This window comes from Pseudarthrobacter sp. Y6 (genome assembly GCF_050156205.1).
Taxonomy (GTDB): Bacteria; Actinomycetota; Actinomycetes; order Actinomycetales; family Micrococcaceae; genus Arthrobacter.
The window spans coordinates 4,023,380-4,078,483 of record NZ_CP189574.1 but is presented as its reverse complement, the minus strand read 5'-3'; the positions used below and the strand labels follow the sequence as shown (position 1 = coordinate 4,078,483).

At 64.4% G+C, this 55,104-nt stretch carries 57 protein-coding genes and 3 pseudogenes (2 of these 60 only partly in view); 33 read left to right on the top strand and 27 right to left on the bottom strand.

The features are described from left to right. Positions 1–1,267 carry the 3' portion of an MMPL family transporter gene (locus ACQCSW_RS19715; protein ID WP_426988624.1) on the top strand. The gene continues 971 nt to the left of window position 1, outside the view, so only the last 1,267 of its 2,238 coding nucleotides appear in the window; its start codon lies beyond the left edge, outside the window; its stop codon occupies positions 1,265–1,267. A gap of 6 nt (positions 1,268–1,273) precedes the next feature. On the opposite strand, the gene ACQCSW_RS19710 is transcribed toward ACQCSW_RS19715, so the two are convergent. Further along, positions 1,274–2,203 carry an NAD-dependent epimerase/dehydratase family protein gene (locus ACQCSW_RS19710; RefSeq protein ID WP_426988622.1) on the bottom strand — a complete coding sequence of 310 codons (930 nt, stop codon included), beginning with the start codon at positions 2,201–2,203 and terminating at the stop codon, positions 1,274–1,276. 126 nt (positions 2,204–2,329) lie between these two features. Here ACQCSW_RS19710 and ACQCSW_RS19705 point away from each other — a divergent pair, with 126 nt between their 5' ends. From ACQCSW_RS19705 to ACQCSW_RS19670, 8 genes are all read left to right on the top strand, one after another. Then, positions 2,330–3,061: a TetR/AcrR family transcriptional regulator gene (locus tag ACQCSW_RS19705; protein ID WP_426988620.1), complete on the top strand. Its 732-nt coding sequence runs from the start codon at positions 2,330–2,332 to the stop codon at positions 3,059–3,061. 114 nt (positions 3,062–3,175) lie between these two features. After that, positions 3,176–3,403: a hypothetical protein gene (locus ACQCSW_RS19700; protein WP_426988618.1), complete on the top strand. Its 228-nt coding sequence runs from the start codon at positions 3,176–3,178 to the stop codon at positions 3,401–3,403. Positions 3,404–3,626: 223 nt separating this feature from the next. Then, entirely contained in the window at positions 3,627–5,507 is a 1,881-nt protein-coding gene (gene dnaK / locus ACQCSW_RS19695) for a molecular chaperone DnaK (RefSeq protein WP_426988616.1), read from the top strand. A gap of 2 nt (positions 5,508–5,509) precedes the next feature. Then, positions 5,510–6,175 carry a nucleotide exchange factor GrpE gene (locus ACQCSW_RS19690; protein ID WP_426988614.1) on the top strand — a complete coding sequence of 222 codons (666 nt, stop codon included), beginning with the start codon at positions 5,510–5,512 and terminating at the stop codon, positions 6,173–6,175. Positions 6,176–6,307: 132 nt separating this feature from the next. Continuing rightward, positions 6,308–7,297 carry a DnaJ C-terminal domain-containing protein gene (locus ACQCSW_RS19685; protein WP_426988612.1) on the top strand — a complete coding sequence of 330 codons (990 nt, stop codon included), beginning with the start codon at positions 6,308–6,310 and terminating at the stop codon, positions 7,295–7,297. A 15-nt stretch (positions 7,298–7,312) separates the two neighbouring features. Continuing rightward, the gene (locus ACQCSW_RS19680) at positions 7,313–7,738 is read left to right on the top strand and encodes a heat shock protein transcriptional repressor HspR (protein ID WP_426988610.1); all 426 of its coding nucleotides are present in this window, start codon (positions 7,313–7,315) and stop codon (positions 7,736–7,738) included. Between the two features lie 116 nt (positions 7,739–7,854). Further along, positions 7,855–8,226 carry a hypothetical protein gene (locus tag ACQCSW_RS19675; protein WP_111908191.1) on the top strand — a complete coding sequence of 124 codons (372 nt, stop codon included), beginning with the start codon at positions 7,855–7,857 and terminating at the stop codon, positions 8,224–8,226. A gap of 230 nt (positions 8,227–8,456) precedes the next feature. Then, positions 8,457–10,442, top strand: coding sequence for an FAD-binding monooxygenase (locus tag ACQCSW_RS19670; RefSeq protein WP_426988608.1), 1,986 nt, complete (start codon positions 8,457–8,459; stop codon positions 10,440–10,442). 89 nt (positions 10,443–10,531) lie between these two features. Here ACQCSW_RS19670 and ACQCSW_RS19665 read toward each other — a convergent pair whose 3' ends face one another. Further along, positions 10,532–11,389 (bottom strand): prephenate dehydratase, encoded by an 858-nt coding sequence (locus ACQCSW_RS19665; RefSeq protein WP_426988606.1) that lies wholly within the window; start codon positions 11,387–11,389, stop codon positions 10,532–10,534. 153 nt (positions 11,390–11,542) lie between these two features. On the opposite strand from ACQCSW_RS19665, the gene ACQCSW_RS19660 reads away from it, so the two are divergent. Next, a complete protein-coding gene (locus ACQCSW_RS19660) occupies positions 11,543–12,139 on the top strand; it encodes an IS607 family transposase (protein ID WP_426988604.1) in 597 nt (198 codons plus the stop codon). Next, the gene (locus ACQCSW_RS19655; RefSeq protein ID WP_426988602.1) at positions 12,132–12,590 is read left to right on the top strand and encodes a helix-turn-helix domain-containing protein; all 459 of its coding nucleotides are present in this window, start codon (positions 12,132–12,134) and stop codon (positions 12,588–12,590) included. Before ACQCSW_RS19660 ends, ACQCSW_RS19655 begins: the two co-directional genes overlap by 8 nt. Before the next feature lie 236 nt (positions 12,591–12,826). Here ACQCSW_RS19655 and ACQCSW_RS19650 read toward each other — a convergent pair whose 3' ends face one another. Genes ACQCSW_RS19650 through ACQCSW_RS19640 form a run of 3 tightly spaced genes read right to left on the bottom strand, consistent with a single transcriptional unit; the run spans position 12,827 to position 14,279 of the window. Next, positions 12,827–13,546, bottom strand: coding sequence for a GntR family transcriptional regulator (locus tag ACQCSW_RS19650; RefSeq protein ID WP_426988600.1), 720 nt, complete (start codon positions 13,544–13,546; stop codon positions 12,827–12,829). A gap of 5 nt (positions 13,547–13,551) precedes the next feature. After that, the gene (locus tag ACQCSW_RS19645; protein ID WP_426988598.1) at positions 13,552–14,052 is read right to left on the bottom strand and encodes a PTS sugar transporter subunit IIA; all 501 of its coding nucleotides are present in this window, start codon (positions 14,050–14,052) and stop codon (positions 13,552–13,554) included. Continuing rightward, positions 14,049–14,279 (bottom strand): glucose PTS transporter subunit EIIB, encoded by a 231-nt coding sequence (locus ACQCSW_RS19640; RefSeq protein ID WP_058930899.1) that lies wholly within the window; start codon positions 14,277–14,279, stop codon positions 14,049–14,051. The genes ACQCSW_RS19645 and ACQCSW_RS19640 overlap by 4 nt, the downstream gene beginning before the upstream one ends. A gap of 186 nt (positions 14,280–14,465) precedes the next feature. Here ACQCSW_RS19640 and ACQCSW_RS19635 point away from each other — a divergent pair, with 186 nt between their 5' ends. Genes ACQCSW_RS19635 through nagB form a run of 3 tightly spaced genes read left to right on the top strand, consistent with a single transcriptional unit; the run spans position 14,466 to position 17,812 of the window. After that, positions 14,466–15,746, top strand: a complete 1,281-nt coding sequence (locus ACQCSW_RS19635; protein ID WP_426988596.1) for a PTS transporter subunit EIIC — start codon at positions 14,466–14,468, stop codon at positions 15,744–15,746. Beyond that, the gene (locus ACQCSW_RS19630; RefSeq protein ID WP_426988594.1) at positions 15,736–17,019 is read left to right on the top strand and encodes an N-acetylglucosamine-6-phosphate deacetylase; all 1,284 of its coding nucleotides are present in this window, start codon (positions 15,736–15,738) and stop codon (positions 17,017–17,019) included. Before ACQCSW_RS19635 ends, ACQCSW_RS19630 begins: the two co-directional genes overlap by 11 nt. After that, positions 17,000–17,812 (top strand): glucosamine-6-phosphate deaminase, encoded by an 813-nt coding sequence (gene nagB, locus ACQCSW_RS19625; protein WP_426988592.1) that lies wholly within the window; start codon positions 17,000–17,002, stop codon positions 17,810–17,812. Before ACQCSW_RS19630 ends, nagB begins: the two co-directional genes overlap by 20 nt. Here the strand turns inward: nagB and ACQCSW_RS19620 are convergent. The 3 genes and pseudogenes from ACQCSW_RS19620 to ACQCSW_RS19610 form a co-directional block, all read right to left on the bottom strand. Further along, a pseudogene (locus ACQCSW_RS19620) lies at positions 17,802–18,075 on the bottom strand (aldehyde dehydrogenase family protein); the annotation flags it as partial. The gene nagB and the pseudogene ACQCSW_RS19620 sit on opposite strands and share 11 nt — an antisense overlap. A 42-nt stretch (positions 18,076–18,117) precedes the next feature. Beyond that, the gene (locus ACQCSW_RS19615; protein ID WP_426988590.1) at positions 18,118–18,306 is read right to left on the bottom strand and encodes a hypothetical protein; all 189 of its coding nucleotides are present in this window, start codon (positions 18,304–18,306) and stop codon (positions 18,118–18,120) included. An 85-nt stretch (positions 18,307–18,391) separates the two neighbouring features. Next, positions 18,392–18,781, bottom strand: a complete 390-nt coding sequence (locus ACQCSW_RS19610; protein WP_426988588.1) for a hypothetical protein — start codon at positions 18,779–18,781, stop codon at positions 18,392–18,394. Positions 18,782–19,109: 328 nt separating this feature from the next. On the opposite strand from ACQCSW_RS19610, the gene ACQCSW_RS19605 reads away from it, so the two are divergent. Next, positions 19,110–20,150: a protein kinase domain-containing protein gene (locus tag ACQCSW_RS19605; protein ID WP_426988586.1), complete on the top strand. Its 1,041-nt coding sequence runs from the start codon at positions 19,110–19,112 to the stop codon at positions 20,148–20,150. Between the two features lie 1,040 nt (positions 20,151–21,190). Here the strand turns inward: ACQCSW_RS19605 and ACQCSW_RS19600 are convergent. Next, positions 21,191–21,670 (bottom strand): META domain-containing protein, encoded by a 480-nt coding sequence (locus tag ACQCSW_RS19600; RefSeq protein WP_426988584.1) that lies wholly within the window; start codon positions 21,668–21,670, stop codon positions 21,191–21,193. 258 nt (positions 21,671–21,928) lie between these two features. Between ACQCSW_RS19600 and istA the strand changes: the two are divergent. Next, a pseudogene (gene istA, locus ACQCSW_RS19595) lies at positions 21,929–22,638 on the top strand (IS21 family transposase); the annotation flags it as partial. On the opposite strand, the gene ACQCSW_RS19590 reads toward istA, so the two are convergent. The 8 genes and pseudogenes from ACQCSW_RS19590 to ACQCSW_RS19555 all read right to left on the bottom strand — a co-directional run. Further along, positions 22,613–24,052 (bottom strand): glycosyltransferase 87 family protein, encoded by a 1,440-nt coding sequence (locus ACQCSW_RS19590; RefSeq protein ID WP_426990740.1) that lies wholly within the window; start codon positions 24,050–24,052, stop codon positions 22,613–22,615. The pseudogene istA and the gene ACQCSW_RS19590 sit on opposite strands and share 26 nt — an antisense overlap. A gap of 46 nt (positions 24,053–24,098) precedes the next feature. After that, the gene (locus tag ACQCSW_RS19585; RefSeq protein ID WP_426988582.1) at positions 24,099–24,335 is read right to left on the bottom strand and encodes a helix-turn-helix domain-containing protein; all 237 of its coding nucleotides are present in this window, start codon (positions 24,333–24,335) and stop codon (positions 24,099–24,101) included. Further along, a complete protein-coding gene (locus ACQCSW_RS19580; RefSeq protein ID WP_426988580.1) occupies positions 24,335–24,976 on the bottom strand; it encodes a hypothetical protein in 642 nt (213 codons plus the stop codon). Before ACQCSW_RS19580 ends, ACQCSW_RS19585 begins: the two co-directional genes overlap by 1 nt. Positions 24,977–25,181: 205 nt before the next feature. Further along, entirely contained in the window at positions 25,182–25,730 is a 549-nt protein-coding gene (locus ACQCSW_RS19575; RefSeq protein ID WP_426988578.1) for a DUF6262 family protein, read from the bottom strand. Next, positions 25,727–27,376, bottom strand: coding sequence for a tyrosine-type recombinase/integrase (locus tag ACQCSW_RS19570; protein ID WP_426988576.1), 1,650 nt, complete (start codon positions 27,374–27,376; stop codon positions 25,727–25,729). Before ACQCSW_RS19570 ends, ACQCSW_RS19575 begins: the two co-directional genes overlap by 4 nt. Positions 27,377–27,380: 4 nt before the next feature. Beyond that, entirely contained in the window at positions 27,381–27,758 is a 378-nt protein-coding gene (locus ACQCSW_RS19565; RefSeq protein WP_426988574.1) for a tyrosine-type recombinase/integrase, read from the bottom strand. A gap of 976 nt (positions 27,759–28,734) precedes the next feature. Continuing rightward, positions 28,735–29,280 carry a DMT family transporter gene (locus ACQCSW_RS19560; RefSeq protein ID WP_426988572.1) on the bottom strand — a complete coding sequence of 182 codons (546 nt, stop codon included), beginning with the start codon at positions 29,278–29,280 and terminating at the stop codon, positions 28,735–28,737. Positions 29,281–29,300: 20 nt separating this feature from the next. Continuing rightward, positions 29,301–29,711, bottom strand: a pseudogene (locus ACQCSW_RS19555) (DMT family transporter); the annotation flags it as partial. Between the two features lie 96 nt (positions 29,712–29,807). Here ACQCSW_RS19555 and ACQCSW_RS19550 point away from each other — a divergent pair. Beyond that, on the top strand, positions 29,808–30,704 hold the full coding sequence (locus tag ACQCSW_RS19550) for a LysR family transcriptional regulator (protein WP_426988570.1): 897 nt from the start codon (positions 29,808–29,810) through the stop codon (positions 30,702–30,704). Between the two features lie 127 nt (positions 30,705–30,831). On the opposite strand, the gene ACQCSW_RS19545 is transcribed toward ACQCSW_RS19550, so the two are convergent. Together ACQCSW_RS19545 and ACQCSW_RS19540 are read right to left on the bottom strand one after the other, a co-directional pair. Then, a complete protein-coding gene (locus ACQCSW_RS19545; RefSeq protein ID WP_426988568.1) occupies positions 30,832–31,305 on the bottom strand; it encodes a hypothetical protein in 474 nt (157 codons plus the stop codon). A 396-nt stretch (positions 31,306–31,701) separates the two neighbouring features. Further along, complete coding sequence (locus tag ACQCSW_RS19540) at positions 31,702–32,658, bottom strand: DMT family transporter (RefSeq protein WP_426988566.1); 957 nt, start codon at positions 32,656–32,658, stop codon at positions 31,702–31,704. 75 nt (positions 32,659–32,733) lie between these two features. Between ACQCSW_RS19540 and ACQCSW_RS19535 the strand changes: the two genes are divergently transcribed. The 7 genes from ACQCSW_RS19535 to ACQCSW_RS19505 all read left to right on the top strand — a co-directional run bounded on the left by ACQCSW_RS19535 (position 32,734) and on the right by ACQCSW_RS19505 (position 38,433). Then, positions 32,734–33,096 (top strand): ArsR/SmtB family transcription factor, encoded by a 363-nt coding sequence (locus ACQCSW_RS19535; protein ID WP_426988564.1) that lies wholly within the window; start codon positions 32,734–32,736, stop codon positions 33,094–33,096. 106 nt (positions 33,097–33,202) lie between these two features. Then, positions 33,203–33,616, top strand: coding sequence for a RidA family protein (locus tag ACQCSW_RS19530; protein WP_426988562.1), 414 nt, complete (start codon positions 33,203–33,205; stop codon positions 33,614–33,616). A 462-nt stretch (positions 33,617–34,078) separates the two neighbouring features. Continuing rightward, a complete protein-coding gene (locus ACQCSW_RS19525; protein ID WP_426988560.1) occupies positions 34,079–35,170 on the top strand; it encodes a tyrosine-type recombinase/integrase in 1,092 nt (363 codons plus the stop codon). Further along, a complete protein-coding gene (locus tag ACQCSW_RS19520) occupies positions 35,167–35,499 on the top strand; it encodes a helix-turn-helix domain-containing protein (protein WP_426988558.1) in 333 nt (110 codons plus the stop codon). The genes ACQCSW_RS19525 and ACQCSW_RS19520 overlap by 4 nt, the downstream gene beginning before the upstream one ends. A 329-nt stretch (positions 35,500–35,828) precedes the next feature. Further along, positions 35,829–36,992, top strand: coding sequence for a hypothetical protein (locus ACQCSW_RS19515; protein WP_426988556.1), 1,164 nt, complete (start codon positions 35,829–35,831; stop codon positions 36,990–36,992). A gap of 666 nt (positions 36,993–37,658) precedes the next feature. Then, positions 37,659–37,940, top strand: a complete 282-nt coding sequence (locus ACQCSW_RS19510; RefSeq protein WP_426988554.1) for a hypothetical protein — start codon at positions 37,659–37,661, stop codon at positions 37,938–37,940. A 103-nt stretch (positions 37,941–38,043) separates the two neighbouring features. Beyond that, positions 38,044–38,433: a hypothetical protein gene (locus tag ACQCSW_RS19505; RefSeq protein WP_426988552.1), complete on the top strand. Its 390-nt coding sequence runs from the start codon at positions 38,044–38,046 to the stop codon at positions 38,431–38,433. 335 nt (positions 38,434–38,768) lie between these two features. On the opposite strand, the gene ACQCSW_RS19500 is transcribed toward ACQCSW_RS19505, so the two are convergent. Then, positions 38,769–42,230, bottom strand: a complete 3,462-nt coding sequence (locus ACQCSW_RS19500) for an SNF2-related protein (RefSeq protein WP_426988550.1) — start codon at positions 42,228–42,230, stop codon at positions 38,769–38,771. A gap of 192 nt (positions 42,231–42,422) precedes the next feature. Between ACQCSW_RS19500 and ACQCSW_RS19495 the strand changes: the two genes are divergently transcribed. Further along, positions 42,423–43,274, top strand: coding sequence for a DMP19 family protein (locus ACQCSW_RS19495; protein WP_426988548.1), 852 nt, complete (start codon positions 42,423–42,425; stop codon positions 43,272–43,274). A gap of 94 nt (positions 43,275–43,368) precedes the next feature. On the opposite strand, the gene ACQCSW_RS19490 is transcribed toward ACQCSW_RS19495, so the two are convergent. Next, positions 43,369–43,533: a hypothetical protein gene (locus tag ACQCSW_RS19490; protein WP_426988546.1), complete on the bottom strand. Its 165-nt coding sequence runs from the start codon at positions 43,531–43,533 to the stop codon at positions 43,369–43,371. A 214-nt stretch (positions 43,534–43,747) separates the two neighbouring features. On the opposite strand from ACQCSW_RS19490, the gene ACQCSW_RS19485 reads away from it, so the two are divergent. The 3 genes from ACQCSW_RS19485 to ACQCSW_RS19475 all read left to right on the top strand — a co-directional run bounded on the left by ACQCSW_RS19485 (position 43,748) and on the right by ACQCSW_RS19475 (position 45,935). Then, entirely contained in the window at positions 43,748–44,392 is a 645-nt protein-coding gene (locus ACQCSW_RS19485) for a protein tyrosine phosphatase (RefSeq protein ID WP_426988544.1), read from the top strand. 141 nt (positions 44,393–44,533) lie between these two features. Beyond that, positions 44,534–45,112, top strand: coding sequence for an RNA polymerase sigma factor (locus ACQCSW_RS19480; RefSeq protein WP_426988542.1), 579 nt, complete (start codon positions 44,534–44,536; stop codon positions 45,110–45,112). After that, positions 45,105–45,935 (top strand): hypothetical protein, encoded by an 831-nt coding sequence (locus ACQCSW_RS19475; RefSeq protein WP_426988540.1) that lies wholly within the window; start codon positions 45,105–45,107, stop codon positions 45,933–45,935. Before ACQCSW_RS19480 ends, ACQCSW_RS19475 begins: the two co-directional genes overlap by 8 nt. 27 nt (positions 45,936–45,962) lie before the next feature. On the opposite strand, the gene ACQCSW_RS19470 is transcribed toward ACQCSW_RS19475, so the two are convergent. Beyond that, positions 45,963–46,490: a COG4315 family predicted lipoprotein gene (locus ACQCSW_RS19470; RefSeq protein ID WP_426988538.1), complete on the bottom strand. Its 528-nt coding sequence runs from the start codon at positions 46,488–46,490 to the stop codon at positions 45,963–45,965. 209 nt (positions 46,491–46,699) lie between these two features. On the opposite strand from ACQCSW_RS19470, the gene ACQCSW_RS19465 reads away from it, so the two are divergent. Both ACQCSW_RS19465 and ACQCSW_RS19460 read left to right on the top strand, forming a co-directional pair. Then, complete coding sequence (locus ACQCSW_RS19465) at positions 46,700–47,200, top strand: sigma-70 family RNA polymerase sigma factor (RefSeq protein ID WP_426988536.1); 501 nt, start codon at positions 46,700–46,702, stop codon at positions 47,198–47,200. Beyond that, the gene (locus ACQCSW_RS19460; RefSeq protein ID WP_426988534.1) at positions 47,197–47,862 is read left to right on the top strand and encodes an anti-sigma factor family protein; all 666 of its coding nucleotides are present in this window, start codon (positions 47,197–47,199) and stop codon (positions 47,860–47,862) included. The genes ACQCSW_RS19465 and ACQCSW_RS19460 overlap by 4 nt, the downstream gene beginning before the upstream one ends. Positions 47,863–47,906: 44 nt before the next feature. Here the strand turns inward: ACQCSW_RS19460 and ACQCSW_RS19455 are convergent, their stop codons facing one another. Then, positions 47,907–48,389 (bottom strand): type II toxin-antitoxin system RatA family toxin, encoded by a 483-nt coding sequence (locus ACQCSW_RS19455; RefSeq protein ID WP_426988532.1) that lies wholly within the window; start codon positions 48,387–48,389, stop codon positions 47,907–47,909. Between the two features lie 79 nt (positions 48,390–48,468). Then, a complete protein-coding gene (locus tag ACQCSW_RS19450) occupies positions 48,469–49,293 on the bottom strand; it encodes a DUF1206 domain-containing protein (protein ID WP_426988530.1) in 825 nt (274 codons plus the stop codon). A 241-nt stretch (positions 49,294–49,534) separates the two neighbouring features. On the opposite strand from ACQCSW_RS19450, the gene ACQCSW_RS19445 reads away from it, so the two are divergent. Together ACQCSW_RS19445 and ACQCSW_RS19440 are read left to right on the top strand one after the other, a co-directional pair. After that, positions 49,535–51,127, top strand: a complete 1,593-nt coding sequence (locus ACQCSW_RS19445) for a hypothetical protein (RefSeq protein WP_426988528.1) — start codon at positions 49,535–49,537, stop codon at positions 51,125–51,127. Positions 51,128–51,235: 108 nt separating this feature from the next. Further along, a complete protein-coding gene (locus tag ACQCSW_RS19440) occupies positions 51,236–51,682 on the top strand; it encodes a hypothetical protein (RefSeq protein ID WP_354250764.1) in 447 nt (148 codons plus the stop codon). A gap of 94 nt (positions 51,683–51,776) precedes the next feature. On the opposite strand, the gene trmB is transcribed toward ACQCSW_RS19440, so the two are convergent. Continuing rightward, positions 51,777–52,700, bottom strand: coding sequence for a tRNA (guanosine(46)-N7)-methyltransferase TrmB (trmB, locus tag ACQCSW_RS19435; protein ID WP_426988526.1), 924 nt, complete (start codon positions 52,698–52,700; stop codon positions 51,777–51,779). Between the two features lie 19 nt (positions 52,701–52,719). Continuing rightward, complete coding sequence (locus ACQCSW_RS19430) at positions 52,720–53,139, bottom strand: DUF1003 domain-containing protein (protein WP_111908209.1); 420 nt, start codon at positions 53,137–53,139, stop codon at positions 52,720–52,722. A 101-nt stretch (positions 53,140–53,240) separates the two neighbouring features. Here ACQCSW_RS19430 and ACQCSW_RS19425 point away from each other — a divergent pair, with 101 nt between their 5' ends. Beyond that, complete coding sequence (locus ACQCSW_RS19425; protein WP_426988523.1) at positions 53,241–54,563, top strand: MFS transporter; 1,323 nt, start codon at positions 53,241–53,243, stop codon at positions 54,561–54,563. Between the two features lie 126 nt (positions 54,564–54,689). Here ACQCSW_RS19425 and ACQCSW_RS19420 read toward each other — a convergent pair whose 3' ends face one another. After that, positions 54,690–55,104: the final stretch of an MFS transporter gene (locus tag ACQCSW_RS19420; protein WP_426988521.1), read on the bottom strand. The gene runs 875 nt beyond the window's last position; only the last 415 of its 1,290 coding nucleotides appear in the window; its start codon lies off the right edge, out of view; it ends in the stop codon at positions 54,690–54,692.

Here is a 55,104-nt window from a genome sequence, read left to right as displayed (position 1 = left end):
CCTCCTGCCCGCCCTGATGGGGCTCCTGGGCCGGGCTGCGTTCTGGCCGTTCCGCCCCAAACTGGTTCAGGCCGGCGAGCGTGAGCCCGAACTGGTCACCGGCCTGGAGGGGCAGAAGGGCATCTGGCGGGCCACGGGTTCGCTTGTCTCCCGCCGCCCGCGCACGGTCTGGGTCGCTTCGGTCCTCCTCTTGCTGGTGGCTTCGGCCGGGGTGCTGCAGCTGAAGGCCAACGGCGTGCCGCAGACCGACGTCATCCTCACCGCGTCCAATGCGGTGGACGGCCAGGGCGCGCTGGCGCGGCATTTCGACGCCGGCAGCGGCAGCCCCGCCGTCGTAATTGCGGACGAAAGGAAAGCCGATCAAGTGTTGGCAAAAGTCAAAGCGGCCGACGGCGTGGGGGACGCCTATCTCCTGGCTGAAGGCGGGGTGCCGATCATTTCCAGCGGACCAGCAGCACCCGGCGCTCCCGGCACTCCCAGTGCGCCGGATGTCCGCGACGGCAAGGTGCGGATCAACGCCACCCTCAACTACGCCGCAGATTCCATTGAGGCAGAGGATGCGGTCAAGGCGCTGCTCGAGGTGGTAAAAACGGTCGACGCCGGCGTATTGGTAGGCGGCGTGACCGCCACGGCCCTGGACACCAACACCACCGCCCAGCGCGACCTGGTGATCATCATCCCCATAGTCCTGGCGGTCATCCTGCTCATCCTGATGCTGCTGCTTCGCTCCGTGGTGGCGCCGGTCCTGCTGGTGCTCTCCGTAGTGTTGTCGTACGGCGCGGCCATGGGCGTCTCGGCGCTGGTCTTCAACAACCTGCTGGGATTCCCCGGCGCTGACGCCACCGTGCCGCTGTTCGGGTTTGTGTTCCTGGTTGCCCTGGGCGTGGACTACAACATCTTCCTTATGAGCCGGGTACGGGAGGAATCGCTGAAGCACGGGACCCGGCCGGGCATCCTGCGCGGACTCGGCGTGACCGGCGGAGTGATCACCTCGGCCGGCGTTGTGCTCGCCGCCACGTTCGCCGCCCTGGGCGTCATCCCCATCATGTTCCTGGTGCAGCTCGCCTTCATTGTGGCGTTCGGCGTACTGCTGGACACCGTGCTGGTGCGCTCGCTGCTGGTCCCGGCGCTGGCGTACGACATCGGCCCGCGTATCTGGTGGCCCGGAAAGCTTGGCAGACCCGAGTTGGATGCGGCCGTGCGGCAGGATGCTCGCGATCCGGAGCCCGAGCTTCATTCCGCATCAGAGAGTGCCGGCCGCCGCTAGGGCGGCCTACGCCTGTGAGCGCCACCAGGCCACCGTGGCTGCGGCTGCCTCGGCCAGGGGTGTCGGCCGCAGGTCAAACACGGCCTCACTGGCGGCGGAGTCCATCACAAACGGCTGCTCGAACTGGTAGAGCATTTCGGCAAGTTCGCGGAAGTCTTTCGAGAACACACCCATGGCACGGAGCGCCCAGCCCGGCACGGCTCCCATCTTCGGCGCCTGTACTCCGCCAGCCTCGGTGAACGCTGTGGCCAGCTGCCGCTGCGTGACCGCCGGACCCGTGGGCGCGTGCCACACCTTGTTCGACAGTGACGGCGTCTCCGCGGCATGGATCATCGCCGCGGCCAGGTCCGGGACGTACGTGAACGAATGGGGCTGGTCGGCGCTCCCGATGACCCATAATTTCTTGCCGGCCAGCACGGTGGGGACCACACGCTCGCCGGCATGTGAGGTTCGCACCCGTGGGCCAAAGAAGTCGCCGGCAACCACGCTGACAGTGTTGGTCGGAGAGGCGTCCCGCGCCTCCAGGAGTTTGGTCCGAACACCCCGCTTGCCGCCCTCGGCGGTCCGCGGACCCGCTTCTGTCATAGCTCGGTGCGGTTCGCTGTACGAGTAAAGGCTTTCGGGGAAGACGACGACGGCGCCCGCCTCGCCTGCCGCGGCCAACACCATTTGCTCGGCCGCTGGCAGTTCCGCCTGCCAGGCATCCACGGTGTAGGAGGAGCCGTGGATGCAGTGAAAGACGGCCGTGGCGCCCGCGAAGGCGTCCCGCAGTTGGGCGGCATCCTGGACGTCCGCTCTCACGCGCTCCACCCGCGGATACTCGGGGCCGCTGCCGGAACGGGTGAGGATCCTGACGTTTTTCCCCTGCTCCGCGAGCTGCTCTGCGACCGTCCAACCCACGGGGCCGGCCCCGGTAACAACGTAGACATCGTTCATGACTTCTCCTCAAGGAATTCTGCTAGAGAGCGCTGCTCTCCAATAAGCGTGCGCCTTGGCCGGGGAACTGTCAAGAGCAGTGCTCTCAATTGTTGACACTGCTCTGACTTGTGCCATGCTGGACCAATGAATGACCCTGCCACGGACGCGGAAACCACCCTTCGGACACCGCGGGAGCGCGCACGGGCCCAGACCATTGCTGATATCGTCCGGCTGGGCAGGGAGCACCTGGCAACGCAGGGCGCGGCAGCCCTGTCCCTCCGCGCCGTGGCGAGGGACCTGGGCGTTGTCTCGTCCGCCGTCTACCGTTACGTGGCCAACCGTGACGAGCTCCTCACGCTACTTCTGGTGGACGCGTACAGCGAGCTCGCTGACGCCGTGGATACTGCCGTGAATGCGTTGCCGGAGGGCGACTTTGATGGCAGATTTAGGGCGCTCGGCCGGGCTGTACGGACCTGGGCGCTGCGGGAGCCGGCGCGCTACGGACTTCTGTTTGGCAGTCCGGTGCCGGGTTACCAGGCCCCCGCGGGCCTGACCACACCCCCGGGAACGCGTGTGATCTACCGCCTGATCGGCATTCTCGACGGCGCCTACCGGGCAGGTGTGCTGACCGCGGCGGCGCGCACCGCCGTCGTACCTTCCGCCTTGTCCGCCGACCTGGAAGCGATCCGCGGCGAACTCGGGCTCGCCATGCCGGACGTGCTCCAGGCGAACGGGGCCCTCGTGTGGACGTCGCTCTTCGGGGCCGTGAGTTTTGAGGTCTTTGGCCAATATGGGGCGGACACCTTCCGTGCCCGCGATGAACTCTTTGAGCACCACCTCACCGTCCTCGCGGGGGTGGCGGGGCTCGGCGCCTGACGGGTACTCACAGAAAGCACCGGCGTCTGCCGCCACCCCTGTTTAGCCCGCCTCCGGCTGGGTAGACTCCAAATGCGCCCGGATGGACGCGGAACTCTAAGGAGAGATCACGACATGAGTGAGAACACCGCATCTGAAGAAGAACGCCGCAAGGGCAGCACGGAACCCGGGCTGGAGGGTGAAGGCGGCCAGTATGAAGAAGGCGACTACGGCGAGGCCGGCGTTGTGGGCGGCGCGGAGAACCAGCCCGAGGAGGGCGACTATCCCGAAGGCGACTACGGCGACGCCGGCTCTGTTGACAGTGCGCGCGAGGTGGAAGTGGACGAAGACAAGAACCCGTAGCGGCCGTTCACGCACAGTGAACTACTGCCAGGGCACCGGATTTCCGGCATGAAAACCCCGGAAATCCGGGGGATCGCCTGAGGGTACCGTGACCTAAGAATCCAAAGTTGAGCGGACTCCGCTCAACTTTGGATTGACATTGCCTGCGCCCTGAGTAAAGTTGAGTGCAGAACGCTCAACACTCGAGCGCCAGCAAGTTTCCAAGGAAAGAAGGAAGCAACACATGTCACGTGCAGTAGGTATTGACCTCGGAACAACCAACTCCGTCGTCTCCGTTCTCGAAGGCGGCGAGCCCACCGTCATTGCCAACGCCGAGGGTGGCCGCACCACGCCGTCGGTCGTTGCATTCTCCAAGTCCGGCGAAGTCCTGGTCGGCGAGATCGCCAAGCGCCAGGCCGTCAACAACATTGACCGCACCATCGCCTCCGTCAAGCGCCACATGGGCACTGCCTGGAACGTCCCCGTTGACGACAAGAAGTACACGCCGCAGGAAATCTCCGCGCGTATCCTCATGAAGTTGAAGAACGACGCCGAGTCCTACCTGGGTGAAAAGGTCACCGACGCTGTTATCACCGTCCCGGCCTACTTCAACGACGCCGAGCGCCAGGCCACCAAGGAAGCCGGCGAAATCGCGGGCCTCAACGTCCTCCGCATTGTCAACGAGCCCACCGCGGCTGCGCTGGCCTACGGTCTGGACAAGGGCAAGGAAGACGAACTCATCCTGGTCTTTGACCTCGGCGGCGGAACGTTTGACGTCTCCCTCCTTGAGGTCGGCAAGGACGAAGACAACTTCTCCACCATCCAGGTCCGCTCCACCGCGGGCGAAAACCACCTCGGCGGCGACGACTGGGACCAGCGCGTGGTTGACTACCTGCTGAACCAGCTCAAGGTCAAGGGCATCGATCTTTCCAAGGACAAGATCGCCCTGCAGCGCCTGCGCGAGGCCTCTGAACAGGCCAAGAAGGAACTCTCTTCTTCCAGCAGCACCAACGTCTCGCTCCAGTACCTCTCCGTCACCCCCGACGGCCCGGTCCACCTGGACGAGCAGCTGACCCGCGCCAAGTTCCAGGACCTCACCAAGGACCTGCTGGAGCGCACCAAGAAGCCGTTCCACGACGTCATCAAGGAAGCCGGCATCAAGCTTTCCGAGATCGACCACATCGTCCTCGTCGGCGGATCCACCCGTATGCCCGCTGTCTACGACCTCGTCAAGGAACTGGCCGGCGGCAAGGAGCCGAACAAGGGCGTCAACCCGGATGAAGTTGTAGCCGTTGGCGCAGCACTCCAGGCCGGCGTTCTGAAGGGCGAGCGCAAGGACGTCCTGCTGATCGACGTCACCCCGTTGTCCCTGGGCATCGAAACCAAGGGTGGCGTGATGACGCACCTGATCGAGCGCAACACCGCCATCCCCACCAAGCGGTCGGAGACCTTCACCACGGCTGATGACAACCAGCCGTCAGTGGCCATCCAGGTCTTCCAGGGCGAGCGCGAGTTCACCCGCGACAACAAGCCGCTGGGCACGTTCGAGCTGACCGGCATCGCGCCGGCTCCGCGCGGCGTCCCGCAGGTCGAGGTCACGTTCGACATCGACGCCAACGGCATTGTCCACGTCTCCGCGAAGGACAAGGGCACCGGCAAGGAACAGTCCATGACCATCACCGGCGGCACCGCGCTCTCCAAGGAAGACATTGAGCGCATGGTCAAGGACGCCGAGGAGCACGCAGCCGAGGACAAGGCCCGCCGCGAGGCGACCGACACCCGCAACACGGCCGAGCAGCTCGCTTACTCCGTGGACAAGTTGATCGCCGACAACGCCGACAAGCTGCCTGAAGAGGTCAAGACCGAGGTCCAGGCCGACGTCGACGAGCTCAAAAAGGCCCTCGAAGGAACCGATGACGCAGCCGTGAAGACCGCGTTCGAGAAGCTCCAGGCTTCCCAGACCAAGCTCGGCGAAGCCATCTACGCCCAGGCCGGTTCGCCGGACGGTGCCACCGGTGCCGCAGGTGCCGAAGGCGCAGCTAGTGGTGCCGCAGGCGGGGACAAGGCTTCTGATGAGGACATCGTCGACGCCGAGATCATCGACGAAGACGAAGCGAAGAAGTAGCCATGCCGCACCACGGTAACGAGGAAGAGCACAACTCATCCGCGAGCCACGAGCCGGTCATCCGGGACAACCGCAAGGTTGATCCGGTGACCGGGCAGGCCCGGCACCCGGAGGGCGAGCAGCCCGCTGAGGCGCCGGTGTCCCCGGTGGGCGAGCCTGTGGACAGCGACGGCGATGCACTCGCCCAGGCCGAGGAAATCCTCAACGGCATCGAGGTGCCGGCCGAGGAGTCTGTGGCCCAGGGTGCAGGACAGGCTGAAGCTGCCGAGCTGAAGAACGATCTCCTCCGCCTCCAGGCTGAATACGTCAACTACCGCAAGCGCGTTGAGCGCGACCGGGCCGTGGCAGGGGAGATGGCCGTCATCGGCGTCCTGAACTCCCTGCTTCCGGTCCTTGACGACGTCGACGCCGCCCGCCAGCACGGTGACCTGACCGATGGCCCGTTCGCCGCGATCGCCACCAAGCTGGAGAACGCGCTGAAGACGTACGGTCTGGTCCGCATTGATGAGACCGGAGTGGAGTTCGATCCCACGATCCACGAGGCCCTAATCCAGCAGCCGGGCGAGGACATCGAGGTTGACACCGTCAGCCAGGTGCTCCGCTCCGGCTACCGGTCAGGGGACCGCGTGCTCCGCGCAGCACAGGTGATTGTGGCTGTCCCGGCCTAGGTTGCCGCTGGCGCTACGCCGGATATGGGGCGGTGCCCGCTTCGCGGTGCCTTCCACACCGCCGCCCCATATCCGGCCTCCGCGCCCGCGGTAATCTCGCCTTAACGCTTTTTACTTTTGAAAGGAACGCCATTGGCTAGCCAGGATTGGGTGGACAAGGACTTTTACGCGATCCTTGGTATCGCCAAGGACGCTTCCGACGCCGACATCAAGAAGGCGTACCGGAAACTTGCCCGCCAGCATCACCCGGATACAAACTCGGGGGACGTTGCGTCGGAGAAGAAGTTCAAGGACATCTCCGAGGCCTATTCAGTGCTGTCGGATCCGGACGAGCGCCAGCAGTATGACGCCATCCGGGCCATGGGCGGCGGCGCCCGGTTCGCTCCCGGCGGGGCCGGCGGCGGCGCCGGTGCCGGTAACGGCGGCTTCGAGGACATGTTCGGCGGACTGTTCACCGGCGGCGCGCGGCGTCAGCCCGGCGGGTTCAACTCGTCAGGCGGCATCCCGCCCGAGTTTGCTGACCTGTTTGGCGGCGGCGGCGGCTTCGGCGGCCAGACCGGCTTCCAGCGCCCTCCGCAGAAGGGTGCCGACCGCACGGCGACCACCAGCATTTCCTTCTCGGGGTCCATCCGCGGCACCACCATCGGCCTGCGTGAACCCGGCGGTGACGTCATCGATGTCCGCGTTCCCGCCGGCATCAAGGACGGCCAGAAAGTGCGCGTCCGCGGCAAGGGCCAGCCGGGGCCTGCGGGCAACGGCGACCTGATGGTGGCCGTTGCAGTCAAGCTCCACGAGTTTTACACGCGCGACGGCGACAACCTCCGCATCCACGTCCCGGTCACCTTCCCGGAAGCTGCCTTGGGCGCCGACATCCAGGTCCCCACCATCGACGGCGAGACCGTCAAGGTCCGCGTTCCGGCCGGCACACCCTCGGGGCGCACGCTCCGGGTCAAAGGCCACGGGGTGAAGACCTCCAAGGTCACGGGCGATCTCCTGGTGACCATCGACGTCGCGGTTCCGAAGAACCTGAACAAGGAAGCCGAAGCAGCCGTGAAGGCCTTTGCCGAAGCCACCGCCGACGCCGATGTCCGCGAAGGCCTGGCCGCCAAGGCCCGGCTCTAAGCAACGGAGCAGACCGTGGACATCAGCGCTGACCAGCCGATCTTCGTGATCTCCGTCGCGGCTGAACTGGCGGATATGCACCCGCAGACGCTCCGGCAGTATGACCGGCTGGGCATTGTCTCGCCCAGTCGGGCGCCGGGGAAGTCACGCCGCTATTCGCAGCGGGACATCAACATGCTGCGTGAAGTCCAGCGGCTGTCCCACGAAGGCGTCTCGCTCGAAGGCATCAAACGGATCCTTGAGCTTGAGAACCAGGTGGCCGCGCTGCAGCGCAAGGTGAGCGAGCTGACTGAGGAGCTGGGCCGCCGTCGTGATCCCCTTGATTCGCGGATCTTCGCGGCCGGTGCCGCCGGCGATGTGGTGAGCCTGGCCCGCGGCCAGCGCCCCCGCGCGCGGTCCCAGGCCGTGGTGGTCTGGCGGCCCCGGGCGCTGGGAAACTAGAGTACTCACTACTCGTGACCGGACCGCCTCCACTGGCTTGAATGGAACTTCAGCTGGGTCTCACAGCGCAGGTTCGAGCCTCTGGGGGTTTTCGCGTGTTTGGTTCTTCAGTCGTTATGTTCGCAGGGTCCAGTGCTGGGCTGATCCTGCTTGCCATTGGTCAGACCGTCGTGGTGGTGTGCGTGTGCTTTGACATGGTGCGGGCGCTGTCCGTACCGAGGTCGCACCGGCGCTACGTGGCCAGCACCGTCTTCCGAACGCTGGCCATTCCGTCCATCATCGCCGCCGGCATGAGCGTGCTGATCGACGCGCTGGCCTGGTCCTGGATGGACGTTGGCATGTCGATGTTCGTGATGGTGGCGATCATCTTCCGCCTGCACCACGACACGGATGAAGACAACTGGTGGAAGGGCAAAGGCAAAAAACTCGCCCGCTGGGCCCGCCGCCAGTTCAGCTCCGGAACGTCGGTAGCGCCGGCGATGGGCTGAGCCTGGTTTCGACACGCTCAACCACCGGTGCCGGGGATCGAGCCTGTCGAGATCCTGATACGCGTCGGCGGCTGCCCCGGCCTGGGTGCAGCGCGCGGTCGCAGGGGCTGGTTGTGGCCTGCATCACGGCCGCGTAGAATTCCACTTCAGGGCATAATTCATATATGGAACATCGAGTTCTATTATCGAATTAGATGTCTGCCAGCCACACAACGAAGTGAGGAAAGCCAGTGCAGTTCCACCACCACGGTTATGTATCCGGTGACCCGCGGGTCCAGCCAGCCGCCGGCATCGGTCTGGACCGGCCTGTCGAGCTTCCCGATGAAGTGGACGTGCTCATCGTGGGCACCGGCCCCGCGGGCATGCTCACCGCGGCCCAGCTCTCCCGGTTCCCCGGCGTCACCACACGCATCGTCGAGCGCCGCGCCGGGCGGCTCGTCATCGGCCAGGCGGACGGCATCCAGGCCCGCAGCGTCGAGACGTTCCAGGCCTTCGGATTCGCCGAGCGCATCATCGCCGAGGCGTACCGCATCACCGAAATGGCGTTCTGGAAACCGGACCCCGCTGACCATACCCGTATCGCCCGCGCCGCCCGCACGCCGGACGACCCCACGGGCATCAGCGAGTTCCCGCACCTCATCGTCAACCAGGCCCGCGTGCTGGACTACTTCGCCGAGTACATGGCCAACGCGCCAGCGCGGATGTCGCCCGACTACGGCTATGAGTTCCGCAGCCTCGACGTCGGCGACGGCGACTACCCCGTCACCGTGAGGCTCGTCCACACGTCAGGCCCTGAGGTGGGCAAAGAGCGGGTGGTCCGGGCCAAGTACGTCGTCGGCGCAGACGGTGCGCGCAGCAAAGTGCGCGAGTCCATCGGCTGCACCATGGCCGGTGACCAGGCCCATCACGCGTGGGGAGTCATGGACGTCGTCGCAGTCACGAACTTCCCCGACATCCGCACAAAATGCGCCATCCAGTCCGGTGCGGGCGGCAGCATCCTGCTGATCCCACGCGAAGGCGGCCACCTCTTCCGCATGTACGTTGACCTCGGCGAGGTTGCGCCGGAGGACCAGGGAGCCGTGCGCAGCACCACCATCGAGCAGATCATCGGCCACGCGAACACCATCCTGCACCCCTACACGCTGGACGTCCGCAACGTCGCCTGGCACAGCGTGTACGAGGTCGCCCACCGCCTCACGGACAGGTTCGACGACGTCCTGCCGGACCAGCGCGGGACGCGCACACCGCGCGTGTTCATCACCGGTGATGCCTGCCACACGCACAGCGCCAAGGCCGGCCAGGGCATGAACGTCTCCCTGCAGGACGGCTTCAACCTTGGCTGGAAGCTCGGACATGTACTTGAGGGCCGCAGCCCCGCCAGCTTGCTGGCCACGTACTCGGCCGAGCGCCAGGTGGTAGCGAAGAACCTGATCGACTTCGACAAAGAGTGGTCCACCATGATGGCGAAGAAGCCCGAGGAGTTTGAGAGCCCCTCCGAGCTTGAGGACTTCTACGTCAGCACCGCCGAGTTCCCCGCAGGCTTCATGACCCAGTACACGCCGTCCATGGTCACCGCAGAACCGGTGCACCAGGATCTGGCCACCGGCTTTCCCATCGGGAAGCGGTTCAAGTCCGCGCCCGTGGTGCGGGTGTGCGACGCCAACCCGATGCATCTCGGCCACCACGCCACGGCGGACGGCCGGTGGCGCATCTACGTCTTCGCCGACGAGGCAGCACCCGATGCGGCGAGGCCGCCCATAGGACAGCCGACGGCGGGACCATCGACGACCGGAAAGCCGACGGCGGGACAGCAGGCGCAGCCATCGTCCGTCGTCGACTTCGCCGAGTGGATCGCGAACTCGCCTGAATCGCCGCTAGCCGCAACGCCGTCGGGCGCTGACTGTGACGCGTGGTTCGACGTGAAGGTCATCTACCAGCAGGACCACACAAACGTTGATAGCGCTGCCGTTCCGGCCGCGTTCAAGCCGTCAGTCGGGCCGTTCCAGCTGATCGACTACGAGAAGGTCTACGCCACCGATCCCGCAGCTGACGTCTTCGAGCTCCGCGGCCTGGACCGCGGCGGCGTGGTGGTGGTGGTGCGGCCGGACCAGTACGTGGCCAACGTCCTGCCTTTGGGCGCGACGGCGGAACTCGCCGCGTTTTTCGCGCCCCTCCTACTGCTCCGTGAGAAGGGGAAGCTGTCCAAGGAGGCTTGACCGGCGGAGCCTCGGTCCGCGGAACTGCAGTTTCAGGCCGTGGACAAGCATGGGATTACGGCCGCGCCAAGGAGTGATGCGGCCCGGGATCAGGCAGTGACTGTTTGCGCGGTCCGGAACTCGGCAGCGGCATAGACACCCAGGATGCGGACTTCGGTGGTGAAGAAGTCCAGCTCCTCAAGGGCCAGGCGCAACGGCAGGTCCTCGGGGTGTCCTTCGACGTCCACCATGAACATGGTGGCGGCGAATTCGTCGCCCACCATGTAGCTCTCCAGCCGCGTCATGTTCACGCCGTTCGTGGCAAACCCGCCCAGCGCCTTGAACAGCGCAGACGGGACGTTCCGGACACGGAACACAAAGCTGGTCACCGCCGGTCCGGGCAGCTCGTCGCGTGTGGGCAGTTCCTTTTCCCGCGCCAGGACCACAAAGCGGGTGGTGTTGGACGGGTCATCCTCGACCCGCGAAGCGAGCACTTCCAGGCCGTAGATCTCCGCCGCGAGTGGGGGAGCGAGGGAGAGCTTGGTGGGATCGTTCCACTCCCTGACCTCCCGGGCGGAGCCGGCGGTGTCCCCGGCGATGACTGGACGCAGCCCCGCCTCGCGGATCAGGCGGCGGCACTGTCCCAACGCGTGGATGTGGCTATGGACCTCCGTGGCCGCCTCGATGGTGCTGCCCGGGATACCCAGCAGGTCAAAGTGTATGGGCAGGAAGAACTCGCCCACGATCTGCAGGTGCGACTGGGGGAGCAGGATGTGGATGTCCGCCACCCGGCCGGCGATCGAGTTCTCAATCGGAATCATGGCAAGCTCCGCCTCACCGCTGGAGACCAGCTCGAAGGCGTCCTCGAAGCTGGCGCAGGGAACGCTTTCCAGTTCGGGGAACATCTGCATGCACGCGATATTGGAGTTGGCGCCGGGCTCACCCTGGTACGCAATCTTCTGGGCCATGGTCCGTATGGTTTCACGGCAGGTGCCCACCCACCCAACTGGCCGGCATTTAGTGTCGCCATTCGGGCGTTTCGGGACGTTAAGTGCAGTCAGGCGGGGGGTCTCATCTGCTGTCCATTATGAATGTCGGTGGTTGCCCGTAGCGTGTTCGGTATGCGTTTGAAGGAATGGGCTGCCCAGGAGGGTATCAATTATCAGACTGCGTACCGTGGGGTGCGTGAGGGCCTGATGCCTGTTCCGGTGCGCCGTGTCGGTATCAACGGGAAAACGATTCTCGTTGATGTACCGATTACCGATGTGCCTGTCCCGGCTGTGGGTTTTTACGCTTGTGTCTCTTCGTCGGACCAGCGCGAGGACTTGAACCGTCAAATGGACCGGTTGAGTGCATTGGCTTTCGCTGGCGGGATGAACGTGGTCCGTTCCGAGGCCGAGATTTGCTCGGGCTTGAACGACTCCCGCGCGAAGGTCCGAAGAATGCTGGCTGACCCAGCGGTGAATGTGATTGTGGTCGAGCATCGGGAGCGACTGGGGCGGATGAACATTGGTTTGGTCGAGGCAGCTCTCGCAGCTGCCGGCCGGAAGCTTGTGGTGTTGGATTCTGCTGAGGTTTCTGATGATCTGGTTCGCGATATGACTGAGGTTCTGACGTCGTTCTGCGCGCGTCTGTATGGTCGCCGTTCCGCGAGGAACCGGACTGCGGCAGCCCTGTCCGCAGCAGCGGCCTCACCGTCGGAGGCGGTCCGTGCTTGAGGCAGTGAAGGTCGCTCTTGATCCGTCGCCGGCGCAGGAGCGGGCGATGCTCTCTCATTCGGGGGCTGCCCGGTTTGCGTTCAATGCTGGGCTCGCACATGTGAAAGAGCAGCTGGAGGCACGCACGGCGGCGAAAGATGCCGGTGTCGAGACAGAGCAGCTGCCGTCGGTGGACTGGAACCTTTACGCGTTGCGGCGGTGGTGGAATACGGAACGCACTTTCGAGTGTGAGCACTGCGGCCGAGCAATCGACCGCGACCTGAATGCGGCTTACAACCTTGTGGGCCTGGTAACACCTGTCGCCGGAAGTGGTCCGGAGACATCAAACGGCAGCGGAGGCAACCAGAAGACCGCACATGCTCAGCATGTGCGGCAGGCGCCGAAGAAACTGCAACCACGCACCCGCAACGGGTCAGCCGTGGACCGGCGAGAAGCAATTCTCGCCTCCTAAACAAAAACAAACAGTTTAGGAACGGTGACGCGGAGCCAGGCCTATTGGCGCGGCGCAAGCGTCACGCCGTCGTCGAGCTTGAAAGCCACCTCCGTGAGGAGGTCGACGCCGGCGGGCGAGAATCCGGATAACGTCACCGCCTGAAGGTGCTGGGAACATGCTGCCGGGCCGCTTCGTCCACATCGACGGACTCATGCATGGAGCCAACCGATCAGGGGACCATCAGCAGTCTTGGCTTAGCCCACGCCCAGCCGCATGGACACCTGGTACCGGTCGGAGCGGTACGTTGAGACGGCGTATTCGATGGGCGTGCCAGGGTCCTCCTGGCCGGTGAACGAACGGCGCCGGAAGAGCAGGACGGGTGACCCGGGTTCGATGTCCAGCAGCGCGGCGGTCTCGTCAGGTGCGGCGGCGGCCTCGACGGTCTGTTCCGCATGCTGCACCGGGTGCCCCGCGGCGCCGAGGGCCCGGTATAGGGATCCCGTCAGGTCTTCTGAGAGCAGCCCGGGGACCAGCGCGGGCGGCAGCCACGATTCGTCCACACTCACGGGCGCGCCGTTCGCGAGCCGCAGCCTGCGGACGCGATAGGCCGTTTCCCCGGGCGCCAGGCCGAGGTGGTCAGCGGCCGCCGCCGGCGGCACTGCCGTGGAGGCGTTGATGACCCGTGTGCTGGGTTCGAATCCGGCTGCCCGCATGTCCTCGTTGAACGAGGCCAGGTGCAGGGTGGAACGCACCAGCCCGTGGGAGACGAACGTGCCCTTCCCCTTGATCCGCACCAGTGCGCCGTCCTGGACAAGGTCCGAAATGGCCCGGCGCACGGTGATGCGGGAGACGCCGAACTGCTCCTCCAGTTGCCGCTCACCCAGCAGGGCGTCCCCGGGACGCATTGTGGTGGCGACCAGATGCTGGAGTCGCCTGCGGACCCAGACGTGTTTTAGTTCCCCTGCCGTTTCCATGTCTCCTATTTTCCGGGAATTTTGAACAGGTGGCCGCCAGCTTCCACGCGGCCACCGGAGGCCGGAGGTTCGATCGCGTCCGCCGCGCTGTCCAGGATCACCACGGGACTGCACATGCTCAGGTCCTTTGAGCGGACAAATGTGACGTCCACGGTGATCATGGGATCACCGGCACGTACCTGGTCGCCCTTTTGCGCGATCACGGTGAAGCCCTCGCCCTTCAGTCCGACGGTGTCGATGCCGACGTGGACCAGCACTGCGGGCCCGGACGCGTGCTGGACGATGTAGGCGTGCGGCATGACCTTGATGACCCGGCCGTCCAGCGGTGCGACGGCGGTGAGGACGCCGGCGTCGTCATCCGGGACGACGGCGGCCCCTCCTCCGACGAGCCCCTTGGCGAACACTGGGTCCGGCACCTCGTTCAGGGGAATGAGCCGCCCGGGCAGGGGTGAGACAACGCTGATGGCCTGGGCCGGTGCTTGGGTGCTCACATCAGGCGTGCTCACATCAGGTCCTGGATGTCTTCGGCGAGGCTTTCGGCTTCTGGACCTACGACCACCTGGACCACTGTGCCGGACATCATGACGCCGTGGGCACCCGCGGCCTTGAGGGCGGCCTCGTCAACGCGGGAGGAGTCCACCACCTCGGTGCGAAGGCGTGTAATGCACCCTTCGATTTCTTCGACGTTGTCGGCGCCGCCAAGGGCGGCGAGGATGATTTCTGCTTTGGACATGTCCACTCCTGGAGTTGGTTCGCGGTGAATGACGCCGGGTCCGGAAGCCTTTTTACAGCTTGAGGTTGACAACTGAGGCCGGCGCCCTTCACAGTGATGGTTGTCACTGGTTATAACCAGTTAGCTAGACTCTACTGAATCAAGCATCCCCGCACAAGCACCGCCCTCTTCGAGACGAGGAACATCATGACCACGGAAAACCCATCAGCATCCGCCGGGGCCGGCCCTCTGGCCGCCCCCGCCCCGGCCCCTGGCAAGGGCAAGGGCAGCGGCAAAGCCCTGCAGAACATGCAGCGCTTCGGCCGCAGCCTCATGCTCCCGATCGCCGCCCTTCCAGCGGCTGCGCTCCTTCTGCGCCTCGGCCAGGACGACCTGCTGGGCAGGTTCGAATCGCTGACCACCGTTGCCCAGGTCATCGGCGCAGCCGGTGGCGCCCTGTTTGAGAACCTTCCGCTGCTCTTCGCCGTCGGAATTTCCTTCGGTTTCGCCAAGAAGGGTGACGGGTCCACGGCACTGGCCGCCGTCGTCGGCTTCCTGGTCCTGACAAACGTCTTCAAGGTCATGGCACCCCTGGTGCTGGGTGCCGCTCCGGAGGGCGGCAAGGATCCTGTCATCAACTACGGCGTGCTGGCCGGCATTGTGATGGGCCTGACGACGGCGTGGCTGTGGCAGCGCTTCCACCGCACCACCCTGCCGGACTGGCTGGGGTTCTTCGCCGGCCGCCGGCTGGTGCCGATCCTGACCTCTTTTGCCGCCATCGTCATCGGTGTGGTCATGGCCCTGATTTACCCCCTCTTCAACACGGGCCTGACAGCGGTCGGCAACACGGTCGCGGACAACACGGTGGTGGGCAGCGGAGTCTACGGCGCCCTCAACCGGCTGCTCATCCCGCTGGGACTGCACCACATCCTGAACTCGATCGTCTGGTTCATCATCGGTGATTACGACGGAGCCCACGGCGACCTGAACCGGTTCTTCGCCGGAGACCCCACCGCCGGGGTCTTCATGACGGGCTTCTTCCCGATCATGATGTTCGCCCTGCCCGCGGCTGCCCTGGCCATCTGGCACGAAGCCCGGCCTGGCCAGAAGAAGATTGTCGGCGGCATCATGCTCTCCACCGGCCTCACCGCCTTCCTCACCGGTATCACCGAACCGCTGGAATTCTCGTTCATGTTCGTGGCCTGGCCGCTCTACATCGTCCACGCCGTCCTGACCGGAACCTCCATGATGCTGGTGAACTTCCTGGGCATCCACCACGGGTTCGGGTTCTCAGCCGGAGCCATCGACTACGTCCTGAACTTCGGCATCGCACAGAATCCGCTGTGGCTGATCCCCATCGGTCTGGTCTACGCCGCCATCTACTATGTGGTGTTCCGCTTCGTGATCAGGCGCTGGAACCTGCGCACGATGGGGCGCGAAGATGAAACCGACGAGAACGGTTCAATGGCCAAAGCCGATGCGAGCTGACCGGACTTTGCCCGTCAACGATGTGCCCCTGAACACCGTCGGCGGGGTGGGGCTGCGGGGCCGCCTCGTCACCGGCCGCCCGGGTGACGAAGTTATCGACGACGGCACCGTGGTGATGGCCGGAGGGAACATCGTGTGGTGCGGCCCGACAGCGGACCTGCCGGCCGGTATCGGCGTCGACATCCAGCAGGTGCCCCTCATCCTGCCCGGGCTCGTGGACGTGCACTGCCACGGCGCCGTGGGGCACACTTTCTCCGCGGATGCGGACGGTGCACGCCTGGCTGCCGGCCACCACGCAGCGCAGGGCACGACGTCGGTACTTGCCTCGCTCGTATCGGCGCCGTCGCAGGTGCTGCTGGAACAGATCGCCGTGCTGCGGGACCTGGTGCAGGACGGCACCCTGGCCGGCCTGCACCTGGAAGGGCCGTTCATCACCAAAAGCATGTGCGGGGCCCAGGACCCGGCAGCCATCATCGACGGCGACCCGGCGCTCCTGCAGCAGTGGCTCGAGGCGGGACGCGGGACCGTGCGGTCGCTGACTCTTGCCCCCGAAACCCCGCACTTTGCCGAGCTGGTGCAGCTCTGCCGGGAACACGGCGTCGTGCCTTCCATTGGCCACACCGCCGCTACGGCTTCCCGCACCCGGGAAGTCCTGGGCGGCGTAAACGGTGGGGTTGGCGGCCCGTGGTCGGCCACGCACTTGTTCAACCGGATGCCCCCGCTGGGCCACCGCACGCCCGGACCCATCGCGGTCCTGCTGCAGGCGGCCGAGCAGTCACCCGGGCAGATGGTGCTGGAACTGATTGCCGACGGCGTGCACCTGGACCCGGAGATCGTCCGCATGGTCTTCGGGCTGGTGGGTCCCCGCTCCATTGCCCTCATCACGGATGCGATGGCAGCGGCGGGCATGTCCGACGGCCACTACACTCTCGGCAGCCTGGACGTGCTGGTCCAGGACCGCGTGGCACGGCTGACCGGCACCGCTGACGCCGGTGCCGGGGCGATCGCCGGCGCGACGAGTCGCCTGCTGGAGAACGTCCGCCGCTGCGTTGAGTGGGGCGTTCCCCTGGCCGATGCCGTCATGGCGGCATCCTCCACTCCGGCGCGGCTGATGGGCCTGGATCGGCCTGGCCCCAGCCGGGTGGGCGCCATTGCCCAGGGTTACCGGGCGGACGTGCTGGTGACCACCGAAGAACTTGAACTCGTGCAGGCCTACCGCGCCGGCACGCCACAATCGCAGGAAAGGAATGACCGTGCAGATAGTTCTGTGTGAGTCCGTCGATCACGTAGGAGCCCGGGCGGCGGACATCATCGAGGCCAGGGTCCGGCAGGGTCCGGCCGTCCTCGGATTGGCCACCGGCGGATCCCCGAAATCCACTTACCAGGAGCTCAGCCGGCGTCACCGCGAGGAAGGGCTCAGCTTCAGCCAGGTCACCGGCTTCACGCTGGACGAATACGCTGGTCTGCCGCCGGAGCACGGGCAGTCGTACTACTCCACCATCCGGCGGGAGTTTGTTAACCACGTGGACCTGCCCCTGGAACGGCTCTTTACCCCCCAGGGAGACGCGCCGGACCTGGTGGCCGAGGCTGACCGCTATGACGCAGCGATCGCCGCTGCCGGGGGTGTGGACATCCAGATCCTGGGTATCGGCGCCAACGGCCACATCGGCTTCAACGAACCGACGTCGTCCCTGGCCTCACGCACCAGGGTGAAGACCCTCGCCGGGGCCACGCGGGCTGACAACGCGCGGTTCTTTTCCGACGGCGATGTTCCGCGGCTGTGCCTGACGCAGGGTCTCGGGACCATCCGCGAAGCCAAACTGGCAGTGCTGGTGGCGATGGGGGAGAACAAGGCCGCCGCTGTCCGGGCCATGGTGGAAGGGCCGGTCAGCGCCCACTGCCCCGCGTCGGTGCTGCAGCTGCTCCGCCGGGCAGTTATCATCCTGGACCCCGGTGCTGCATCCCAGCTGAGCCTGCTGGATTACTACCGGGAAGCCCAGGAATTCAACGACAAGCTGGGCCAAACACCCACAAGGCCCTGGCTCCAGCAGCCGGTCAGCCGTTGATGACCTGCGGTACGCCGAGGGTCTTTATGCCTTCGACGCCGAATTCCAGGCCGTAGCCGGACTGCTTGGCTCTGCCGAAGGGGAACACACGGGTCAACGGCGCGGTGCTTGTTGATCCAGACCAGGCCGGCTTGGAGGCGTGAGGCCACTTCGCGTGAGGCGGCGGGGTCCGCTGACCAGACCGAGGCGCCGAGTCCGACGTCGAGCGCGTTCGCTTTGGTGACAGCTTCGTCCACGGTGCTGTAGCGGATGATCGGCAGCGCCTCGTTGCTCCAGCGCTCTCGTCACTGCTGCTGACCTGGGTCCTATACCTGGTGGTCAGCACCCTCAGCTAGCGAGAGCACCGGAACCGTGACCAACACCTGCGCCCGCGGCGACGGAACACCCCCGACTATCTCGCCAGGTGAGTCACCGGTGTTGGTGAGGAGCCAGGTGGCGGCGATGTCGGCACGGAGTTGGGTCAGGGTCCTCGGCTCGTCGGGACCTTGGAGCATGCGGGCTGAGGTTGTGGTCCGCTCCCAAATCCCAGCCGCGGTGTCGGCGGGTAGGCAGGCGGAGAGCCAAGCCATGCCGTCCCGGTCAGGCGCGGGCCTTGTGCCGGAACCGGCCAGGGACGAGTTCACCGGCCGGGCACCCACGCGCCGGGTTCACGACGTCAGGGTCCAGGAAATTCGCCTCCAGCGCCTTGGCACCGGCAGGGTCCAGGTTCACGGTTTCGTCGACCACGACGCGGGCGTGCTGCCACGAAATGCTTCCGGCCTGCAGCGCGGACAGCGTCAGCGGCAGGGCGGTGGTGAGCTCGTGGGCCTCGGACAGGAGCGCCCCGGCAGTCCGTCCACTCACCGTCAGGACGCACGCGACTTCAGCGACGAGGCCCATTTCCTGGGCGCCGCTCTCCTGCGGTGACATGGCCGGGGCCGCCATGGCCTTGGCCGTAACGGCGTATGCGGCCGCGAGGTGGACTTCCATGGCAGCCATCCTGGCTTCCGCGCGGGCGACCTCAGCCAGTCCGTCCAGGTAGGCATTGGCTCTCCGGCGCAGCGGATCAGGGTCGCGCTCATCAGAGTTGAGGTCGCTTACGGAAAAAATCGTACGCTAAGGCCGCGTCGAGGCAGGTAACCACTGGGCGGCAGCTTGTCGATGGAAGCTGGCCATAGTCCGTCCGTTTACGGAACCCTCACCGGACACGAGCGCGTAGACGCTCAACCAGCATGTGGATGTTAACGCTTCGTGGCGGCGTTCTGTGATCGCTTTATGGCGCATGAGCGCGGGAAGGGCCAGCCCTTAGGGTGTAGTGATGACGGCACGTTTAGATAAAGCCCGAAGTATCTCCGATGTGCTCGCTGGGCTCGATGATGCCGGCGTGCGGACGCTCATTGATGCTGCTGAGCCGGTTGGGGTAGGTATTGGGGGAACAACCAAGACAGCCTGTATCGATGAAACGACTGTCTTTGTGAAACAGCTCCCACTGACAAGCATTGAAGAGGCGGATCCAACCGCCACTGCTAGTCGAGTCCAGCTTCCCTTTGTCTGCCACTACGGGATAGGAAGCCCTACCCACGGAGTCGGGCGAGAATTGGCGGCACATCAGGCGACCTCCGAGTGGGTTCAGGCAGGAGCGGTGGATTTCTTCCCGCTTTTGCTCGGGTGGCGAGTCGTTGATCTGAAGTGCAATACAGACCTCAGTGAATTTGATGGCTATGTTCCTCAACGCCAGTGGGGGACACATTGGCCTCAGGTTAGGAGGAAAGTCACCGCGATGAAGGACGCGTCCAAGAGTGTGGTGCTTTTTCTTGAGTACGTGCCCGAGACGCTGGGCGCTTGGGTGCGCAGGAGCCTAACCGCTGGCACTGGGCCGAGCGTCTTCGCTGACGTGATCGACCAGATCGTCGAAGCCACAGCATGGATGAGGAGACAAGGGTTCCAGCACTTCGATGTGCATCCGGGAAACATCCTCGTACAGGAGGGCAGGCTGCTCTTCACGGATTTCGGCCTGGCGCTTTACCGCGGGTTCGACCTCACCCCGGAGGAAAAAGAATCCATGGTCGCGCATGAAGGCTACGACCGTGATACTGCCCTTATGCATCTGTTCCACTGGGTGCTGTTCGAACTCGGCTATACCTCCGGTCCGCAGCGCCTGGCACTGTTGCGTGCTGCCGCCGCTGACCCTGCTACGCCAGCGCTGGATCCAGTTCGTGTGGCACTCGGCAGCAGTGCTGACCTGATTGCTCGACATGCGAATGTCGCTGTCTATATAACCGAGATGTTCGGCGTCCTCATGCAGGATGCGTCCGCTACGCGGTACAACAGCACTCACGACAGGAACATTCAGCGATAGCTACCTAACTGGTGGTGATTAGGTTTATCGGCTGCGTTGGGGGCGTAGTTGGATAGCCTTGGTAGGAGTGCGAGTAGGTCCAGTACGACGATTGCCATGATGGCGAAGGTACTTTGCAAGCCGAATGATTGCGCTAGGAGGGCGCCGACGGACCTTGTGCCCCATCCCACGAGCCTGTAGGCGCTGTTGACGGGCCCGAGTAGATCGTTCGGGGTCGCATGCTGACGTAGGGAGACGATAATGATGTTGCCGATCGCGATCGTCGCGCCGCCCGCAAACATGTCCGCCCGTAAGCCTGCGCCGCAGGCGCAAGTAACACCCAAAATTTCCGGTGTGGATCGCAGCGTTAAGTGGCGTCATTTTCGCAGCGCTAAATGTCACCCTTGAAGTCCGTTAGCCGATCGTCTACCGGGCGGCCTGCAGGCAGTGTTACCTTCAGACGACTGCACGGAATGTTCGATGCCGCCTGCACCGGCTCTCGGCTTTGGCCCGGCGTCCCGTTAAACCGGGACAACCAGATTGACGATTCGCTGGCGCGCTAGGGCTTGGAGGCCGCCGGGTCTCCAGGAGAGGGGGCTGGCGCTGGAAGTTCGTGCTGGATCTTCTGTATCTGCTGAGCCTGATGCGTTTGAGGGCGGAAGATCTCATCTGCCATTCCGAGCAGTTCTCCACTAGCTCTGCGTTTGATGCCCTTTCGTCGATTCCTTCGCGAGGTCCATACCCAGATGCACGCCAACCCAGCTGGCACACCAAGCACTGCTAACGCCCCAATTAAGATGTCCATGGTGGCCACCCTAGCTGGGGAAACCGGGCAGATTCTTGCGATGTCTCATTTCCAAGGTTCTCTCGGGGTCCGACGGGACTTCGGCAAGGAACAGACCTCGTTTGTGCAGGTCAGGCGCCGCCGGGCGGCGCTCTGGGGTGGGCCACAGGTGTGGTCCTAGTGTTTACACCCGTCGGAGTGTGGCCGGTTGAGTCGGGTCATCACCTCGCGCTGGGGCACTCAAGCCGGCCAGTCCCACCACGGCACATCCGGCTATTCAGGAATCTGCGCTTTTGAAGCTGAGTGTGTCTGCTCCGCTCTTCCACTGAAGTGAGTCCTGGCTGAAGCTCATTTCTACCGGACGTTTCAGAACTTCCAAGACCCACTGGTCTTGCCGGCCGAGCTCCTCCGGGCACCCTACAGCGCCGATGGCAAGGTCGCGCGCGGTCATGGTGTTCCCGGTGATTTCCACTGGCCCGCTAATGGGCGCGCAGTTGGTCCTCACGCTCAGGTAAAGGTCCCCGTTTACGGCGTTCAGCTGAACCCTGAGGCTGCCCGACGCCACCCACGGCAGATTTGTCCCACCCGCTGTTCCGGAAGTGCTCGTATAGATGGCACACGGGGCCGATGGCAGGAACGCCGCACATGTTTCCTGGGGCGGGGTGGAGCCGGCCGGGGCGGGACTGAGGCTGGTCGAAGAAGGAGTCGATACGGAAGGACCTTGTTGGTCCGAAGTCTGGGCTCCGCAAGATGTCATTAGTGTGCCGATTAAGACGAGAGGAATGCCATAGTTCCAGGCCCCAGTGCGCTTCATTGTGCTCCCTTGAAGGTGGACGCTGCTGGGAGCCTATACGCACGCAGCGGCTTTGTGTTTATGGCAGTTTGAGTGGGGACCGGTTTTGCAGTTTGGTCGGAGCCCACTTCGCGGCTCGCCGGTTGATGAATCGCAGTTTCAGTTGAGCCCACCCCACGGTTGATTCCATCAAGATGTTTTTCCCAACGGTGGAAGGCAGTGATGGAGTCGAGAGTGGAGCTATTCGCGAGGATTCGCCGGGATGCCAGGGTCAGGGGCTTGTCGATCCGGTCCCTGGCGAGGGAACACCGGGTCTCCCGCAGGACGGTCCGCCAGCCTTGGCCTCTGCGGAACCACCACAGCTTCGAGTTCCTGACCGCATGGCACCGAAGCTGGGGCCTTTGAAGGGTGTCATTGATGCGATGCTCCTAGCTGACCTTGACGCGCCACGGAAACAACGCCATACAGCCCAACGGGTCTTCGAGCGTTTGGTTGATGAGCATCAGGCCGTGATCTCGTACTCCAGCGTCCGGCAGTATGTGAAAGCCCGCAGAGCTGCCATCGCGGTGGAATCGGGAAGAGCGCCGGTGGAGGTGTTTGTCCCGCAGGAACATGCGCCTGGGGCTGAAGCGGAGGTGGATTTCGGTGACGTCTGGGTGGATCTTGCCGGGGTCAGGACCCGGTGTTACATGTTTGCGTTCCGGCTCTCCCATTCCGGGAAATCGGTCCACCGAATTTTTCCGACCTGCGCGCAGGAGGCTTTTCTGGAAGGCCACATCGAGGCGTTCAACGCCGTAGGCGGTGTCCCGACGAGGCATATCCGCTATGACAACCTCACCTCTGCCGTGACCAAGGTCGTCTGCGGGGCTGGCCGGCAGCGCGTGGAGAATGAGCGCTGGCTGCTCTTCAAGACTCACTTCGGTTTCGACGCCGAAACGAAGCCCGCCTGGACAGGAGGACGATAATGCTGAGCCCGATCAGAAGTAGTGATTCACGCAGTGCGATCGCGAGGGGCAGCAGAAAGGGCTCGTCAAAGCCGAGAAGGATGTCTCCGAGGTTGGGTCCGGTGGCGAGGAGAATGATCGCGCTGCCATAGCAGAATATCTGTGTCTTCTGCCCTCCCCGTCTCCAGAGGATCAAGAGGCCCGGTAGGAGGTAAACCCAGTGATGCATCCAGCTCACCGGTGAAGCGAGGCAAGCGGTGAGGCCGACAATGATCGCTGCCTGGACAACTTCGCCACGGCGGTAGGTGGTTGTTGCCGCGCCCAGGCCAAGTGCGGCGACTACAAGGGTAAGTGCAAGGGCTGGTGTTGACGTCCAATCGCCCAGCGCTGCAAAGGCGCCTTGGATGGAGTTGTTCCCGGAGGTAGCGAATAGCCCGTTGAGCGAGACTCTGTCGGACAGCTTCCAGATCACACGAGAGGCAAAATCAAAACTCATCTCCGGGTAAATCACAGCGGCTAGGACGGTTGCTGCGAATGCGGCTAGTGCGCTACCAATCGCGGCTCGTTTTTGTCCGGAGATGATGAAGTAAGCAATGAAGAGCGCCGGTGTGAGTTTCACAGCGGCGGCAAGACCGATCAGCGCGCCGGGCGGGAGGCGCCGCAGATATGTGTTCTTTGGGTTGCGGCAGACGTCGAACAACACCAGTGCCATGAGGAAGACGTTGATCTGACCGAAGATGATATGGCTCGCCATGACGATGCTGCATGATGCAGCCAGCGCAAGGGCCCCGACAACGAATGGCTTATGCCGGTGTTGCCGAGGCAGAAGGCTTCTAAGAACGGCACCCATGATTAGGGCCGAAGCGCCAGACCAGAGAACGTAGGCGACGGGGGCCGGAAACAAGGTCAGCGGCAACAGGATCAGGGCGGCGAAGGGCGTATACGTGAACGGCAAGCCGCCGGCTGGCATGACGGTTCCCTGAATGTTTTCGGCGTAGATGTGCTCACCCACGGACGCCAGAGCCGCAGTGTGGTGATAGACGTAAAAGTCGACCGGGTTGACTTGGCTCACGACGCCCGCGAGGAACCAGACACTGATAACTGTGCACACGAGTAGCGCCACGGTGCTCAGGGCCCTCGACTGGCAAGTAACTACCCGCCGGATCCGGCTATTCTTCTCGACCGGAGCAGGCTCTGCCTGTTCCTGGACCCGTAGAACATCCTCGGGCGCGCAGAGCAGGGCAGAGCAGAGAGCGGCCAGGGTGGAGAGCTTGATGGCGGACGCATCCCCGGCGCTGAGCTTCTGTAAGTCCTCATGCGCGATCCCGGAAAGATCAGAGGCTTGCTGGAGGCTGATGTTTTTGCGCCGGAGTGTTTCAGGGAGGACGCTGATGGTTCGCACATCGCGAACGGGGGTGCCGCGAAGGGAAGTATGCACGGGACTCCTTTTAGGGCCGGTACACGGTCAGGAGGTCGCCGACGTCGCATGCCAGTGCATGGCATATGGCGCTCAAAGTAGAGAACCGGATTGCCTTGGCGTGTCCGTTCTTAAGCAGGGAAAGATTCACGATGCTGACCCCCACTCTTTTGCTGAGTTCTGTCAGCGTCATGTCGGCGGCCTGGAGCAATTCGTCCAGGTGGCACACGATGAGCGTTTCTTCGGTCTGCTTGCGTGTTCTTGCCACTAGACCAGCCCTTTGGCATCGCGGTCGAGCACGTCACCTCTGCGGAATACCGCGGCAAGAAGGAACGCGGACAGCCCGACAAACAAAGGCATCAGCTCAAAGCTTGAACTGACGTAAAACACAACGTCACCCAGCCGGATCGGGCTCTCCAGGGATGAGATTCCCTGCAGGTGGGCGATCGCAATTTGCTTCGCTGAGCCTTCCAGGACAGGCCCAATCAGTCCCGTCGCAACCGCAGTGATCCCCGATAAGGCCACGAGCCAAGTAGATCCCCCGCCGAACGGAGTACCCCGTATTAGCCGATAACACAGCAGCACAACCGTAGCCACAGCAAAGAGCACGGCAGCGGAAGTTAGAACCGACGACGCGATGAAGAGCGCCTGCGCGGAGGGCTCAACGGCGGACACCTGCAGCCGTACCGTGTCGGCCCGAAGCGACACCACGTCCGGGTCGAGGCTTCCGTGATCCAGAGCCAGGAAAGCCGGCACCGAAAAGTTCACCCGGCCCGACTGGACGTCCATTATCCGCAGCGAAGCCTGGTACCCGACATACCATCCAAGCCCAAGCGAAAGTACAGCAAAGACTCCAATAGAAATCAGGGCCGCCGCCCGGCGAGACCCTGATAGCAGCTTGTAGACCATGTCCCAACCTTTACGATATTCGTTATTTACGATTATCGTAATGCACAACACGTTGGGACGTTCGGGGCGGGTCTCTAATCCCGGCGTACGACTATGCGAAGGTGGTCCCCGACAGGGCTGCCATCCCACATCTAAGTGGGCTCAACTCCGATTGAAATTCTCAGTCGTCGGGCGCCACTCTGGCGTGGGCCACAAGAGTGTGGTCCTAGTGATTGCACCCGTCGGGGTGTGGCCGGTTAAGCCGGGTCATGAGCTCGCGGTTGGCTGCCCGTGCCGCGTCGAGCTCGTCGTCGCGTTCTGAGAGTTGCCGGTGTTGTTCTGCGGTCTGTTGTTCCAGCTCGGTGACTCGGCGGTGTAGACGGTCGACATTGTCGGGAGCTCCGAGGCCGGACTCTCGCCACACCTGTTCGCCGAGATGCTCGGACAGGCGCTGGCGGAACTGGGCGTTTTCGCGGGACAGACGGGTGATGCGGTCATGAGCGTTAGCCAGGTCGGCTACGAGGGATGGCCTGCTGACGCTCGGTCCTCCGGCCTTGGCGGTGGTTGGTTCGGCGGCCTTGAGAAGCACCGCGGCGTGAAGGTCGCTGTGGCGATAGAGGAAGCTGCGGTCCACCCCGGCGCGGCGCGCGATCGCGGAGATGCTTACTTCGGTGCCCAGATGAACGGCTTGCTCGAGCGCGGCGAGGACACGTTGGCGGCATCGTGTGCTGTGGGCTTGCCGGGCCGCGGCAATGCCGTTGGTGTTATTGTTCATGGTCTCTCCAGTCCCGCGCTGGGGTCAGGTTTGCCCCTGATGGCGGGCATACCCAGACTGGTGACCTGGCGGGTGCGCCGAACGGCCGAAATGGCGGCGGCGATGTCGGCTTGTTCGGCGGGGGCGAGCTGTTCGAGATGCTCTTGGACACGGTGCACGAGTTCTTTCACCCGGCGGATTTCTTCCTCTGACGGTAAAGCTTCTGTTCTGGCCCAGTTTTCGAGATCCGTGGTGGCCAGCACACGTTCGCGGTCACGGAGCAGGTCATGCAGGTATGCCTTCAACTCGGGCAGGTGCGAGGGATCGGTGTGGAAGTGATCGCAGCCGACGCAGCGAAACCGGAATGGACAGAACCCACCCCCTGCCTGGACGTTAGAGGGTTCGTGACAGTTGCCGTAGGGCACCGATACCTGGCCGAGCGTGTGGCGCGCGTGCTCGTCGTCGAGTAAGGCCTGGGCGTCTCGCCAGAGGTGGTTGCCGTGCCGGTCGAACCGGTGGTCGGCCAGCCGGTCGACCGCGGCACGGCGGCGTTTCTCGCCGACCTGGTAATAGGCCTGAGTCGAGCTCAACAGCTCGTGGCCCATCAGCTCGGCGAGTACATCGAGCGCGACGCCGGCGTCGGCGTGCCTTTGCGCGTAGGTGTGCCGATAGGAGTAGGGCGTGATCGTGGTCAGGTCGTAGCTGCTGCCGTCGGAGCGTCGGAGAGGAGAGGGCAGCGAAGCGATCCAGCCGCGGTGGGCCCGGCCGATGCGATGCCGGGCCATCGGACGCCGGCCGTCGGGGTCTTCGTCTGAGGGCAGCAGAACCAAGGACGCAGGGTTGCTGCCAGGGAACTGCTCCCGGATTGCTTTTTGTTGGGTGGTGACCAGCTGGGCGGTCGCCTGGGTGATCGGAAGCCGCCGGCCCGGCCTGTTGTTCTTGAGGTCGTCGTAGACCAGGACATAGTTCTCGTCGTGGTCGCGGTCTATGCAGTCCCAAGGCAGGTTCAGGATCTCGCCGGGACGGCGGCCTGTGTCGATGAGCAACTCGATCGCAACAGCCAACCCTTTGGGCATGCGCGTGCGCAGCAGCGGCAGGGCATCGCAGAGCTGGGCGAGGATCTCGGGTGGCAGCGACCGGTTTGGAGTTTGCCGGTCGGGGCGCCGGGGAATGTCCTCGCGCCGGAACGCGAAGTCGTCAGGCAGCCCGCTGAGCGGGTAACCGGCACGGGTCAGGCCGAGCAGCCGCATCTGACGCAGCGCATGATGAGCCTTTCGACAGCTCAGGGAACGGGACAACGCGGTGATCTTCTCGCAATGCTCCAGGTAGGTGAGTCGCTGCAGAAACAACTCAATGTCAGGGCGGCCGAGGTCACGGATGATCAGGCCGCGGTCGCTTCGATGGGCGCGCAAGCTCTCTGAGAGCCCCGCCAATGCCGCCACGTGGGCTCTCAGCACCGTGGTGGCGCCCTCGCCCCGACGACGTATCAGGTCGTGTATCGCCCACCGTTTCGCACCCTCGCGTAACCATGGTTGGCTGATCGCCGTGAAGTCCAGCCGCCCGCTGTGGCCAAACAAGGACATCGCCCAAATGTCCTTGGCCTGTTCTGCTTCCAACTGGTCCTCGTGCGTCGGCGTGACCAGAGCACGGGCTGGCACCGCGGTCACCTCGTCACGTTCCCTGTGACGTGGCGGCCCGGGCTACCCGCTCCACCGCCGCGCGCAACCGCTCCGGTGCCGGATGGACATACACCTGGCTCGAGCTGATCGAGGCATGGCCGAGGAGTTCTTGGACCTCGTCGATGCTCCCGCCGGCGTCCAGGACGTTGCTGGCAAACCCATGACGCAGCGCATGCGGGTGCACGGCCGGATCCAGACCCGCCCGGCGGGAGGCCGCGGCCAGCAATTCGTTTACCGCAGCGGGAGTCATCGGCGCGCCGATGGGCGCCCGGAACAGGTTCACGAACAAGAAATCGCTCTCACCTGCCGCGGTATTCATGGCTCTCTCGGTGAAGTACTGGTCGTGGGCATACACGACCAGCGAATCCACCCGGGACGATCCTGGAGTGCCGCGATTTTGCCCACGCGCCGTTAGTGTTCTGCCTCCGCACCACGTGCAGGTGAGATCCGGGGAAGCGACAGCCCAAGGACGATGAGTCGACCAGGAAATGGACGTCCTCACGCCGGAGTCCAACCAGCTCGCCGCGACGTAATCCAGCCCGCGCGAGCAGCATCACCAGCAGCCGGTCACGCGCCGAGAGGCATGCCCTCAGCAGCGCGAGGACATCTTCATCGCGGGCCCGGTCAGGGCGTTGCCTGATAGCAGGAACCCTGTGCCGGGCCTTCATCCGCAGCCTCCAGACGCCGTCCTCGCCGCGCGCCTCAGCCGGCAGATCCTGGCTATTGGCAAGCTCATAAAGATGACCCAGCACTCCTCTCGGAGCGTCGCCGTGATCCACCGCGAAGGCCAGGAAGCCCCGCACCCCTGCGAGCACGCAGTTGATCCGTCGCGGTCCTCGGACTGCAGTCTCGACCGCGCCGCCCGTTGTTGTCCCCTGCTGCGACGGGGAGTGGCGGAGCCACAACACGAACGCCGGCATCTGCCCCGCAGCGGCCCGCCAGTCTTGCCCGGTGGCCGCGCACCACGATAGATAGAGTGCGACTGCGCCCGCATAGGTCTTAGTCGTCGACTCGGCAGCATCACGCCCGAACCGTAAATACCGCAGATATGCATCCGCCACAGACATGACCAGCAGGTCCTCGCCGATCACTGTCCAGTAGCGCATTCCAGAAGGCATCTGGACCGGAAAAGTTCGCATAGTCATCTCCTACGCCAATCATGAACGCCATCACGACGAACACCTGACCGACACACTGAGAGAACCCGTCGTCCACCAAGCAAGCGATCCAGCTTGTGCCACAGTCCACTACAGGCGATCGGACCCCCATAGAACCTAGGAAAGGAGACGGTGGTTTCGGGCTGCGGAGGCGCCCGGTGAGGGTTCCCTCTCTGGGACGAGAACGCATTAGCGCGTCTTGATGTCAGCGCCTTCGTGTCCTATTTTCTGTGACTCTGCATTGATCCCCGCGCTTCTTCGGCGTTGTGGTGGTCGTAGCCGTCCTTGGCCGATGAGGATGGCGATGATGACGACGGTTCCGCCGACGATTTGATTCCAGTGGATTGTTTCACCGAGAACCATGACTCCGAGGATGACGCCGCCGATCGGGGTGAGGTAGGTGACGGTTGAGGCCATGGTCGAACCCCAGGCGTTGATGACGTTTGTGTACCAGATATAGGCAATCCCCGTTCCGACGCCGCCGAGTATCAGGATGCTTCCAACGATGCCAGGATTCAAGGTGACTGGGCCGGGGCCGATGAAGGGTGTGAGCAGCAGGATGATGATTGCCCCGGCGCCAATCTGGGAGGCGGAGACTGTGATCGCGTCATAGTCGTGTCCACGGAGGAACCGCCGGGTATAGGAGAACCCGAGGCCGTAACAGGTGGTCCCCCCCGACAGGCCAGCTGCGCCCAGAAGAACATGCCGTTCGCCGCGTCTGCTACGGCGTCCCATGGTGCGGCGACGAGGATCACGCCTCCCGCGGCCACGAAGATGCCGGCAGTCTTGATTTTGGTAAGACGCTCGTCGGGGAGAATCGCCAGCGCGACAAGCATCGTGGCGATCGGCGTCGTCGCGTTGTAAATGCTGGACAGCCCGGCGGGAAGGTACTGCGCTGCCCACGAGAACAAAAGGAACGGGACGACACACATCAGAGCTCCGATCGCCGTCAGGTGACCCCACACGCGCAGGCCGCGTGGCCACCGTCGACGTGTGACGAGCATGATGATGGCGAGAACCAGTGCGCCGAAGAATAGCCGGCCAAGGACGACCTGCGCCGGGGAGAGCCCTCCGACGGCCACCTTGATGAAGAGGAAGCTGGCACCCCACACCGCGGCCGCGCCCAGGTACTGGGCGGCGAGACCAACGCCATGTCCGTCCCGCATTGTCGATCGACTTTTCACGCCCACACCTCATCTTTCCTCTATGCCAGTCTCAGCTAAACTCAGGACATGAATCAAATGAATCGGGCACATAGGCCTATGAAGAAAATAGATCTGTGGTCGCTTACCTTGCGTCAGCTTGACGTCTTTGTCGCCGTCATGGACCAGGGTGGTTTCGGCGCTGCGGCTGATCATCTGCGGATGAGTCAATCTGCCGTCTCGCACGCCCTCGCAGCGCTGGAGCGCGCCTCGGGTGCCCCTCTCATCGTCCGCGCACCCACGATCGCGACGACGTCCCTGGGCGAGGCAATCCTGCCGCATGCCCGCAGCGTCCTGGCTAACGTGCGCGCCCTGCGAGCCACCGTCGACATCCAGCGCGAAGGCCTCGTGAGAGGTATGGTCCGCCTCGCGGCGGCACCGACCGCGTCCCATCGACTTGTCCCCGAACTCCTGAAACGTTGGCGTGCTGAACTACCTGGGCTCGATATCCGCCTGTTCGAGGGCAGCGATGAGGAACTGGAAGTCTGGCTGGCCAGCGGCGCGGTCGACGCTGCCGTTCTCATCGACCCGGACCCGGTTCCCTCCGGCTCCATCGTCCTGGCCCGCGATGACTTCCGGGCCGTGCTCCGCTCTGACCACCCGCTTGCCGGCGAGAAGCGCGTCAGCCTCGCCGATCTCCTCGAGGACCCGCTGCTGGCCTCCTCCAGCGGCTGTGAACCCCAGATCACCCGCATACATACGATGGCCGGAATTCCTTATGCGCCGGCGCAGAGGGTTCATGAGACCAGCACCCTGCTCGGCATGGTCGAGGCCGAACTCGGCGTCGCGATATTGCCCTCCCTTGCACGCTCGATGCTCCCGGAGAATCTCGTGATGGTCGAGCTCGAACCGCACCTAGACCGCACCCTCGTCTTCTCCGGCCCCTCAGGGCGCCCGTGGCACCCGGGCGTCGAACGAATGCGCGACATCGCCGAAACTTCAGCGCCGAATTTCTGAGTTCTGCGCGGACGCCAGATTGAGGACAGGTGCTACACGAATAGCACCATGGGATTCGCCGTGACCCGGGAAAGCGTCCGTTCAGGGTTCCCCTATGGAACGGGGTCCGGCTGCAACCTTTATGAGGCTAGGCGTAGATTCCGGGATGAACGTCGGAGGGCTGAGCGCCGTAGGTTTCTAGACGTGGATCGTCCAGCACCGCGGAGACGCAATCTTGGGAGCCAGCGACGTAGACCGAATCAGCGTACACATCGTTTCCAACGCACCAGGCCTGATCGGCAGGCCACCACCGCAAGCTGCGCCTGGACGATGGTTCATCGAGCGCCTCGGCCGCAGCGCTTAGTGGTCCTTCGATGAGGTACATCTGCCGCTCGGGAGGAACGATCACCACCGGTGCTCTAGCAAGGTCGTCCCTGATGCCGGAGTAGCCTGTCCAGACGGCGAAGTAGCATTCGTCGGGCATCGTCGTGTGCCGGCTGAGAACGTCGGCCAAGGCAGATGCAACCTCGTGATCGAGTGTTCCGAAATCGACATTGATTTTCTCACCGGTTTTGGCCTCGTAGTCCAGGCATAGGCGTTCTCCATTGGCGGTGGCATCCACGGAGATGCCCAACTCCTTCGCGGCGGCGGCCCAAGGTATTTTCCGTCCGTCGGCGCCGACGAAAGGGTTTAGGACACGAACGACTGCAGGAAAGGTCTCCGGCACGAAGGTGCTGACCAGGAGCGGAGGCCCGAGAAGTCGCGGGCCAGCCACTAAGCGGCAGATGCGGAGTTGGCAGGAGCCAGACTTGCCTTCATGTATCTGCTCCGAATCTGCGTGGTAGCCATTAGTCGCTAAAGAATCACCATAGCGGGTGACCATTTCCTGCTACCGAGATCGCACGCCGGTTGTAAGAACTACGCAAATGCATCGTGAGTGTCCCGTTGAGGGTTCCGCTTACGGACGAATGCTCACGAGCTCGCTCGGGTTTCTCTGCCCGGCAATGGGTGGCCTGGACTAATCGGCGGTTGCGTCAGCCGTTTGATGGCTTCCTTCGGCGGCGCCCGGCGGCAGCGCCCTTCGACTACGGCTGGCGGAGTTGACCGCAATTAGTGCGGCAAGGGTCACAGTGACGCCGATCAACTGACCTGCGGTCGGCTGGTTGCCCCGGAAGGCTTCGATAGTGAACGCCGTTATCGGGACCAGATTGATGAACAGGACACCGTTCGCGGCACCGAGGATGGCGACGGCGTGGTTCCAGGTAAGAACGGCGACCACGGTGGCGGGGATTGCCATGTAGAGGATCTGCCATGCCGCGGCGCTAACGTCCGCCATCGTAGTGGCCGGCGTGTTCCACGTCAGCGCTGTGGTGAGGACAAGGATTGACAGGGTTCCGAGGGCGATTGTGTGGGTCGTGAATCGCAGCAGGCTCATTTCCATGAAGTCCCGGCGACTGGTCGTGTAGAACACCCACGCGATGACACCGGCGAAGGTCAGGGGGACACCCAGCCCGAGCCCGACCTGCAGCACCGCCATCGGATTGCCGTTGCCCAACACCATCGCTATGCCCACCAGAGAGATGGCGGCGAAGAGGAATACGAGCGCCCGGGGTCGGTTCTTTGTTCGTCCCCACATGACAAACAAAGTGATCATGGGCAACGCAGCCATGACCAGGGAAATCGTCTGGGGTGGAGAGTAGCTCAGTCCTGCATACATGAGCATGTTGAAGCCTGCGAATCCGATGGTGCCGATGATCCAGAGTGCGCCGGTGCGGTGGCCCGGTACGAGCGCCCTCGGGCCTTCCTTGATGGCCAGGATGGCCATGAATATGAGTGTGGCAACAATGAACCGGGCTGCCGTCAGTCGGAACGGGTCCAGGAACGGGAATGCTGTTTTCGCGACGGTGAACATGCCTCCCCAAGCAAGGGCGGTGACGAGTCCGCCGGCGGAGGCCAGTGCTGTTGTGCGGTTCATGCATATCCCTAGTGTTCGGTTGTTGACGAATACCAGAACACCATACAGGATGGTTGAAATGGGAAGAAGGACGCCGTGAAGCTGCTGCAGCACCCTCGAGTCGAAGATTTTGACTTGGCCGCGCTGATGCACGCGTGCTCGGACCCGACCAGACTGAAACTGCTTCTCGATCTCAGTCACAACCCGGGAAAAACCTGCGGCACGTTCGACGCCGATGTGTCGAAGTCGACCCTGTCGGGGCATTTCAAAGTCCTGCGCGAAGCGGGTCTCATCCGCCAGGAACACGGCCCCGGTAACAGCCGTCTGAATTGGCTGCGCATCAATGATGTAGAAACCAGGTTCCCTGGAGTGATCCCCACTGTGCTCAACGCCTTGGAACAGGAAATCAGTAGGGTACGAGTGGCACCAGAAACTAATCCTCGGTCCGGTGTCGTCTAATCTGGACCGTAGCGATACTCTCAACTGAACTTTGCCGCCCAGGGCATGGCGCTTCGCTAGCTCCCCTGTGGTCCGCCTGCCGACCCGTAATAGAGTCGAGACACCCATGTCAATTCATTATTTCAGCCCCCGTTTGCACCAGTCGGCCGCCCCGTTTTCGCACTTCGTTCAGCACGGAAATACTGGTTACACGGCTGGGATCATCGGCCAGCGCACGGACGACGGAGCGCTAATTTCTAGCGATGTCGCGGAGCAATCCGAGTCCATGATGGCCAACCTGGAGACGCTACTTGAAGAACTGGGATTGACCCTATCGGATCTCCTACGCACCACGATCTATTTGACGGACTACAAGGATTTTGACGTCATCAATTCCGTCTACGCCAAACGCCTGGGTGAACCATTTCCCGTCCGCACCACAATTCAGGTAGCTGCGCTGCCGCTGGGCGCCAAGGTGCAAATCGACACGGTAGTAGCTCTTCGCGAAACGACTGCGACCCAGGGTGTGCCAAGTCGCTGACCTAGTGCATAGCCAGGGCAGTTAGTACCAGCGCAGTCGGGCGGCGCATGGGAAAGCTGCCGGGCCAAAATTTCGCGAAATTGTCCGGCGAGGGTTCCCCATGCGGACGCACGCTGACGCGTTGCCTTGGCAAACAGGGAGCTGACCCGGCGGATACCTGCCTCATACGCCCTTAGCGTACGATTTTTTCCGTTTTCAGTTTCTGGCCGCAATTTCATCAGATGTGCTATTGCGTTCGGTTTGAATATTTTGAAATCTGTCGTCATTTGCGCAGGTCAGGCCCCTATTGCAGTTGGGAATTTCCTTCGGGTGAGACTCCCGGCTCGACCTGGCATTGCGATGGAAACGCCCCCTGGCCTGCGCGTTTGCAATCAGATTGCATCTAATGAAAGATATATTCATCTGATGTAAGCGACAGAGGGGTGGCTTTTGATGGTCGGAAACGGCTTCGCGCCAGGGGCGGTGAGCCTGCATCTGGTCGGCGGCCTGCCGCTGCTGCGGCCGGAGGAGCAGGTCTTCACGGCTATGTTGGACGGCTGGCGAAACCAGCAGCTGGCCCGGAACCTCGCGTTCTCCACGATCGAGGGCCGCGAGAAGGCGGTACGGGCGTTCACCCGCCACGCCGATGCCTTCCCGCGGGACTGGTCACCGCAGATGGTTGATGAGTGGATGGGTGATCTGCGTTCGGTCCGTAACCTGCGTCGGTCCACGCTGCGGAGCTACCAGGTGACCATCCGCTCCTTCTGCGACTTCGTCACCGACCCTGCTTACGGGTGGTCGGCCACATGCCAGGAACGCTTCGGCACCCATCCAGTGCAGGTGATCCACGAGTGGAATGCCGCCGTGCACGTCCAGGAAGCGGAGGCGGATCCGGCCAAGCGTGCCTTCACCCGCGATGAGCTGCAGGCGTTCTTCGACCATGCCGATGAACAAGTCGGACGGGTGCGCGGGCGCGGACGCAAGGGCTGGCTTCCTGCCTTCCGCGACGCGATGCTTTTCAAGACCGCGTACGCCTTTGGGTTGCGCCGCAACGAGGTACGGATGCTCGATGTTGTCGACTTCGGCCGCAACCCCCGGGGCCAGGAGTTTGGGGATTACGGTGTCCTCTACGTCCGCCACGGCAAGGCAAAGAAGGGTTCCCCGCCCAAGCGCCGCAGCGTGCTGACGGTCTTCGACTGGTCAGCGGAGATTCTGCAGCAATGGAATGAAGAGGTCCGCCCGTTGTTCCCGACGGCCACGTCCGGGGGACTATGGCCCTCGGAACGCTCCACGCGCGTGGGCTTCACGCAGATGAACACCCGCTTCGGCGCCTATCGTGACGGCCTAGGCCTGGACAGGGGTCTGGATTTCCATTCCTTTCGAAGGTCCTACGTCACGCACCTGATCGAGGATGGCTGGGATGCCAGGTTCCTCCAGGAACAGGTCGGACACGAGCACGCGTCCACGACCTCGATCTACACCTGTGTCTCCTCCGATTTCCGCACTAGGACGCTCCGCCGGGCCCTGGACACCACGGTTACTGCTGCCCTGCAGCTTGAAAGGAAACCGCAATGAAACGCCAAGTCAGTTACCAGTGGCGGCTGCGGGAGGTCATGGCCACCCGCGGGATCTTCACGGCCGCCGATCTGTCCCCACTGCTGCTCCAACGCGGCATCGACCTGTCTTCGGTGCAGGTCTGGCGGTTGGTCACCCAGGTCCCTGAGCGGCTCTCGCTGCCGGTCCTCGCCGCGCTGTGCGACATCTTGGAAGTGACCCCCGCTGAACTGATCGCCACCCGGGCAGAAGCGGTGGCCCCACGCCGCACGGCCGCCGCGGGCGCCGATGTCGTAGACCTTGCCGCGACCATCCGGCCAAAGCGTGCCAGGATCACCCCCGAGCGGTGAGCCCGGCCTACGATACCCGCGAGAAATATGAGCGATGGCATGTACGCACCTGTGCCCGCTGCGGCCGGCAGGCTCCCAAAGCGGCGAACTGGTCAGATGGACCCATCTGCCGGACCTGTCTGGTCAAGGCAACCCGCACCTACGGTCCCTGCCCCGGCTGCGGCGACGGGCGCCTGCTGCCCGGCAGGGACCGGGCGGGCGCGCCCATTTGCCGGGACTGCGCAGGAATCACTCGCGATTTCTTCTGCAACCGGTGCCGCTTCGAGGGGCACCTGCTCGGCGGCAGGCTGTGCGAGCGATGCACGCTCGCCGACCGGCTAAAGGTTCTGATGGATGACGGCGCCGGCCGCATCCACGCACCTTTGCTCCCGCTGTTTGACCACCTGCGGACCATGCAGAACCCGGCCCGGGGGCTGGGCTGGCTTCAGAGCACACAGCCCCGGATGATGCTGAGGGACATTGCCGCCGGCCGGCTCGCCCTGACCCACGAAGCGTTCCAACAACTGCCCAGCTGGAGAAGCGCCGACTATCTACGCGACCTCCTCATGCAAAGCGGTGTCCTGCCCCTCAAGGACCGGCAACTCCTGCTCTTCGAAAGATGGCTGGCCGCCCATCTGGAGGCAGTGGCTGATCCCGAACACGCCGGGCTTCTGCACCGCTTTGCCACTTGGCACCAGCTCCGCAAACTAAGAGCCAAGACAACCAAAGCCCGGCTGGGTGATTCACCGGCCCGCGAAGCCCGCGAGCAACAGACCCAGGCTCTGGCGTTCCTTGCCTGGCTCACCCGCCGAGGCACGGCCCTGGACCGCACCCGGCAGGCCGATCTGGACGCCTGGCAAAGCGAGAATTACTTTACGCGCCGGTCATCCCACGCATTCCTGAACTGGTGCATGAAGAACGGCAGCATGCCGGTCCTGACCATCCGTTCCCGCCAGACAACGACGATCCGGACGCCGCTGGGTCAACACCAAAGAGTCAGCGCCATCCAGCGCCTCCTCACCGAGGAGAGCCTCCCGCTGCACTCCAGAATCGCAGGCATGCTGATCCTGCTCTACGCCCAACCGGCAACCCGCATCCTCAGACTCACGACCAGCGATGTCATCAACGACGGGACCACCACCACAATCCGTCTGGGCGATCCGCCAACACCAGTACCCGAACCGTTGGCCCTTCTCCTTCAGGACTATGTGGCAAACCGCCCCAACCAGGACACCGCGACCAACCCCGGATCCGAGTGGCTCTTCCCGGGACAACGCGCCGGAGAACCCATGCACCCCGTCACTCTCCGCGGGTTACTGCGCAAAATCGGCATCCCACCCCAACGCGGACGAAACTCCGCGATACGGCATCTGGTACTCCAGACCCCCGCGCCAGTTCTCGCCCAGGCACTCGGCTACCACCACACCAGCACCACCAAGATCGCAGCCCAAACCGGGTCCCCCTGGGCCAGCTACGCACCAGGCGACCACAACCAAACAACCAGCCAAAACTAAAAAGCCACACGAGTGCAGACCACTTGAATAAGCGACCACTGCCAGTATTCCCCTAATGGCGGCTTCCTCGTTCAAGTCTTCATCCGCGGCGGCCTATCCAGGCTTTCGACGGTCCTGGACTGAACCGCCAGCCGTAATCCCCAAGTCCGACGTGCAGTCAACGTCGAAGAGGTGGGACCTGAATACGTGAGAAAGGGGCCACGCCCCGATCCGTGTGATGGTGCTCGGCCTCGGGGACCATCGGGTACGGCCGTTGGCGCTAAGCACTAGCCAACGCCCCGGTCCCATCTTTTTGATATGTGTAACCTTTTGGGCCATGGCGGACAATACTAGGGCATGGGGAACGTTGAAACAGGTGACAGCTGGCTGTGGTCCCGCAGCGTCAAGGGCGACGGTGAAGCTTTCGGGATGTTGTATGACCGGCACCGTGAGGTCGGACGCTGGTATCGCTGCCAAAGGCGTACACAGTGGTGGTGGCGGTGGCCGGATCGAGATCTACAGCGACATCCGGGACGCCTACTGGGCCTATCCAGGATGGCTGCACACCTTATGATCCGGTTATCGTCGCGCACGGGGGCAGTGCTCCTGATAGGGCTTATGGCTGGCGGGTGCTCACCCCCGCCGCAGCCAAGCCCGACCCTTCCCCCGAATAGCCCAGGCGACTACATGGCGCTGCTGTTCAACTATCGAACCGACCAGACAACGAACTCGATCACCGTCACTACCGGTTACGGTGCGTGCGATACGCTCAAGTCCGCAGAAGCCAAGGAACAGGCCGACTCCGTCATTGTCACCATCACCGTGTCCCGAGAGCCGGATTCCTCGAGTACCTGTCAGGTAGCCAAGAACCATGACGTAACCCTCACGCTGAAGGCCCCGCTCGGGACCAGAAAAGTAATCGACGCCGCCGGCGGTGAGACAATCGCGACGGTCAAACCAACACCCTGACTGGGAACAAACCCCAGCCAACGCACTCTCAGGAGCAGCCCAGATTGTCGTGCTGAGCGCGGCTCCTACGGTTTCGGAACCATTCCCGGAGAACCTGGCCAGGATGTTGAATCGGGCCGAGTTCCTCAGCGCCGGCCACCCCGATGACCTGTCATTCCCTTGGGTCGACAGGATCCGAGGCGAACTTGTTATCACCGTGGTCTCCGCCGCCGGCCGCGAACAGGCCGTCTCCTTCCGTGCAGACGCACCCGTCCGCATTGAAGCGGTGCGGCACAGCCGCAGCTATCTGAAGCACATCATGGACTCGACGATCGGTCCCCGGGGCCGGGCCGCTGTCACGGTGTGGTCAACCTTCCCGGATGCTGCGAACAACCGGGTCATTCTTCAGGTCACCAGCCTGCACCGTCCGTTCCTAACCCAACTGGCCAGCACCTACGATCCGTCGGCCCTCGCGCTCGTCGTGGCGCCTATGCCACAGGCCCGTCCTCAGTAACGGTCATTCCGTCCAGACTGGCCCCGTGCCAGGCAACCACGACCGACCGCTGGCGGGACTCAAAAACCGCACGAATACAGACCAGTTGAATAACGGCCACTACCAGTAAAACGACCCCGAATTGAACCCGGTGCCGCTCCGGCCGAGCACGGACGTAGACGCGGCGACGGCCTCGAAGGCGTCCCTGCATTCCGTGCCCCAAGCCGTTCTGCATTCCTGCTCAAAGCATCGCAGTGGGCACTGACATTCTTTGGTCAACTGGCTCGGGAAGGAACCCTGCCGGGCCGGCGTCGCCTCGCGGCACAAGGCGGAGGGTCACAAATGTCCGTTCGCGCTCAGTCCTTGAACAACCCCGCCAGGTCCTCGGCCGTGATCGAACCGCTGGACAGGGCGTCGCCTTCCATCACATCCGCGAACAGCTGGGACTTCCGGGCTTTCAGGGCCATGACCTTTTCCTCGATCGTGTCCTTCGCCACCAGCCGGTAGACCATCACATTCCGGGCCTGCCCGATCCGGTGCGTCCGGTCCACGGCCTGTGCCTCCGAGGCCGGGTTCCACCATGGATCCAACAGGAACACGTAGTCGGCCTCGGTCAGGTTCAGGCCAAATCCGCCGGCTTTCAGCGAAATCAGGAACACCGGCGCGCTGCCGTTCTTGAATTCATTGACGACGTCGGTACGGTTTCGGGTGCCGCCGTCGAGATAGCAGAACTCGATCTTCTCCTCCACAAGCCGCTCACGGACCTTGCCCAGGAAGCCGGTGAACTGGCTGAAGATCAGCGCACGGTGACCCTCGGCCACCAGATCCTCCAGCTGCTCGAACAGCACATCCAGCTTGCTGGACCTCACGCCGGACAGCGACGGATCCACAAGGGACGCGTCCAGGCTGAGCTGGCGTAGCAGGGTCAGCGACTGGAAAATGGTGAACCGGTTCTTGTTCACGTCCTCGATCAGGCCCAGGATCTTCTGCCGCTCACGCTGGAGGTGCGTCTGGTAGACCTTCTGGTGGCGCGGGTTCAACACCACCTCCAGGATCTGCTCCTGCTTGGGCGGCAGGTCCTGGATGACCTGGTCCTTGGTGCGGCGCATCATGAGCGGACGGACCCGACGGCGGAGCTTGTCCAGCTGCCCCTTGTCGCCGTTCTTTTCCACCGGCTTTTGGTAATACTCAGCGAACCGCTTGGGGCTCGAGAATAGTCCCGGCGCCACGATCGACGTCAGCGCCCAGAACTCCATGAGATTGTTTTCCAGCGGGGTGCCGGTGATGGCCAGCTTGAAGGCCGCAGGGAGCTTCCGCGCGCACTGGTACGCCTTCGACTGATGGTTCTTCACGAACTGGGCTTCATCCAGCACCAGCCCCGCCCAGGTCTTGGAGGCATAGGAATCGTAGTCGATCCGGAACAGCGCGTAGGACGTGATCACGATGTCCGCGCCGCCGAGTTCAACGGCCGCATCCTGGCTGTTCTTGGCAAAGGTTTCGCTCACGATGCGAACCGTGAGGCCGGGAGCGAAGCGCGCGGCTTCCGCCGCCCAGTTGCCCACGACGCTGGTGGGGGCCACGACCAAAAAGGGAGTCCCGCCGTCGGGCACTGGAACGTCGGGCGCTGGTGTTTCAGCACCCTCAGAGACAGACGCCGCCTGCTCCTTCGCGGCGCACATCAGGGCGAGGGCCTGCACGGTCTTGCCCAGGCCCATGTCGTCGGCGAGGATCCCGCCCAAGCTGTGTCGGTACAGGAAGCTGAGCCAGTTGAAGCCTTCCAGCTGGTACGGCCGCAGCTCCGCATTGAGCGAGGCAGGCAGCGGCAGCCCGTTGATCCCGCCTTCGAGCAGCCCGCCAACGGCCTCACGCCAGGCCGCGGCTTGCTCGTCCACGATGCCCAGCTGCGTGAGCTCGTCCCAGAGCCCGGCTTGGAAACGGCTGATCTGCAGCGGGGCGTCCGTGTTGTCCTGCAGCGAGCGGGCTTCCTCGATCAGGGCGCGCAGCTGGTGCAGTTCGGGGAGGTCCAGCGAGAAGTAGGCGCCGCTGGGCAGGAGCATTTTGGTCTGACCGGCGGCCAGCGCGGAGAACACGGCCGCGAAGGACACCGGCTGGCCCTCGAGCGAAATCTGGATGCCAAGATCGAACCAGTCGCGCTGCTCCGTGGCCTTCGTGGAGATGGAAACGACAGGCGCTTCCTCGGCCTCCCGGTAGTCGGCGATGTCCCCGGCAGTGTCCACTGAAACGTCCGGAGCGTTCCGGAGTTCTGGGAGGACGTCTTCGGTGAAGGCCAGCGTGTCCAGGCCGCTCAGTTCGGCGGACGCGGACAGGCGCGGCGTGCCCCAGCCGCCGGTGGCCGATTCGCCCAGGGCCGGAACAACGTTCCACGGCTGGCCGATGCCCTCCAGGATGCGGGCTTCGGCGGTGTCGTCGCGGTAGCCGTGGTCGCCGGGGTGCCGCCACAGCGGTTGGGCGGTGACGAGGTTCCCGGACTTGTAGTGCCATTCCCAATGCAGCCGGACGCGGTGGTCCGCGCCGTAATTCGCCAGCAGGGAGAGAGTCGGGAGGGCCAGGGCGGGCAGCGCCACCGACTCATCCGTCGCCGTGACCCGGGCTGCCTGCTTGAGCTTCGGGTAGAAGCCGGTGAGGAAGCGCGTCTCGTCCTTCGCCGGAATATGCAGGGTGCTGCCGGCCGTGACGAACGTCAGCAGTTCCTCGCTCAGCCCGCTTTCCAGCGGGGCCAGCGTGATCACGTTGTCCGCGGAAACACCGGGCAGCGCCTCCCCGCCCGTGGTCAGGAAAATGCCGTGCGCGGGGCGGCCAATCGTCCCCACCGACGCCGGATCAACGTCTTCCCCCTCAACGGTGATGGTGGGCGCGAGCTCCAGCCCGCCGTCGTCGGCTGTTTTCGCCGCGACCTCCGGAGCCGCAGCGTCCCCACTCACGGGCGAGCCGTATCGGCTCAAATTGAGTCCGACGGCGGCGGAGGACTCCGCGAGCCGCACCGGCTCAGTGCCGCGGCTGTGAACCAGGGCGAGGCCGATCTTTTTGGCGTCGGTGAGCAGGCTCCACAGGTTCTTCCCGGCGAACGTGTTCAGGCCCAGCCACAGCGCGGAGGAGTTATGAACCCGGTTGGCGGCGGCCGTGTGTGCGGCCAGGAACGCCTGCATCCACTCGATGTGCGCCTCGTTGCATTCGCGGCGGAAGTTCAGGTAGCTGAGGGTGTTCCAGGAGACGTCGCCGCGGATCCACTTGCCCTTGGCGCCCATGATCACCGGCCGGGCCTTGAGCTGGCGCACGCTGCGGAGCGGGTCGCGGCGGCCTGTGTAGGAGAAGTGCGGCGCCGGTTCCTCGATCTCGAACTGGAGGGCCAGCGGGATGCCGCTGATGGACTGCGTGATGCCGGGCTGCGAAATGAGCGGGCTCAGTGCCTGCTCCCAGTCGGCCAGGTCCAGGCTGACGGGTTGGCGGGAAAGCCGGGAAACTTCAGCCGGGGCCAGGAGTTGCACGCGGATGGCCGGATTGTCCTCGGCGGCGAACAGCAGCGCGGCCACGTGCTTGCAGTCCTTGCGGACAGGGCAGCTGCAGACGCCCACGGTGCAGCTCCAGCCGCCCGATTTCCGCACCAGCTTGGCCGTGGTGGAGTAAGGGACGTCGGCACCTCCCCGGACCTTGCCCAGCATCAGCCCGGTGGCGGCGTCGAACGACATTCCGGAAACCCGGCTGCCCATGGCATACGCCAACCCGGCCGCGAGGGAGCGGTCGTTAATGGCGGGGGTCTGTATTGCCAGTGCCGCACTCTCGTCCGGTTGGGATGGCATGGTGCGCGCTACTTTCAGCTGGCCACGGGGGTGCCGTGTCCGATCGGAGGTTATCTGCTTCATCTTAGTTCGCCCGGCGGGAGCCTGAAACTTCGCCTGACGTTCACTTCCGCCTCAACTCACTGCGGTCCGGGCCGACGTAGCGTGAAAGGGTCCTGAGCAGCACCGAAGCATTCAGCAGTGAGGAATCCCATGACCATGAGCCAGAACCCTGTCGTCCTGACCAAGGCCAGCATCGATGCAGGCAGCGAGGAGGTTGTAGATACCAACGTTCACGTGGTGAACGCCATGTACGGGAAACTACTCGACGCCGGCGAGATCGCGCCCGCGGCGCTCGGCAGCTACTACGTGGACTTCTACGTCACGCAGTCTTTGGAGGGCGGCTTCGCCCAGTATGTGTTCACCGCGGACCGCGACGAAGTGGACCCGCTCATCCGCGAGGGCCTGGCGGGCATGGGCGCAACGGCCCACCTGGAGCTCTTCAACCGGACCGTTGAAGCGTTTGATGCCTTGTCTGAGGAAGACGAAGAGCGCTACCTCGACGGCGACCTGGACACCGAGGAAGAGTCCACCGACGCCGTGCGCACCATCGAGGAACTCGACGGCGAGTTCGAGGAGCTGTTCGAAACCGAAAACATCACCGCCCTCAACGCCGCCTGGCTCCTGCGCCAGGAGGGACTGATGGTGCTCGACGAAGAAGAGCTCGACGCCTACATTGACCGTCAGGTTGCGCTCATCCCCAACCTCGAGGAGCGCCAGGCCGCGGCCGACGAGGAAGCACTGGAGGACGCCCCGGATTTCGAGGTCATCATCCGCGAACTGTGCGACATCGCCGGCTACACGCTGCAGAAGATCACCATGGGTGACCCCAACTACATGCACGACGGCGAGAAGACTCTGGCCTGGCACTTCACCACGGACCACGGCGACTTCATCATGGTGGAGGACGAAGAAGAGGCGTTCATGATCAACCCGGAGACCCAGGAAATCGTGGCCGCTGTTGAGTTCGAGGAAGCGGACGACGACGAGATGATCGACGCGTAGGACCCTCACCTCGGTCCCGGGCCGGGTTCGTCGGGTCGGTTCGCCCGGCGGCCCGGCAACCCGCCCGGCGGCCCGCCCGCCGTCGTTGTAGCTATTAGGCGTTCTGGTCCAGCGCCTTGGCGAGGATCTCCAGCAGTTCCTCGTTCACCTGGTCCACAGACGTGAGCCGGACGCAGCGGTCGAAGGGATCATCGGACCGGACCTTCAGGGCTTCCAAACGGCCTCCGGCGGCTGCGTCGAGGCGGAGGGCGATGTCCACAGCGGTGTTGGTGGTCCGTGTGACCTGGGCGAACTTCCGGCGCGGGCGTTGAGCGAGACGCAGCCCTTGCCAGTGCGGTACATGGGTCCGCAGCCGGGCCCTGGAAAGAAATTTAGGAGGCGCCGTAACCTTCCCGGTCCGGCCAGCGATGTAGGGGGTGATGGGTTCCTCACGGAGCCGAATCTGAATTGTTCTCTAGGTTTTGGAGTGTCATATGTCGTTGTTCACTGTTCTCGCCACCAGCAAAATCGCCGCCGGAGTTCTCGCCGCGGGCACCTTGGCCGTCGGTGGAACCGGCGTCGCAGCTGTTTCCGGCGCCCTCCCGGCCGACGCACAGCAGACCGCCCACGAGCTGCTCGGCGCCCCGGCCCCGAAGCTGGCCGCTGACGCCACCGAGTCGGCCTCCGCAAACGCTTCCGGCGATGCAGCAGTATCCGGCGAAGCAGCCGTCTCCGGCAATGAGGTCGCAGCCGAGGCCAACGCCTCCGCCGCCGCCGGCACCGCAGTGGACGCAGCAGGTGCCGCAGCCTTTGGCCTCTGCACCGCCTTCACCAACGGTGGACTGAACGAAGCCTCCGAGGGCTTCTCGTCGCTGGTCATCGCCGCCGAGGGCGAAACCAATGTTGACGCCTTCTGCGCCGACGTCGTTGCGCAGGGTGCCGCTTCCGCTGACGCCGACGCTGCTGGCGAGGGTTCTGCCGCCGCCAAGGCTGAGCGCCCCGAGCTGCCCGCCGTTCCTGCTGTCCCCGCCGTACCGGCAGTTCCGGGTGCCGACGGCGAGCCTGCCGTTCCCGCCGTTCCTGCTGTTCCCGCCGTGCCGGGCGACGTTGTAGACGTTCCGGCCGTTTCGGGCCGCTAGGACCTGCTCAGCTAGTGTGGACTGCGGGAACCGGCTCCGGACGGACCGGATTCCCGCAGTCCACATGGCAGCCAGATAGCTGACCGACAGCAGCGGAGCACACCGCGCCGAATACCGGGATGAGCGAGTCCGCTGCCCGGGATGGAGGAGCCACTGGTGCTAGACACTTTGGCCGAAGAAGACATAGATACATTTGCAGACACCGCCGGCGCTGATCCGGCTGTGCTCTTCGGCGCTGTCTATCGAACCTTTTCCGGAGCAGTCCAGGGCTACCTCAAGGCCCGCGGCGTGGATGACCCCGAGGCTGTCACCCAGGACGTGTTCCTGGCGTTTTTCCCGAAGATCGGTGAGCTGACCGGCGGGCTGCAGGGCGCCAAGTCGTTGGTGTTTTCCATCGCCCACGCCCGGATGGTGGACTACTACCGGCGGGTTGAACGCCGGCCGGACTTCACCCCGTACGACCCCCTGCAGGACGGGCGCAGCACGGCGTCCGCGGAGGACCACGCCTTGGGCCACAGCGGCGGCGCGACTGCCCTGCTTGAAGGCCTCGCCGATGACCACCGCGAGGTACTGGCCCTGCGGGTCGTGGCGGACTTATCCATCGAACAGGTGGCCGGCATCATGGGCAAGTCCCAGGGTGCCATCAAGCAGCTCCAACGCAGGGCGCTGCAAAACCTCAAGGACCAGACTCTTAGAAGAAACCAGGCAGACCATGAGTGACACCGCAGGCTCACCCAACGGTTCCCGCGACGACGTGTCTGTTGGCCGGCTGCTGCTGGAGGCAGGGCTGGACGACGACGGCGGCCTCCGCCCCGTTCTGCTGGAGCTCCAGGCGCTCGCAGCCGAGCAGCCGGTGCCCTCCGATGCAGTAGCCGCGCTCATGATGCCTGCGGTGAAACAGGCTGCGGACCAACGGGCAGCCACCCGCCACCTGGCGGTGGTTCCCGCAACGGCGGCGGTGCCTGGAACGGCGGTTGTCCCGCAGCTCCCTGAAACCGTTGCTTCCCCTCGGTCAGAGCCCGAGGTAGCCCCCGCTGGGGACCCTGCGGTGGCGACCGACGAGCTCGCCGCCCGCCGCCGTGCCAGGCGCCGGATCACCCTCACCACGCTGTCCGTGGCCGTTTCGCTGGCGGCCGGCGGCGCTGTTGCCGTTGCCTCCGATCAGGGGATCAGGGATTCCATCGGCCAGGTCAACCACGCAGTGACATCTTTCGTGTCCACCGTTGGCGGCCGGCCTGCCCCCGCGCCGGTGGAGACCCCGGCTCCGGGACCGGTCCAGCCCGGCGTCCCTGCCGTAGGGCCCACCGGGCCGGCTGTCACTGTGCCGGTTCCGGCCGCTCCGGGATCCGGTTCCAGCCAGGCCACGCAGCACGCTCCCGCCCCATCGGGTTCAGCGCCGGCAGTTCCCCCCCTGCCAGACCTTCCCCTACCTGAAAACGTCACGCCGGGTGCGCTGGGTGGGCCGCTGAACGGCGAGGGACAGCCCCCGGCCCTGCCCCTGCCGCCCACGCCTCCAGTCCCGCTGCCCGGTGTCCATCCGTAAGCGGTTCATCCGCAAGCGCCTGAACTGTCAGTAGCCTGACGCCGCTGTCCGGATCAGTTCCCCGGCCGGGGTGGCCAGATACCAGACGTTGTTGACGCCCTGCCCCAGGATGTCGCCGGGATTCTTGTCCTGCTGGTAGTAGTACAGCGGCAGTCCATTCAGGGTCACCTGCTTGGCCCCGTCCGGCCTCGTGATTGTCCCGAGCGTGCCGGTGACCCTTTCGGCGGCAGGCGTGGCCGCGGTGGTGAGGAGCGGTGGCCACGCGGTCAGGCACGCCCCAGTGCAGGCACTGGTGCCTGAATCCTTCACGTCCTTGGTGAAGAAATAGACACTCATGCCAGCGGCGTCAACCACGATGTTGCCGGCACTTGAGGACGCTGTCTTGAGGTCGACGGCGGCCGCTGCGGTGGGGGAGCCAGCGGTCGGGGTTGCGGACGTGGCCACCGGAGTGGTGGGAGCGGCGGTTGTGGTGGTGGTTCCAGGGCTGCCGCCGCAGCCGGAAAGTGCGGCCGCGAGGGCCAGAGCGGCAAGACCTGTGCCTAGATTCTGTTTCATGGGAATACTCCTCGGCTGGGGCCCGGCATCGGATCGCCGGACGCTAACCGGTACGACGCACGAAGGTGAAGAATGGTTCAAAGTGAACCGTTTTCCGTCCACGGACGTTATATCGCATGTAGAGGCGGAGCTTCAGCGTCTCGCTGTGGAAGCGCGAAACAATGGGCCCGCAGTTATGACCGCGGACTGGATCAGGACAGGAGGGCGCTATGCCGCTGGACGAGGACGTGGTGGCCGCGATCTACCGCGAACACAGCGGCGCCCTGCGCCGCTTTGTGCTCAGCGCGTCCCGTGACCCGCAGCTGGCCGAGGACGTGGTCCAGGAGACCGTGCTGCGCGTCTGGCAGCAGGCCCCGGACATCACCGGAAGCCTCCGCAGTTACTTGTTCCGGACTGCCCGGAACATCATGATCGACAACTACCGCAAAGCCCAACGTCGCCCGGCCGAAGTGATGGAACGCGAACTCGCCGATCCCGCCGAAGCCTTGGAACGCGTGGATGAAGTCCTCAACCGCGTGCTGATCGAGGAGGCGCTGCTCCGGCTCAGCACCGAACACCGCGATGTCCTCGTGGCACTCCACTATCGCCGTTTCACCGTCAACGAGGCCGCCGTGCAGCTGAACATCCCCAGCGGAACCGTGAAGTCCCGGGCCTACTACGCAGTCCGGGCACTACGGACCGTCCTGGACGAAATGGGGGTGGAGCGGTGAACGCCTCTGAGCTGCACCACCTGCTGGGCGCCTACGTGCTCGGCGGGCTTGACCCCGCGGATTCGCAACGTTTCGAAGGCCACCTCGAGTCCTGCGTGGACTGCCGGACCGAACTCGCCGAGCTCGAAAGCCTGCCGGCCCTGCTGGACGCGCTTCCCGTCCCGGACGCGGTGGCGCTCACCGTGAGCGCCCGCCCCGGGTTGGCCCCCGAGCCAGCCAGTTCAGTGCCCCGCGCGGTCCTCGAAGAACTGGCCACCCGGCGTCGTAAATTACGACGGCGGTGGGCGGCGCTGGTGGGCGCCGTCGCCGCCGCATGCCTCGCCTTGGGCCTGGCCGCGGGCCCGCTGCTCAGCCGGCCGCCCGTCCCGGATGCCAGCTACTCGGTCCAGTCCGGCAACGGCCTGAAATTCAGCATCGACCTCGCCCGGAAAACGTGGGGCACCGAGCTGGCCGTGAACGGCAGCAAACTGCCGCTGGACGGGACCCTCTCGCTCTGGATCCGGGACCGCGACGGCGGCGAGGACCGGGCATGTGCCTGGACCGCCACGCCCAGCGGGAAGGTGAAGGTCATGGGCGCCACGCCCGTTCAGCTGGCCAGCATCGCCAGCCTGGAACTGCGGGATGAAACCCAGCAGGCCGTTGCTGTAATCATGGTGCCGTGATCCTCTTGCCGGTAATCCCTTTGCCGGTGATCACGGTGGTTTGATCACTGTGCTTTGAGGGCGCGGAACTCGGCCACCAGCCCAGGGTCCTCGCAGGCCCGGGCAAACGCTTCGATCCTCGTGTTGATCTCACGGCCCAGGAGCCAGGCGCCCATCCGCTCCGCCACCGGCCGCAACCAGGCCGGGCGGCACGAAAAGGTGTACTTCCAGACGGCGCGGGTGCCGCCGTCGTCCGCGGTGAAACGCCAGCCGCCGCCGAAATTCGTGAAGAACCACGGTCCGGACACCATGGTCATGCCGACGTTTTTGGGTGGCGCATACGAAACGCATTCGCTCACCATCACCAGGCCCAGGCGGGACACGGTCCGTGTCCGGACGCCCTTTCCGGCGGACGTTGCGCTGTTCAGGAAACCTTGGGCAGAGATGAACGGGTCCCATTTCAGCCGGAACGCACCGGTGGTCTGGGAGAGGGCAAAGACTGTCTCCGGATCGAGGCGGATGTGGCGTTCGGCGCGTACCTGGGGCATGGACCCACCCTAACTGGGGGGCGGGGTATTCCGGGATGGGGCGGGCTTCTCCGGGCCGGTCCCGGAGAAGGCGCCAGCCCTACATCTTGGCCAGGCGCGCCCGGACCACCATGAACATGCCGTAGCAGATGAGACCGGCACCCACGGCGGCCAGTAAATACACGCCGAAGGGCTGGTCGCGCAGGGCCCTGAGTCCGCCGTCCAGGCCCGTGGATTCATCTGGATGGGCGCCCAGGGTGGCGATGGTGATGAGCATTCCGGTCAGCAGCAGGACTATGCCCTTGGCGATGTAGCCGGTGACGCCCAGTACTGTGACGGCTGTCCGGGCGGAGGGAGAGACGGGCATCGTCAGGTGTTTCTCGAAGGACTTCTTGATGCCGCTGATGGCGTAGATGATCCCGGTGATGGCCATGCCCAGTCCCACGAGGACCAGCAGAGCTACGCCGCCGGGGGCCTTCATAACGGCGACGGTGAGGTCGCTCGCGGATTGCTGGTTGTCGCTTCCGGACCCTGTGCCCATGGCGAAGCTGGCCAGGGTCACGGCGAGCCCGGCAAACACCACGGCCTGCGCTGCCGCTTTGGCCTTCTTGCCGGCTTTTTCCTTCATGGGCAGCCGGTTGTAGTCGAAGACGGCATCGCTGGCCTGCCAGACGGCAAGCGCCGCGCAGGCGGCGAAGCTGGACCACAGGAGGAATGGCCCGGCGGGCTGGCTGGCCAGTTCGGACACAGCCCCGCTGAAGTCAGCATTCCCCGAACCGCCCATAGCGAGGCGGATGGCGATGGCCCCCACCAGGAAATGCAGGACGCCGCTCGCTGCGAAACCCGCCCTCGCCAGCAGCTCCAAGGCCCGTGAGTTGGTGACGTCCTCCGCCGTGTCGGCGGCCTGCCTGAGTTCTCTTTTCATGACGGTTCCTTCGGGCCAGTGCCGGACAGGCGCAGATTTGCGTGCCCCCCGCACAAGCCCATCGTGCCACGACAAGCGAGCCGCGAACAGTCCCGAATTTCTCGTCCCGGACCATCCCGACCCTGGTGACTGGCTCGGGGCTCCCGCGATGGGGAGTGTTCCCCATCGCGGGATACTTGCCGCCGTACGACGATATGTCCAGCGATAGATCTAACTCTTATTACTGTCCGGGGGAGACACCATGACTTTTTACGGCGCGGACGTCAGCCAGCTGCGCGAGCTGGCGAAGGCCGTTGACAAAGCGGCAGCGCTGCTCAGTAGCCGGGCCAGCTCCCTGCAGGGCCAGATCCAGTCCGCGCCATGGAAGGGCACCGACGGCGAGCTGTTCCGGCAGGACTGGTCCGGCAACCACCGTCCCAGCCTGGAGCGGGTGGCATCCAGTCTCCGCCACAACTCCAAGCTGCTCCTGCAGCACGCAAACGAACAGGAGCAGTCCTCTGCCGAGACCGGCGGCGGTAGCGGTGGCGGTGGCTCCAGCGCGCTGGACAGGCTCAAGGACCTGGGCAGCCGCGCCCAGAACTGGCTGGAGGAACAGGTAGCGAAGGCCGCAGCGGCTGAGGCCCACCGCCAGGATCTAAAGCAGGGCATGGATGGCATGCTCAAGGCCAGCCCGGAGGAGCAGGCCAAGTGGTGGGCCGGCCTGTCTGAGGCGGACCGGCAGTACCTGATCGAAGGTGTGGACGAGGACGGCCACCCGCTCGCCGAGGACCTCATGAGGATGGACGGCGGCATTCCCCTGTCTGCCCAGGATCAGGCAAGTGCCCACCTTAGGGAAGTCGCCAAGACCGAAACTCCCGTATACACGGAGTCTGGCAAGGCCTCCCTTGATGCCCGGGTTGCCTGGTTCCACGCCGGCGCGGAGGGAGGCACCGTCGTCGTAGAGAATGCAGACGGTTCGGCCACCATGAAGGTCTACGGGAACGTGGGCGTAGGGGTGAACGACACCACCGGCACGGCCGGGGTCATGCTGAACGGAGAGGCCTCGCGCGAGTACAAATTCGGCAGCCTGGAGGAGGCCATGGCCGCCCGCAACCAGATTTATACGGATCTCCCGCCGGACAGCGTCGGTGAGATCAAGGAAGTGGCGGGCAACCCGCCTGGCTACATCCTGGACACCATCAACGATGCTGCGGACGACAACGGCTCCACCGGCCACGACGACAAAGCCAAGGGAACCCTCTCCTTCGAAGCCAAGGGTGACTCCGCTATCGCTTCGGGCTCGGCGAAGCTGGATCTCGCCTACGAGCGGAACATGACGGAAGGCACAGCAAAGGCCACCGGCGAGGTGTCGGCGCAGGGCAAGCTGGACCTTGACGGCAAGGTGTTCGAGGCCTCGGGGAAGAGCGGCCTGGAAGTCAATCTGGATAAGAACGGCAACATGGAATCGATCGCCGTAACCATGGAGGGCACGCTTGGGGCGGGCGCCACCGCGGGTCCCGACCTCCAGGGCGCCAAGGCTGAGTCCAGCGTGACAGTAGGCGCGCAGGGCACCGTGAAGATCGATGTCGACTACACCTCGGAGAACGCGGCCGTGATCGACAGCTACATGCGCAATGTGGCGTTGGGAGACACGGTTGCGGCCGGCGAAGACGCCGCCAAGCTCTACGAGGCAGGGTCTGCAACCGTCCAGGAGAACCGCGTGGCCACAGTGTCCAACGAGATCGGCATTGACCTCAAGGCCGGCGAGGTGGAGGTCAAGACGGAGAACAAGGCATCCACCAACGTGTCCACGTACTATAAGGTCCCGAACGACACGAAGCTCGAGAAGCTCTGACGTCCCGTGCCGAATCCATTCCGGAGACCTTTTCCCGCAGTTCTTGCGGCACCATTTTGGGCACTACCGCCAGCCAGCCCGGCCAGGACTTACCGCTAAGGAGCAACCATGTCAGTGCATATCGAGTCCCCGCTGGGGTTCACGGCAGACTTCCCCGAGCACACCCAGGTTCTGGAGGATTCCACAGCCGGGCCCAACACCGAGCAGTATGGCCTGCTGGGAGGGGTTCTGGTCACAGTCATCAAGGATGACACCTCGGTCACCGATGCCCCGCAGGCCAACGGCTGGGCACACCTCATGTCAGGCTTCTACCTTGAAGAACGCGCAGGGACCCTCCTGACCGAAGGCGAACTGAACCTTCCCGGCAAGTCCTCGTACGCCGTCGTTGTTGGATACACGGATCACTCGGGTGAGGCCAGAGTGGCGGCAACTGTCGGTGTCTGGGAGAACAGCCGGTTTATTGGTGTTGTGGTGATCTGGCCGTACGTGAACCCGGAGATCGAGCCGCGGCTGGGGATGCTCAAGGAGATCGTCGCCGCCATCAGCGTGGGCTGACGGCCCCGCTTGTTACCGGGCACGCATCTAAGTAGCAGTAGATGTCGTTTTGACGGCTCATAACAACACCTGCTGCTACTCAGTTTCCGGAGGCTCAGCGCCGGCGGTAGCAGAGGTCGAAGATCAGCCGGCCGGCCTCGTGGGCCTTCGCCTCGAAACTGGTCCGGATCCGGCCGTCGAAGCGTGGCGCCCAGCCGCCAGTTTCATCCACGCCCTCGTTGGGGCCGGTGTGTGCGGTGCTCACCGGCGCCCGGCCTTCGCGGACGGGAGCGCCGCCCACCAAGGTTTCGACGCCGGATTGCCACACCTGGGTGAGCGGGCTTTCGGGTCCGTGGCGCTCGCCGGTGTGGAGGTTTTCGAAGTCCGGCGAGTCCGCCAGGACGTCGCGGACATGGACGGCGTAGTTGGACCAGTCAGTAGCGACCCGCCACAGGCCGCCCTTGGTGAGTGCCCGTGCTGCCAGTTCGGCAAACTCCGGCTGGATGAGGCGGCGTTTGTGGTGCCGTGACTTGTGCCAGGGATCGGGGAAAAACACCCACAGTTCGCTGACTGAACCTGCCGGCAGCATGGTGGCCAGGACCTCGGGCGCGTTGGCTTCCACCACGCGGACGTTGTTCAGCCCGCGGCTGTTGATCTTGATAATGGTGTTGGCCAGCCCCGGTGTGTACACCTCCACGGCCAGGAAATCCGTGTCCGGGTTCTCCTCGGCGGCGTGGCAGATGGCATCGCCCAGCCCCGAACCGATTTCCACGATCAGCGGTGCCTTGCGGCCGAACTCTGCCTCGGCGTCGAACGTGTAGTCCGGGTGGACCGACGTGTTCGCAATGTGCCGGGGCACGTCCAGCGCCCACCGGTCCGAGTGCTCTTCCCAGGCCGTCTGGCGGCGCCCCTGGAGGCGGGTACCGCGGCGTACAAAGCTCACCGGCCTGCCGCCGTAAGTGCCGAACGACGCCTGGGTTCCGGGTGTCACCGGGCGCGGGACATGCGGAGGCTGGGGAGATTCTGGGGATTCGCTCATCCCTTCCAGAATAGAGGAGTCAGTCCCGGGCTGGCGTGCGGACAGCCAGTGAGCGCAGTTCCCGCAGGATCTCCAGCTGTTCGTTGTTGATGGTGGTAAGCCGCTCAATCTCCTCTTTGGCCTTCACGTTTGTGTCGTAGTCGTGCTGCGCCATGGCCGCAGCAATGGCATCTTGGCGCTTGGCTGCGATGAGAAGAATTGCCCCTTGGAGTCCGGCCAGCATGGACAGGAACAGGTTCAACAGGATGTACGGATACGGGTCCCACGCCTGGGACGCCAGAATCCAGGAGTTCAGGGCAGCCCACACCATCATGAAAGCTATAAATCCTGCGACGAACCGCCAACTGCCCATGCTGTTGCGCATAACATCGGCGGCGCGTTCGCCCCGGCTCAGGGTTGCTTTGTGTGCGGCATGCCAAGTCTCTCGCGGTTCGCTCATGCGCCAAGCGTAGGCGCTTCCGCGTTTCCCGCAGCCCCGGCTGACGCGCCGCCCGCCCACCCGTCGGGATGGAACTGGCCACGGGCGCGCGCAATGACAGAATGGTCCCCGTGACCCGTGCTGACAACGTTGAAGTGCCTGGACTGCTGGTCGACGCCGAAATCGACGACATCCCGCCAGCAGCCCCGACGCGCCTTCCGGGCCAATCGGGCAGCGGACCGGAGAGCCCGCGGAGCGGCCGCCGGGCCCTGGCCTACCTGGGCCTCTGCCTGGTGCTTATCGGGCTGAACCTCCGCACGGTTTTCTCCAGTGTCGCCGCGGTCCTCCCGGAGATCACGTCCGACGCCGGCCTGCCGGGCTGGGCCGTCGTGGTGCTCACCACCGTGCCCGTCACGCTCCTGGGGGTCTTCGCGCCGCTGGCCCCCGTCCTGGCCCGCCGGTTTGGCGCCGAACGCGTCCTACTCGGAGCCATGGCCGTACTCACGGCAGGACTGCTGCTGCGGCCCGCGGACATCGGCGGCCTGGTGCCCGGTGCCGGCCACCTCCCAACCCTGCTGGCGGGAACTGCTGCGTGCGGTGCCGCCATCGCCCTGTGCAACGTGCTGCTGCCGGGGCTGGTGAAGCGCGATTTCCCGCACCGGCTGGGCCTCATGGGCGGGCTGTACACCACTGCGATCTGCGCCTCGGCCGCCCTCGGAGCCGGCTTTACCTACCCCGTCTTCTCGGCGACGGGGGAGTGGACCTCGGCGCTGTGGTTCTGGGCGGTTCCTGCCGCTGTCGTACTTTTGCTGTTCCTTCCGGTGGCGCTGCGCCAGCATCCCGTCCGGCACCAGTCCGCCAACCTCGGCGTCAACGTCTGGCGTTCGGCGGTGGCGTGGCAGGTGACCATCTTTATGGTGCTGCAGGCCATGATGTCCTTCAGCGTCTTTGCCTGGCTGGCGCCGATCCTGCGCGAACGCGGCGTGGACGGCGGCACGGCCGGCCTGATGGTGTCTGTTTCGATCGTGCTCCAGATGATGGGCTCGCTGTTTGCCCCGGCGCTGGCGGCGAGGTTCCGTGACCAGCGGGCCATCAATGTGGTGGTGGCGCTGATGACCGGCGGCGGGTTCGCCCTCAGCATCTTCGGACCACTGGAACTCATCTGGGTGTGGACCGGGCTGCTGGGATTGGGGCAGGGAAGCCTCACTGCGGTGGCCCTGACCATGATCATGCTGCGGACCCGCGACGGGCACACCGCCGCGCACCTGTCCGGGATGATGCAGGGCGTGGGCTACGGCTTGGGTTCCACCGGCACGCTGATGGTGGGCCAGCTGCACCAGGCCACGGGATCGTTCACGGCCGCCGGGGTGCTGTTCCTGGTGGTGGGAGCGCTGGCCGCCGTGTTCGGTTACCGCGCCGGCCGGAAAAAATTCGTAGGCGGCTGACCCCGGCGGGCCAGCCGCCGCCGTACGTCCTGACCCGACATTTCCTGGCCGAACTGACTCGCAGCAGATGTCGTAATGAAGGCTCAAAACGACCCCTAATGCGAGTCAGTTGGGCGCTCGGCGAGGCTAGTGCGTGAGGTCCTTGCCCATGGTTTCCGGGATGCTGAAGACGAACACTGCGCTGATAGCCAGCAACACCACCGCGTACACATTGAACAGGTTGGGCATCTGCATGGTGGTGCCCAGCCACTGCTGCAGGTACGGTGCGGTTCCGCCGAACACTGCCACGCAGATGGAGTACGGGACGCCGACGCCCACGGTCCGGATGCTTGTGGGGAACAGCTCGGCGTACACCGCGGGAACAATCGCGGCGCTCGCGGCGATGAAGATGAGCATCACGGACATGCTCACGGCCAGCTGCCAGGCGGAGTCCTTGAGCAGCCACGTCATGGGGAAGTGCATGATGCCGGTGCCGATCGCGCCTGCCCACGGGACCTTTTTGCGGCCGATGCGGTCAGAGAGCTTGCCCCAAAAGGGGAGC

Bases quoted from the DNA above. Each gene is read 5' to 3' on its own strand.
- ACQCSW_RS19690 (WP_426988614.1), top strand. From the start codon at position 5,510: ATGCCGCACCACGGTAACGAGGAAGAGCACAACTCATCCGCGAGCCAC.
- ACQCSW_RS19635 (WP_426988596.1), top strand. From the start codon at position 14,466: ATGACCACGGAAAACCCATCAGCATCCGCCGGGGCCGGCCCTCTGGCC.
- ACQCSW_RS19700 (WP_426988618.1), top strand. From the start codon at position 3,176: ATGAGTGAGAACACCGCATCTGAAGAAGAACGCCGCAAGGGCAGCACG.
- ACQCSW_RS19710 (WP_426988622.1), bottom strand. From the start codon at position 2,203: ATGAACGATGTCTACGTTGTTACCGGGGCCGGCCCCGTGGGTTGGACG.
- ACQCSW_RS19615 (WP_426988590.1), bottom strand. From the start codon at position 18,306: ATGCTCCAAGGTCCCGACGAGCCGAGGACCCTGACCCAACTCCGTGCC.
- ACQCSW_RS19640 (WP_058930899.1), bottom strand. From the start codon at position 14,279: ATGTCCAAAGCAGAAATCATCCTCGCCGCCCTTGGCGGCGCCGACAAC.
- trmB (WP_426988526.1), bottom strand. From the start codon at position 52,700: ATGAGCGAATCCCCAGAATCTCCCCAGCCTCCGCATGTCCCGCGCCCG.
- ACQCSW_RS19520 (WP_426988558.1), top strand. From the start codon at position 35,167: ATGAAACGCCAAGTCAGTTACCAGTGGCGGCTGCGGGAGGTCATGGCC.
- ACQCSW_RS19500 (WP_426988550.1), bottom strand. From the start codon at position 42,230: ATGCCATCCCAACCGGACGAGAGTGCGGCACTGGCAATACAGACCCCC.
- ACQCSW_RS19450 (WP_426988530.1), bottom strand. From the start codon at position 49,293: ATGAAAAGAGAACTCAGGCAGGCCGCCGACACGGCGGAGGACGTCACC.
- ACQCSW_RS19495 (WP_426988548.1), top strand. From the start codon at position 42,423: ATGACCATGAGCCAGAACCCTGTCGTCCTGACCAAGGCCAGCATCGAT.
- ACQCSW_RS19560 (WP_426988572.1), bottom strand. From the start codon at position 29,280: ATGGGACGCCGTAGCAGACGCGGCGAACGGCATGTTCTTCTGGGCGCA.
- ACQCSW_RS19530 (WP_426988562.1), top strand. From the start codon at position 33,203: ATGTCAATTCATTATTTCAGCCCCCGTTTGCACCAGTCGGCCGCCCCG.
- ACQCSW_RS19605 (WP_426988586.1), top strand. From the start codon at position 19,110: ATGACGGCACGTTTAGATAAAGCCCGAAGTATCTCCGATGTGCTCGCT.
- ACQCSW_RS19505 (WP_426988552.1), top strand. From the start codon at position 38,044: ATGTTGAATCGGGCCGAGTTCCTCAGCGCCGGCCACCCCGATGACCTG.
- ACQCSW_RS19445 (WP_426988528.1), top strand. From the start codon at position 49,535: ATGACTTTTTACGGCGCGGACGTCAGCCAGCTGCGCGAGCTGGCGAAG.
- ACQCSW_RS19675 (WP_111908191.1), top strand. From the start codon at position 7,855: ATGTTCGCAGGGTCCAGTGCTGGGCTGATCCTGCTTGCCATTGGTCAG.
- ACQCSW_RS19705 (WP_426988620.1), top strand. From the start codon at position 2,330: ATGAATGACCCTGCCACGGACGCGGAAACCACCCTTCGGACACCGCGG.
- ACQCSW_RS19475 (WP_426988540.1), top strand. From the start codon at position 45,105: ATGAGTGACACCGCAGGCTCACCCAACGGTTCCCGCGACGACGTGTCT.
- ACQCSW_RS19470 (WP_426988538.1), bottom strand. From the start codon at position 46,490: ATGAAACAGAATCTAGGCACAGGTCTTGCCGCTCTGGCCCTCGCGGCC.
- ACQCSW_RS19425 (WP_426988523.1), top strand. From the start codon at position 53,241: ATGGTCCCCGTGACCCGTGCTGACAACGTTGAAGTGCCTGGACTGCTG.
- ACQCSW_RS19430 (WP_111908209.1), bottom strand. From the start codon at position 53,139: ATGAGCGAACCGCGAGAGACTTGGCATGCCGCACACAAAGCAACCCTG.
- ACQCSW_RS19550 (WP_426988570.1), top strand. From the start codon at position 29,808: ATGAAGAAAATAGATCTGTGGTCGCTTACCTTGCGTCAGCTTGACGTC.
- ACQCSW_RS19440 (WP_354250764.1), top strand. From the start codon at position 51,236: ATGTCAGTGCATATCGAGTCCCCGCTGGGGTTCACGGCAGACTTCCCC.
- ACQCSW_RS19580 (WP_426988580.1), bottom strand. From the start codon at position 24,976: ATGGTCTACAAGCTGCTATCAGGGTCTCGCCGGGCGGCGGCCCTGATT.
- ACQCSW_RS19485 (WP_426988544.1), top strand. From the start codon at position 43,748: ATGTCGTTGTTCACTGTTCTCGCCACCAGCAAAATCGCCGCCGGAGTT.
- ACQCSW_RS19610 (WP_426988588.1), bottom strand. From the start codon at position 18,781: ATGGAAGTCCACCTCGCGGCCGCATACGCCGTTACGGCCAAGGCCATG.
- ACQCSW_RS19480 (WP_426988542.1), top strand. From the start codon at position 44,534: ATGGAGGAGCCACTGGTGCTAGACACTTTGGCCGAAGAAGACATAGAT.
- ACQCSW_RS19650 (WP_426988600.1), bottom strand. From the start codon at position 13,546: ATGGAAACGGCAGGGGAACTAAAACACGTCTGGGTCCGCAGGCGACTC.
- ACQCSW_RS19630 (WP_426988594.1), top strand. From the start codon at position 15,736: ATGCGAGCTGACCGGACTTTGCCCGTCAACGATGTGCCCCTGAACACC.
- ACQCSW_RS19465 (WP_426988536.1), top strand. From the start codon at position 46,700: ATGCCGCTGGACGAGGACGTGGTGGCCGCGATCTACCGCGAACACAGC.
- ACQCSW_RS19455 (WP_426988532.1), bottom strand. From the start codon at position 48,389: ATGCCCCAGGTACGCGCCGAACGCCACATCCGCCTCGATCCGGAGACA.
- ACQCSW_RS19575 (WP_426988578.1), bottom strand. From the start codon at position 25,730: ATGAACAATAACACCAACGGCATTGCCGCGGCCCGGCAAGCCCACAGC.
- ACQCSW_RS19600 (WP_426988584.1), bottom strand. From the start codon at position 21,670: ATGACATCTTGCGGAGCCCAGACTTCGGACCAACAAGGTCCTTCCGTA.
- ACQCSW_RS19665 (WP_426988606.1), bottom strand. From the start codon at position 11,389: ATGGCCCAGAAGATTGCGTACCAGGGTGAGCCCGGCGCCAACTCCAAT.
- dnaK (WP_426988616.1), top strand. From the start codon at position 3,627: ATGTCACGTGCAGTAGGTATTGACCTCGGAACAACCAACTCCGTCGTC.
- ACQCSW_RS19540 (WP_426988566.1), bottom strand. From the start codon at position 32,658: ATGAACCGCACAACAGCACTGGCCTCCGCCGGCGGACTCGTCACCGCC.
- ACQCSW_RS19510 (WP_426988554.1), top strand. From the start codon at position 37,659: ATGGCGCTGCTGTTCAACTATCGAACCGACCAGACAACGAACTCGATC.
- ACQCSW_RS19660 (WP_426988604.1), top strand. From the start codon at position 11,543: ATGCGTTTGAAGGAATGGGCTGCCCAGGAGGGTATCAATTATCAGACT.
- ACQCSW_RS19515 (WP_426988556.1), top strand. From the start codon at position 35,829: ATGGATGACGGCGCCGGCCGCATCCACGCACCTTTGCTCCCGCTGTTT.